The organism is Janthinobacterium sp. TB1-E2 (assembly GCF_036885605.1).
GTDB classification, from domain to species: Bacteria; Pseudomonadota; Gammaproteobacteria; order Burkholderiales; family Burkholderiaceae_D; genus Janthinobacterium; species Janthinobacterium aestuarii.
In genome coordinates this window covers 5,036,387-5,094,057 of the sequence record NZ_CP142523.1, presented here as the reverse complement: position 1 = coordinate 5,094,057, position 57,671 = coordinate 5,036,387, and the positions used below count along the sequence as shown (strand labels likewise).

The following is a 57,671-nucleotide window of genomic DNA, read 5'->3' as shown; positions in this document are numbered from 1 at the left end:
TGCGGTGGCTGCCCACCGTTTGCTGCACGCTGGCGCCCTGCGTGGCCAGCGGGTCGCTGGAATAGGTTTCGATGGTGCCGCCCAGGTTGCTGGTCGAGGCCGTGGCCAGGTCGCCCGCACCCGACGACAGCACGACGCTGCGCACGTTTTCGCTGATGACGGCGCGCTGCGGCGACAGGCCGTTATAGTTGCCATACTGCTGGTCACCCAGCGGCACGCCATCCATGGTGTAGCCCAGTTGCTGGCCGGAAAAGCCATGCACGAACAGCGACAGGTTCTGTTCGTTGTTGCCCCACGGGTCGGCCGTTTGGAAACTGACCCCCGGCAAGGTTTGCAAGGCTTTCAGTGGATTCGTGCCGGGCAGGATTTTCTGGATTTCATTCTTGCTCAGGGCGACCGAGGAGCGCGTCTTGCGCGAGGAAATCTCCACGGTGGCCATAGTCGCGCCATCATCGGCGGCAGTGGCGGGCGCGGCCATCTCGGTCGTGGCCGAGGCCACGGCGGCAGCCACGGCCGTTTGCGCCAGGGCCGGCAAGGAGAGACCTGCGGCGCAAGCGCCCAGCAAAACATGGAAGGAATGGCGGCGCAGGGCCAGCGTCAAGTGGGTGGTCATCATCAGCCTGTGGAAAGTATTGGAAGTAATACAAGCTGCGCAGCGTAACGGCGGCGCGTGACGGGCTGATGACGAACTGATGACGGGAAGATGACAGCAGAAACAAAGGCGCCGCCTGAGAGGCGGCGCGAAGAATATTACAATTAGTTAATGCTGGCTGCGGGTGGAATGAGCACCTCTGCCGGCGCATCCGTAACGAACAGCTGCGCGCAATCGACCTTGTCGAACTCGTAGTGCTGGCCGCAGAAATCGCAGTTCACGCCCACTTGTCCCACTTCTTCCAGGGTGCTGTTGACTTCTTCCTCGCCCAGCATCTTGAGCATATTGCCCACTTTTTCGCGCGTGCAGCTGCAATGGAAGCTCGGGTGCAGCGGGTCGAAGACGCGGATCGTTTCTTCCCAGAACAAACGCTGCATCAGGGTATCGATGTCCGTCGACAGGATTTCCGCTTCTTTCAGGGTCGACGCCAGCATCACGGCGCGGTTCCACGTGTCGAGCGCGTCTTCTTCCGACACGGGCGTCGCTTCGGCCTTGCCGCCATGGTGGGGCAGCTTTTGCAGCAGCAGGCCGCGCGAGACGGTGTCGTCCGTGGCCAGCCACAGACGCGTGTCGAGCTGTTCCGAGCGCAACATGTAGTTTTCGATCACGGTCGCCATGTCGTCGCCGTCCAGCGGCACGATGCCCTGGTACGGTTGCTGGCCCGGTACCTTGTCGGCCGGGTCCAGGGTAATGATGAAGCGGCCCTTGCCCGTGGCGTTGAGCAATTGCGGCACGGTGGCCACGTCGGCGATGATGGCGTCCGGGTCGAGCTTGGCCGTGGCGCGCAGGCGCAGGTCGGAATCGCACTCGACCACCATCAGGCGCACGGGACCGTCACCGTGGATCTGCATGATGATGGAGCCGTTGAATTTCAGGTTGGCCGACAGCAGGGCGGCGGCTGCCACCATTTCGCCCAGCACTTTTTTCACGGCCGTTGGATAGGCGTGGCGCGACACCACTTCCTGCCAGGTGTGGGACACGTCGATGAACTGGCCGCGCACGGCGGCGTTGTCGAAAATAAATTTTTGCAGGGTATCCTGGCCGGTAGCGGCTGCGCTGACGGCGCCCGTGATTTCAGTCGTCATTCTTTTATCCAATCTTCTTGAGTTGCGTATTAAACAGCTGGCCGCGCTGCACATAGTTCACGGCGTTGCCTTGTAGCCTGGTGATATCGTCTGCCGTCAGGGCCCGCACGGCTTTCGCCGGTGAGCCGATGATCAGCATATTGTCGGGAAAATCCTTGCCTTCCGTGACCAGGGCGCCCGCGCCGACCAGGCAATTCTTGCCGATCTTCGCGCCATTCAGGATCACGGCCTGGATGCCGATCAGGGCGCCATCGCCGATCGTGCAGCCATGCAACATTGCCTGGTGGCCGATGGTCACGTTCTGGCCGATGTCGAGCGGGTAGCCCGGGTCCGTGTGCAGCACGGCGCCTTCCTGCACGTTGCTATTGACGCCCACGGTGATGCGTTCGTTGTCGCCGCGAATCGTGGCGCCAAACCATACGGACGTATTCGCTTCCAGGGTCACCTTGCCGATCACGTTGGCCGTGTCGGCAACAAAAGCGGAAGCATCAATCTGCGGCGCATCGGCGCCCAATTGGTAGAGTGTCATCGTTAGCCTGTGGCGGTGGTGGAAGCGCCGGGCGCGGCCGGACGCGGAAGTTTTGCGCTATTTTACGCTGTTGCAGGGCAAGTCCGAGCGCCGACCGTCAATCCGGTATAATTATCGAACGGTCGTACTTTTATGGCCGTACTATCTACAGACACAGCATGTGGCGCCATCTGCGCCACTTTCAAGGCAGGCATGCGATGAAACCCATGAAACTTTCCCGTTCCGAATTCATCAACATCCGCGGCGCCCGCACGCACGTGCGCCACTGGGGCCGTGTAGGGGCGCCCATCCTGTTCATGGTGCACGGCTGGATGGACGTGGCCGCCTCGTTCCAGTTTGTCGTCGACGAGCTGGCCGGCGACTGGCACGTGATCGCGCCCGACTGGCGCGGCTTTGGCCTCAGCGACTACACGCAATCGGACACCTACTGGTTCCCCGACTACCTGGCCGACCTGGACGCCATGCTGCTGCATTACTCGCCGGACGCACCCGTCAATCTGCTGGGCCACAGCATGGGCGCCAACGTGGCCGGCCTGTACGCGGGCGTGCGGCCCGAGCGCATCAGCCGCTTCATCAACCTGGAAGGCTTCGGCATGATGGCAACAAAACCGGAGCAGGCGCCGGGCCGCTACGCCAAGTGGCTCGATGAATTGCGCGAGCCGCCCGCCATGCGCAGCTATCCCACGCAAAAGGCCGTGGCCGAACGCCTGCAAAAGACCAACCCGCGCCTGCCGGACGAGCGCGCGGCGTTTCTGGCCGAGCACTGGTCGGCGCAGAACGAGGCGGGCGAGTGGGACATCATGGGCGACCCGCAGCACAAGCGGGTCAATCCCATCCTGTACCAGGTGGAGGAAGTGATGGCGTGCTGGCGCCGCATCACGGCGCCCGTGCTGTGGGTGGAGGCCGATGACACGAATATGTGGCAATGGATGGGGCCCAAGGAACAGGCACGCATCGAGATCGACCGGCGCTTGGCCTGCATCAAGGATGTGCGCTGCGAGATGATGCGCGATGCGGGCCACATGCTGCATCATGACCAGCCGGCGGCACTGGCGCGGCTCGTGGAAGCCTTTTTGGCCTGATGTGTGACGGGAACGCCGCAGCGCGATTTGACAAGCAGCGTACAATGAAAACTTCTTCCATGCTGAGCCCGTGCAGGGTATTGTTTTCACATGCTTAAAGTCGACCTGCATTGTCATTCGAATATCTCCGACGGCGTGCTCGCGCCCGCCGCCGTGGCTGCGTACGCACGCAAGGCCGGCGTCGATGTGTGGGCGCTGACGGACCACGATGAGGTGTCGGGCGTGGCCGCCGCGCGCACGGCCGCGCTGGACCTGGGCATGCGTTTCGTGGCCGGCGTGGAAATTTCCATTACGTGGGCCGGCGAAACCGTGCACATTGTTGGCTTGAAAGTCGATGAAAACAATCCCGGTCTTGTGCAGGGCTTGCACCAGACGCGCTCTGGGCGCGACGCGCGCGGCCGCGAGATCGCCCGCCAGCTGGACCTGGCCGGCATCCCCGATGCCTATGAAGGGGCCTTGAAATTCGTCGGCAACCCGGACCTGATGTCGCGCACGCACTTTGCCCGCTACATCGTGGAAATGGGGAAATGCGCGAACATTCCCGACGTGTTCAAGAAATACCTGTCGGAAGGCAAGCCTGGCTACGTCGAGCACCGCTGGGCCACCCTGGCCGAAGCGGTGGGCTGGATACGCGGCGCGGGCGGCGTGGCCGTCATCGCGCACCCGGGCCGCTACCGCTTCAGCGACATGGCGCAAGGCGTGCTGTTCGATGAATTCAAGCAACTCGGCGGCGTGGCCATCGAAGTCGTCACGGGCAGCCATAGCCCGGACCAGTATCCCGAATACGCGCAGCTGGCCAACGCCTACGGCTTCCTCGCTTCGCGCGGCACGGATTTCCATGCGCCGGGCGAATCGCGCGTGGATTTTGCCAAGTTGCCGCCTTTACCTGCCAACGTGACCCCGATCTGGCACGACTGGTTCTAGGGCGCGGCTGGCCTGCGCGGGCTTGAAAAGTCGCGACTGCACACTTATCTTTTAGCTATTCTGTTTTCCGGAGCCAACGCCCATGAAACGTATCGTCCTTTTTATTGCAACCAATCTGGCCGTGATGCTGGTGCTGTCGCTCGTGCTCAGTTTGCTGGGCGTGGGCAATCCGGCGCGCGGCAGCACCTTGAACCTGGGCAGCCTGCTCGTGTTTTCGCTGGTGGTGGGCTTCACGGGATCGATATTTTCCCTGTTGATCAGCAAACCGATGGCCAAGTGGAGCACGGGCGCGCGCGTGATCGACAACCCGACGTCGTCGACGGAATTGTGGCTGGTCAATACCGTGCGCGCGCTGTCCGAGCGGGCCGGTATCGGCATGCCGGAAGTGGCCGTGTACGAGGGCGACGCGAATGCGTTCGCCACGGGCGCCTTCAAAAACTCGGCGCTGGTGGCCGTCTCGACCGGCTTGCTGCAAAGCATGAACCGCGATGAAGTCGAAGCCGTGCTGGGCCACGAGATCGCCCACGTCGCCAATGGCGACATGGTGACACTCACCCTGATCCAGGGCGTGGTGAATACCTTCGTCGTCTTCATGGCGCGCGTCGTGGGTTTCTTTGTCGACAATGTGCTGCTGAAAAATAACAACCGCGAAGGCGGCGGACGCGGCATCGGCTATTTCGTCACCGTGATGGTGTGCGAAGTGATCTTCGGCTTGCTCGCTTCCATCATCGTTGCCTGGTTCTCCCGCCAGCGCGAATTCCGCGCCGATGCCGGTTCTGCCAAGCTGTTGGGCAGCCCCACGCCGATGATGCATGCGCTGGCACGCCTGGGCGGCGTGCCGCCGGGCGAGCTGCCGCAATCGATGCAGGCGCTGGGCATCAGCGGAGGCAATGGCGGCTGGGGCGCGTTGTTCGCCACCCATCCGCCGATCGAACAACGCATCGCCGCGCTGCGCGGCGTACAATAATGCTAACTTAACAAGCTGGTTCGCCAGAACGCTTACACATGAGTCAATTTTTCCAGATTCACCCCGACAATCCGCAATTGCGCCTGATCAAGCAGGCTGCGCAGATCATCCAGTCCGGCGGCGTCGTGGCCTTGCCCACGGATTCCTGCTATGCACTCGTATGCCAGCTCGACGACAAGGGCGCCGTCGAGCGCCTGCGCCGCATCCGTGGCATCGATGAAAAGCACCATCTCACCTTGCTGTGCCGCGACTTGAGCGAGCTGGGCGTATACGCCCGCGTCGACAATCGCCAGTTCCGCCTGCTCAAGGCGGCCACGCCGGGCGCCTATACCTTCATCCTGGAAGCGACGAAGGAAGTGCCGCGCCGCCTCAGCCACCCGTCGCGCAAGACCATCGGCCTGCGTGTGCCGCAGCACCGCATCGTGCAATGCCTGCTGGAAGAGCTGGGCCAGCCCCTGCTGGGCGCGACCTTGACCTTGCCTGGCGATGAAGAGAGCCTGACGGATGCCGACACCATCCGCGAACGCCTGGAAAAACTGGTCGACCTGATCATCGATGGCGGCGTCTGCGCGCATGGTCCCAGCACCGTGATCGACCTGACGGGACCGGAGGCGGAAGTGGTGCGTGTGGGACGCGGCGACCCGGCCGTGCTGGGCTTGTAGAGGGGCAGGGCGCGCCTGTTGCCGCGCCGGTCTTCACCTGTTCTTAATGACAACGTAAGAAAGAGGCTGTGGCGCCTCTGGTAGAATCGCGGTCATGAGCGATTTCAATACGATAGTCCAGACCATTGCGGTGTACCTGGTACCGGTGCTGTTTGCCATTTCCCTGCATGAGGCGGCGCATGGCTACGTCGCCCGCTATTTCGGCGACCCCACGGCTTCGAACGAGGGCCGGCTGAGCCTCAATCCCATCCGGCATATCGATCCTTTCGGCACGATCTTGCTGCCTTTGATGCTGTATTTCGCAATCCAGGTACCGTTCGGCTATGCCAAGCCGGTGCCCGTCGATTTCAGCCGCCTGCGCAATCCGAAGAAGCAGATGGCCTGGGTGGCGTTTGCGGGGCCTGGCGCCAATTTTGCCATGGGCCTGGGCTGGATGATTGCCTTTGTCGTGCTCAGCGTCCTGCCGCCGACGGAAATGGGCATGTTTTTCCGCAAGATGGCGGGCGCCGGCGTCAGCGTGAATGCGGCCATGTTCGTCTTTAACCTGATTCCCGTGCCACCCCTCGATGGCGGGCGCATCATGACAGGCTTGCTGCCGATGCAACTGGCGCGCCCTTACGCCAGCATCGAGCGCTACAGCCTGTATGTGTTCGGTGCCCTGGTGCTGCTGATGTACACGGGCGTACTGAACCGCGCCTTGCTGGCGGCAATCGAATTTGTCATAGGCATTTTTGTCACCATGGTCACGCCCCTGACGGCCCTGTTGACGTGATACAAGCAACTGGATATACGCAAATAATTGATGGAAGTACCGATGCAAGCAATTGAACCAACAGTAGAAACCGAAGCGATTTCCGGCTGGCTGCGCCGCTGGGCGCCGCTGATCCCGGGCGGCGAAGTGCTGGACCTGGCCTGCGGCGCAGGCCGCCATGCGCGCCACCTGGTGAGCCTGGGCCACCCCGTGATCGCGCTCGACCATGATCCGGAAATGCTGGAAAAAGCGGCCGGCACGGGCATCACCACCTCACTGGTGGATCTGGAAGCGCCGGGCGCCGTATGGCCTTTCGCGCCCGGCCGCTTTGCCGGCATCGTCGTCACCAATTATCTGCACCGGCCGTTGCTGGACGCCATGGTTGCCAGCCTGGCGCCCGATGGCGTGCTGCTGTATGAAACGTTTGCCGAGGGCAATGAGCAGTTCGGCAAGCCGTCGAATCCGAAATTTTTGCTGAAGGAAGGCGAAATGCTGAGCTGGGCGGTGCAGCAGGGATTGCGTGTGGTAGCGTATGAGGATGGGCGCGTGGAACAGCCAAAAGCTGCTCTGGTGCAACGAATTTGCGCCGTCCGGCCGGATTTTCCACGGTTGGCGGCGCTGCTGCCGACGTTTTGAGCGGCCATACTATGTCAGAATGCACCACAGGCGCGGGCTATCCGCTACAATCGTTGTTTTATTTATCGGCGCTATAAACTTACTATGATCAAGGGCAGCATTGTAGCAATCGTCACCCCGATGCACGCAGACGGCAGTCTGGACTTTCCAGGTCTGCGCAAGCTGATCGACTGGCATATCGCCGAGGGTACGGACGGCATCGTCATCGTTGGCACAACGGGCGAATCGGCAACAGTCAGCGTGGAAGAACACTGCGAACTGATCCAGTTGACCGTCGAACATGCCAAGGGACGCATTCCTATCATCGCCGGCGCCGGAGGCAACTCCACGGCCGAGGCCATCAAACTGACGCGCTACGCGAAAGAAGCGGGCGCCGATGCTGTCTTGCAAGTGGTGCCGTATTACAACCGTCCTACCCAGGAAGGCATGTACCAGCACTTCAAGGCCATCGCCGACGCCGTCGACATTCCCGTCATCCTGTACAACGTGCCGGGCCGTACGGTTGCCGACATGAGCAACGAGACCATCGTGCGTCTGTCCGCCATCCCGAATATCGTCGGCGTGAAAGATGCGACCGGCAATATCGGCCGTGGCATCGACCTGCTGCGTTTGGTCCCAGCCGACTTCGCCGTGTACTCGGGCGACGATCCGACAGCCATGGCGCTGATGTTCTGCGGCGGCCACGGCAATATCTCCGTGACGGCCAACGTCGCGCCGCGCGCCATGCACGAACTGTGCGTCGCGGCCATGGCGGGCGAGCGCGCCACGGCAATCGCCATCAATAACAAGGTTTTCCCTCTGCACCAGAAGCTGTTTGTCGAGCCCAACCCGGTGCCCGTCAAATGGGCGATGGCCGAAATGGGCCTGATGCCTGCCGGCATACGCTTGCCACTGGTGCCGCTGGCTGAAAACTGCCATGTGACCGTGCGCGATGCCTTGCGCGACGCCGGCATCCTGTCTTAAGACCGAACTTCAAGCCCGGACTTGACCAGTCCGGACCTTCCCTGATTCCAGCTGCTACTTAGCTTCTTATCCAGTTACGACATGACTAATTGCAAGAAAAACCAATCGGCGCCTGCCACCATCGCCGTCCGCGGCATCGTCATCGGCGCCATCGCAGCCAGCCTCGCGGGCTGCGGCATGATCAGTTCGGTAGTCGGCGGCGACAAGGTCGACTACAAGTCGGTCAAGAAAGCCGGCACCCTGGACGTGCCGCCTGACCTGACGCAATTGCAGCAGGACAACCGCTACTCGCTGCCGGATGCGAAAAACGGCGTGGCCACGGCTTCCGGCTACAACGCGCAGCGCAACGCCACGGCCGGTACGCCCGTCGTCGTGGGTGCCGACGGCGTGGTCGGTGTCGTGCCGGTCACGGCAGGCGGCGTGAAGGTCGAGCGCGCGGGCAACCAGCGCTGGCTGGTCGTCAAGCAGTCGCCTGAAGTGCTGTGGCCGCAACTGAAGCAGTTTTGGGAAGATTCGGGCTTTACCATTGCCGTCGACCAGCCTACGGCTGGCATCATGGAAACCGAGTGGAATGAAAACCGCGCCAAGGTGCCGCAAGACTTTATCCGCAGCACCATCGGCAAGGCCTTCGATTCGCTGTACTCGACCGGTGAAAAAGACAAGTTCCGCACGCGCGTGGAGCGCCTGGCCGATGGCTCGACCGAGATCTACGTCAGCCACCGTGGCGTGGAAGAGGTTGTCACGGGCCGCGACAAGGAAACCACCACCTGGACCGCTCGCCCGAACGATCCGGGCCTGGAAGCGCAATTCCTGGCCAAGCTGATGACGCGCCTGGGCGCGGCCAGCGACGATGCGCAGGCGAAGACGGCTGTCGATGCCGCCATCGTGCAGCCGCAGCACGCCAAGCTGGTCGGCGACGCCGCCACGCCGGCGCGCGCAATCGAAGTCGATGAAGGTTTCGACCGCGCCTGGCGCCGTGTCGGCCTGGCGCTGGACCGCGTCGGCTTTACCGTGGAAGACCGCGACCGCACGCAAGGCACGTATTTCGTGCGTTACGTCGATCCGGACGCGGTCAAGAAAGACGGTTTCTTCTCGAAACTGTTCAGCTGGGGTTCGTCGTCCGACAAGGACAAGGAAGCGCAGCGCTACCGCGTCCTCGTCAAGGCCGGCACGGGCTCGACCAGCCTGGTCAGTATCCTCAGCAACGAAGGCCAGCCAGATACCTCACCAGTGGCAGAGAAGATCCTGGGCCTGCTGAACGATCAGTTGAAATAAGGTTCACTGAGTGGCGGCGATCAAAAGCTGCCACGCATCATAAAAAAGGCTGGCCCGGTGCAAACCGGGACAGCCTTTTTATTTTGGGTACGCAATAGATGCTTGCGACGCCCAACAAAACCGTAGCGAGCGCCAGTGATTTGTGGCTAAGAAGCGCAGCCGTACTTTAGTACGGTGAGCATCGCAGGCCGCAAAGCGCGGCGCGCAGTAGGTTTGGTTGGGTGTTTACCCAACAAAAAAGCCGGCCCTAAGGCCGGCTTTCTTTAGTGCAGGGTGCTAAATTACTTAGCAGCCGATGCAGCAGCCGAAGCAGCCGAAGCAGCGTCGGTAGCGGCCGAAGCGGCAGCCGAAGCAGCAGCAGCAGCGTCGGTAGCGGCCGAAGCAGCAGCGTCAGCAGCAGCAGCTGGAGCAGCTTCAACTGCTGGTGCTGGTGCTGGGGTTTCAACTACTGGTGCTGGTGCAGGAGCTTCTTCTTTTTTGCTGCAAGCAGCCAGAGCAACAACCATCAGGGAGGCGATCAGCAGGGATTTTTTCATTTGTTTTCCTTAATTATTTCAAAAAATAAATCAACATTGTTGCGATGAATAATTACCGGTAATTATCGCTCGTTAGGTCGTCTTCGAAGGCTTTTCGTACCAGGTGGTGCCTGCCAGACAACGGAAACTTCCTAACCGAATATTATAGCGATTTTTGGTGCGTCGCAATAGGAGCAAGAGGCAAATTCGCAACTATTTTGTGATATCGCAATATTTGCCGAAGCAAATTGCAAGCAAGTGTAAGTGTTTTGCGAAAGCGCGACAAAACGATATAAAAATAATATCTTTCTTTGCGCTGGCGCAGAAGATGTTATTTTGCTTACTGTAATACCACTTCGCTACGCTGCACCCATTCAAGCCAGTTCGATCCAGCCATCCTGATACCAGGTATATAAGGCATCCATCACGTCATCGGAAGCCATGGCAACGGCGGCGCCATCGAGGGCGCGTTCGTTGGCCAGGGTTTCCAGGGCCGCTTTGTCGGCCTTGCCAATGGCAAACGATTCGCCATTGATGAAGACATTCTTGCCACGATACAGCATCAGCGTCTTGCGCGACAACACGACACCTTTTTTCTGTGCGGCGTCCGCGAAGCGGCCCACCGTCAGCGGCTTGGACAGCGGCGTGAAAAACACATTGTGCTTCGGTTCCGACAGGTGTTCGCCGAGGAAAATCGTGACGTCTTCTTCCGTGAAGCGCACCTTGTTCAGTTCTTCCGCGATGGTGCTGAGCATTTCACGGGGGATTTCGGCCGGCTTGCCCGACGCTTTCAGGTCCGGATCGCTGTAAATGCCCGGCAAGTCGATCGAGTCGGCCATGAATTGCAGGAAAGCTTCGCCCAGTTCCTGGAACGAAGGCGAGCGGAAGCCGATCGAATACGTCTGGCAGTCGCCGATGGCCACGCCGTCGTGCGCATAGTGGGGCGGCAAATACAGCATGTCGCCCGGTTCCAGGGTAAATTCTTCGTCGGGCGTGAAATTGCTGAGGATTTTCAGCGGCAAGCCGTCGATCAGGCTCAGGTCTTTCTGCGCGCCGATGCGCCAGTGGCGCTTGCCCTGGCCTTGCAGCAGGAACACGTCATAGGAATCGAAATGCGGGCCCACGCCGCCGCCATCGGTGGCAAAGCTGACCATCAGGTCGTCCAGGCGCGCGTCCGGCAGGAAACGGAACTGGCGCAGCAGGGCGTCGGCCTTGGCGCTGTGCAGGTTGGCGCCCTGCACCAGCAGAGTCCATTCCTTCTGTTTCAGCGAAGGCAGGCTGGTCAGCGGACCTTGCTGCATGTTCCAGTGGCCATCCGCATGGCTGACCAGGCGCGATTCAACGTGATCGAGGGTAGCCAGCTCGGCCAGGGCCTTGAAATCGAACAGCGCCTTGAAGCCCGGTACGGCTTGACGGATCAACAGGGGCTTTTTATGCCAGTAGTCGCGCAGGAATTGCGCCGGCGTGATATCGCCGAGGAGAGTTAATGTTTTCATGCGCCCATTATAACAACCGGAAATGCAGGAATGCGCCTGCCGTTGGCGGCGTGAAGGTATAATTTGCCAGCTTATACAATGAAAGGAAGCATAATGAAGATTGCCAAAAATACGGTCGTGACTGTCAACTACAAACTGTCAGACGCGCAAGACAATCTGATCGAAGACGGCCGTCAGCCGATGGTCTACCTGCACGGTGATTATGAAAACACCCTGCCGAAGATCGAAGAAGAGCTCGACGGCAAGGAAGTTGGCTATTCCAACACGATCCAGATCGAACCGGATGATGCTTTCGGTGAATACGATCCCGCCCTGGTCAAGGTCGAGCCGCGCAACCGCCTGCCTGAGCCGCTGGAAGTGGGCATGCAGTTCGAAGGCATGCCGGAAAGCGATTCGCCGGACGAAGAAGCGATGATCTTCACGGTCACCGACATCGCCGATGACAAAGTCGTGCTGGATGGTAACCATCCTCTGGCCGGCATCGCGCTGCGCTTCTCGCTGACCGTCGCTGACGTGCGCGCCGCCACCGACGAAGAAATCGCCCACGGCCACGTGCATGGCGCACACGGCCATGACCATGGTGATGATGAAGAAGAGGGTGACGAAGGCGATCACTTCCGTTCGCATCCGATTCACTAATATCGCTTGTTCCAGGCCGGCTACATGCCGGCCTGTTTGCTGATGCGCTAGCGGCGTACAGTCGACGCCTTGGCACGCGCTTGGGCCGATGGCCTGACTGCGCGTTGACGCACCTCAAAGAATGGCGTCTTGCCTGGCCTTACGGCGATGGCGGACCAGTCGTTGTCGATGCTGACGTGGCCCAGGTTGCCTTTCCAGCTGATTTTCGGCCCGCCTGCCTTGGCTGCGGCCTTTTTACTCTTCCCTTCCTTGCCGTCCGCGTCGCCATCACGCTGCGTATCGACCAATAACACCTTGCCGCTGAATTTCTTCGCCAGGGTACGGACCTGCTTGCGCGGTCCGGCAAACCCGTCCTGTTTTGAGCTGAAGCTGGGCAGCAGCGAATTGTCGTCTTCGTCCAGCACGCCCATGTCGCCGTCGGAAAACAGCACGATACCGTCGAGTTTCTTGCGCTGCGCCATGGCGAACAGGCGCTGCAGCCAGGAACGGTTGGCGACCAGGCGGTCTTCGAATTCGCTGTTGCGTCCCGCTTCCGGCAGGAAATGGTTGTTATTCGCGGGCAGGTTGATGGTGGCAAACAGCACGCCGCCATATTCCCAGTGGGCGTTTTCCGCATAGCTGCGGAACTTCGCCGTCGATGACAGCCGCGACAGGGTCAGCTTGCGCTGGCCCAGGCTCTGGTCGTCGGCGAAATACACGTCGCGCAAGCGGTTCAGGCGTTCGATGGCGTTGACCCTGCCGCGCGAGTTGCGGCAGTTGGCCCAATCGCTGGCCGACAGCGAGACGATCAGCGGCGGGCCGCTGGCGTCCAGCAAGTCCTTGCGTTGGCTGTACAGCTTGTCGCTGCACGATTCGCTGGCCGCCTTGATGCCGGTGGCCACGACGAAAGATGCATTGAAGGCGCTCGTGTCGGCGATGGCTTTTTTCAGGGGGCCATCGTCCGGTCCGGCGTTGAAGGAATGGCCCAGCACGGCAAACTCGAAGCCGGCCTGGTCGCTCTGGGCGGCCAGCGCCGCTTGCCATGGCAGGCTGGCAGCCAGCAAGCCGGCGGCCAGCAGGTGGATCGTGCCGCGCCGGCAGGTCATGCGGCGGCCAGCCGTTTCAACTGGTACAACTGCTCGAGCGCATCGCGTGGCGTGAGCGCGTCGGGATCGAGGTCGGCGATGGCGTCGAGCAAGGCTTGCTGCGCCGTATTCAGCGCGGCCAGCGGCGCCGATGCTTCTTCTTCTTCTTCCTCTTGCGCATACGGATCGGCTGCCGGCGCGGCGAACAGGTCGCGCTGCGGCGTGGCGTCGAGCGCCTGCGCTTCCAGGCGCGCCAGGTGCTTGCGCGCGGCCTTGATCACGGGCTGTGGCACGCCAGCCAGTTGCGCCACCTGCAAGCCGTAGCTTTGCGAGGCAGGGCCCGGCTGCACGGCGTGCAGGAAGACGATGCTGTCCTTGTGTTCGACGGCCGACAGATGCACGTTGGCAGCGCTCGGGTGGCTGTCCGGCAATTGCGTCAGCTCAAAGTAATGCGTGGCGAACAGGGTGAAGCTGCGGCTGGTGTCGATCAGATGGCGCGCGATGGCCCATGCCAGCGCCAGGCCGTCGAAAGTCGAGGTGCCGCGGCCGACTTCATCCATCAGCACCAGCGAGTGCTCGGTGGCGCCGTTCAAAATGGCTGCCGATTCCGTCATTTCCACCATGAAGGTCGAGCGTCCGCCCGCCAAGTCGTCGGTGGCGCCGATGCGCGTGAAGATGCGGTCGATGGGGCCGATGGTGGCGGACGCGGCCGGCACGTAGCTGCCCACGTAGGCCAGCAGGGTGATGAGTGCCACCTGGCGCATGAAGGTCGATTTACCACCCATGTTCGGACCGGTAATCAAGAGCAGGCGGCGTTCGTTGACGAAGCGGCAGTCGTTGGCGATAAAGCGCTCAATCTGCTTTTCCACGACGGGGTGGCGGCCTTCGACGATGTTGATGCACGGCTCGTCAACCAGTTGCGGCGCAGCCCAGTTGTGCTGCTGCGCATGTTCCGTCAGCGCGTTCAAGGTGTCGAGCTGGGCCAGGCCCTGCGAGATCGTCTGCAAGGTGCCGATGTGCGGCGCCAGGTCGGCCAGCAGCAGGTCGTACAGCATCTTTTCGCGCACGAGGGCCTTGTCTTGCGCCGACAGGGCCTTGTCTTCGAATACCTTCAATTCCGGCGTGATGTAGCGCTCGGCGTTTTTCAGGGTCTGGCGGCGGCGGTAGTCGTCGGGCACCTTGTCCGTCTGGCCGTGCGTCACTTCAATATAGAAGCCGTGCACCTTGTTGTATTCCACGCGCAGGTTGGCGATGCCCGTGCGCGCCCGTTCGCGCGTTTCCAGGTCGAGCAGGAACTGGCCCGCGTTTTCCGACAGCGCGCGCAATTCGTCCAATTCGGCATCGAAACCGGTGGCAAACACGCCGCCGTCGCGCACCATCGCGGCCGGTTCCTGTGCCACGGCGCGCACCAGCAAGTCCAGGCAGGCAACAGGCGTGGCCAAGGCCGTGTGGATGGCGGCCAGCAAGCCGGTTTCGCCGCCCTGGCCAGGACCATAGCAACGCACGACGTCGCCGCGCAGGGCCGGCAGTTGCAGCAGGCCGTCGCGCAGGGCGGCCAGGTCGCGCGGACGCGCCGACAGCAGCGCGATGCGCGTGGTGATGCGTTCGATATCGGGCACTTGCGCCAGGGTAGCTGCGAGCGGACCGGCCGCTTCGCTTTGCGCCAGTGCGGCGATCGCCTCATGGCGCGCGCGCGCCACCTTCTGGTCGCGCCGCGCATGGTGCAGCCAGTGGCGCAGCATGCGCGAACCCATGGCGGTGCGGCAATGATCGAGCAGGGAGAACAAGGTCGGCGATTCCTGGCCGCGGATGGTTTCCGTCAATTCGAGGTTGCGGCGCGTGGCCGCATCCAGGCCGATGAATTCACTTTCCGTTTCCGTCGTCAGCGAACGCACGTGCTGCAGACCGCGTCCCTGCGTCGACTGCGCATAGCGCAGCAGCGCGCCGGCCGCGCCGAACGCGGCGCCGAGGCCATCGGCGCCGAAGCCCGTCAAAGTCGCCACGCCCAATTGGTCGAGCAGGGCCTTGTGGCCGCCCACCACGTCGAAATGCCAGTCCGGCACGCGGTTGATGTGCGTGCCCGCGTAGTCGTCGAACAGGTTGCCATTGTCGCCGCTCAGGATCTCTGCCGGCACGATGCGCTCGAGCTCCTGCTGCAAGCGCACGGCCACGGTGCTGCTGTCGCCGGAAAACTCCATCAGTTTCAAGGCGCCGCTGGCCAGCGACAGCCAGGCCAGACCCGTCGTCACCGTCTTGCGCTGCGTGATGCTGCACATGGCCAGCAGCGGGCGCTCGGCCTTCTCCGGCAGCAAGTCCGCATCCGTCAAGGTGCCGGGCGTGACGACGCGCATGACCTTGCGTTCGACGGGTCCCTTGCTGGTAGCCGGGTCGCCGATCTGTTCGCAAATGGCCACCGACTCGCCCAGCTTGACCAGCTTGGCCAGATAGCCGTCGAGCGAATGAAAGGGCACGCCGCACATCTTGATCGGATTGCCGCTGGCCACGCCGCGCGCCGTCAGGGTAATGCCCAGCAGGCGCGACGCTTTTTCCGCATCCTCGAAAAACAGCTCGTAGAAATCGCCCATGCGGTAGAAGACCAACATCGTCGGGTGGTTCTCCTTGATGCCTAAATATTGCTGCATCATGGGAGTGAGCTTTTCAGCCGAATTTTTCTTTGCCGCGGCGGCGTTGATTTCTTTTGGGACGGTGGTCATGTGTTCTTTGTCGTTGGTCCGGCGGCAGGGAAACGCATGCCTGCCGGGCTGTGTGTGGTGCTGTGTGCATTCAAGGCCGCGCCAGAGGGCGGAGCTTGGGTTCAAGGCCGTCATTTTACCGCTTTCGGCGGGCAGGGCGGCGTATTGCGTGCGGATGGAAAAAAGCCACGTCGGAGGAAGGGCGTGGCTTTGAAGTTGACTATGCTGTGCTCAACGGAGATAGTTATGGCAGAGATCGTGTCTGAATGGCCGAACTTAACTTGTTCACGCATGCTTCTGGCGCAATGTGCCGCGCCAGATTGGCATTGGTAAAGTATTACAGATTAGTCGTACCGCCTACCGAGCTTTCCGGGTCGAAAGAAAATACACGCAATTCTGGCTGAACGTCTTCGCCGCGCATGATGCGTACCGTCATGACGAAGGACAACTCCCAGCGTCCAGAGGTATGACCTACGTCCAAATTGTGTTTCCATTCCTGACGGATGCGGTGCAGTGGCATCTGGTCTGGCTCACCCAGCAGTTGCTGGATTTCGAAGTCCAGCGGCAAATGATAGGTTGCACCTACTGCCTGGAGGAATGGTGATGGTGGTGAATAAATGGTCGGCACTTTCGGGCCGATTTGCGTCAGTTGCGGTACGGTGACGATGCAGCAATCGATGATTTGGAATGAGGTGAAGCCGCTTTCCTTGGAGCCGCAGCAGGTAACATCCAGGTACACATGTTGGCCTTTTTGGAAGTGCACGCCTCCCATGTAGGGGCCATGGCGAGGATCGGCTGTGCCGTCGCAGGAGGTGAAATTGTAGTCGAGTTGATTGGTGATCTGGTCTGCATCAAAATGCACGGATAACTTCATCCAAGGGCTTACAGGCGTCATTTTTTACTGTCTCTTTCCAAGTTGATGAGAAATTGCTGGTAGCGGGCATCTCGCCGCAGGTTCAACAGATCGGGGGATGATTCGATCAGATTGAGAGGGTAGCCAAGCTTGCTGGCCTGGAGAAGCGCAGCCAATGCCTCGCTGCGATTGCCAATCAGTTCATAAGTGATTGCCGCACGAAATTGCACGTCCGCCACTAGCGGCGCTAGGGTAAGCGCCTGCTTGACGCCGGCCATGGCTGTTTGCTTTTCACCTGCATATGCTTGATAGAGTGCCATGCGCGAATTCATGGTGATGTCAGAAGGCATGCGCTGCAGCATGGGCCGTAGCAGGGCGATGGCGCGAAGATATGATTGTTTAGATGCCTGGATCTGCGCTGGTATCCAGCGTTGAGCATCGGCTAGGTTGGCCCAAAGTAAATACATGCCGGGACCGCCTTTTTTCTCCGAAACGGCATTTTCAAATGCTTGCACTGCGCCCAGATAGTCTCCTTTTGCGAATAAGGAAGTTCCCAGATTCGTGTACAGTTCCCAGTGCGGACCCACCTGCAATCCTTGTTGTAATACTTGCAATGCTTCGTCGTTGCGGTTCTGGCGTAGCAAGGCTGCGTTTAGATATGCGTAATTGCCGAGTGACTGAGGAGTCATGGCTATGCTTTTACGGAAGGCTTGCTCCGCTTTGACATAGTCCCCCATTTTGTAATGCATATAGCCGAGTTGGGAGCTGAACAAGCTCTCCTGTGGATACGTCGCGATCGCATGATCCAGCATCTGCCTGCCCAGATCGAATTTTTGGCTGTTGAGGTACAGCCGGATCTTGCCATACAGCCCCAGCAAATTGTTCGGCTCAAGGTTTAGCGAAATAGTTGCCTCGTGCAAGGCCTCTTCGTATTTTCCTTGGAACTCAAAAACCCAGGCCTTGGCCACATGGGCGAGAGCCAGTTGGTCGTCTGTTGCCAACGCCTGTGTGGCGCTGATATCTGCACGTTGCAACCAGATATCGTCACGACCTTCACTGGTATAGCGCAAGCTCGACGCCAGCGACAGGCCCGCAGCGGCAGCGGCATTGGATGGGTTGTGCTGTAGCACTGCGGTGAAGTGCTCGATGGCCTGTTTTTGCTGGTTGTCGCGATCAAAAGCGCGCAATGCATCCATCCCCGCCTTCATTGCGGCCACTTCGGAAAACGCTGCAGCTGCCTGGCTGGCGCTTAGCTTGGTTAGTAAGTTAGGTCCCTGCCAAATACCTAAACCAAGCACGATAACGGCGCCAACCGCCACCATAGCGCGCTTGACCGGTACTTGAAGTTGAATGGCAATCGACACCGGTGGCTTGGCTGGCCTTACTTCAGTGGCTTGCATATCCGCCGTTACTGAAGATGAAGACTGCGCCCCTAGCGCCTCGCGCACAGCGCGCATGGTGCGCGGCCGTTCGGCCGGGTCGTGCGCCGTCATCGCGCGCACGAGGGCGTTGATGGCGGGCGGGACGGATTCTGGCAGGTCGGGCCACGGTTCCGTTGCCTGCATGTGGGCGGCGGCCAGGGCCAGGCCGTTCAGGTGGGCGAAGTGGCGCTGGCCGGCCAGCATTTCGTACAGCATGGCGCCCAAGGCATACACGTCGCCGCGCGTGTCGGGCAGGCGGCCCATCAGGCGCTCGGGCGCCATGTAGGCAATGGTGCCTTGCAGGTCGCACAGCGTGGTCGTTTGCGTGGCTTGCGGGTCGATGTGGCGGGCCAGGCCGAAGTCGAGGATGCGCACTTGACCGTCCGCTTCCAGCATCAGGTTCGACGGTTTCAGGTCGCCATGCACGAGGTCCATGGCGTGCGCCTCGTCCATGGCGTCAGCGATCTGGTAGGCGATGTCGAGTGCCGTTTGCAAGTCTGCCTTGCCGCTGTGCATGAACTGGCCCAGGGTCTGGCCTTCGACCAGTTCCATGACGATGGACTGGCCCGTGCCTTGGCCTTCGATGGCAAAAATGCGCACGAAGGCCGCATGCTTGAGCGAGGCGGCCAGGCGCGCTTCATTGATCAGTTTTTCCGGATGCAGCACGTCGGCTTGCGGTTTCAGCCGTTTCAGCGCCACGCTGCGGCACAGCTTGGCATCCCACGCTTCGAATACATGGCCGAAACCGCCTTCGCCCAGCAAGCGGCGCACTTCATAGTGCCCGCTGATCGTGTCGTCTTGCAGAGGGGGCTGACGCAGGGAGTCGAGCAGTTCCATATACCTTGGCTTCAGAGTGCATCAACGCGGGTGTCAAGCATCGAAAAGGGGTAATGCGATGATTGAATGCCCAAGATGATTGATTTTGAGTAACTTCCTGATTTAAAACGATTGTTTAAAATAAGTCAATTAATATTGACAAGGAGTGAACAGAAACTGCTGGCAGTCGCCTTTGCGCGTTTCTGCCGCAGGCATGCGCGGCTACGCCACGCAAGCATCGATGGCCGCGCCCAGCTTGTCGACAATCTCATCCACGTGGCTGGCGTCGATGATGTAGGGCGGCGCCAGCAGGATGTGGTCGCCGTGCAGGCCGTCGATGGTGCCGCCCATGGGATAGCACATCAGTCCGGCTTGCATGGCTTGCGTCTTGATGCGCGCGTGCAGGCGGCGGGCCGGGGCGAACGGCTGTTTGGTATTGCGGTCCCGCACCAGTTCCAGTCCCAGGAACAGGCCGCGGCCGCGGATGTCGCCCACATGCGCGTGGCTATCGAAACGCTGGCGCAGCCGCTCTTGCAGCAAGCCGCCCATAGCGCGCACGTTGGCCAGTAAATCGCGCTCCTCGATCTGCCGCTGCACGGCCAGGGCGGCGGCGCAGGCCGTTGCGTGGCCGATATACGTGTGGCCGTGCTGGAAGAAGCCCGTGCCGGCGCGGATGGTGTCGCGGATATCTGTCGATACCATGACGGCGCCGATGGGCTGGTAGCCGGCGCCGAGGCCCTTGGCGATGCAGACCAGGTCGGCCGTAATGCCTTCCTGCTCACAGGCGAACAGGCTGCCCGTGCGGCCCATGCCGCACATGACTTCGTCGAGGATCAGCAGGATGCCGTGACGCTGGCAGATCTCGCGCATGCGCGCAAAATAGCCGGCCACGGCGGGCAGGGCGCCGGCCGTGGCGCCGACGACGGGTTCGGCGATGAAGGCCATGACGTTGTCCGCGCCGAGTGCGGCGATATGGTCTTCCAGTTCCTGGCCCAGGCGCGTCACGTAGTCGCCATCCGTTTCATGCGCCTGCTGGTCGCGCCAGGCGTAGCACGGTGAAACGTGGGTGACGCCGATCAGCAGCGGCTCGAACTGCTGGCGGCGCCAGGCGTTGCCGCCCGTGGCCAGCGCGCCCAGGGTGTTGCCGTGGTAGCTCTGGCGGCGTGCGATGACGTGGCGGCGCTGCGGCTGGCCCCGCTCGACGAAATACTGGCGCGCCATCTTGAGCGCGCTTTCCACCGCTTCCGAACCGCCCGAGACGAAATACACGCTGTCGATGCCGGCTGGCGCCCGAGCGACGAGGAAATCGGCCAGCTGCTCCATCGGCTCGCTGGTAAAGAAGGAGCTGTGCGCGTACGCCAGCGTGGCGATCTGCCGCTGCACGGCGGCGATCACGGCCGCATCCGAATGGCCGAGGCAGGAGACGGCCGCGCCGCCGCAGGCATCCAGGTAGAGCTTGCCATCGGCATCGATCAGGTAGGGGCCGTCGCCGCCCATGGCGACAGGATAGCTGGCGGTCAAGCTGCGGTGGAAGACATGGCTCATGGCATCGCTTTCTTATCGGCAAGTGGGATGGCCGATTATAGGAGGCGTTGCGCCGCATTGCAACAATCGATGTATTTATTCTTAATTTACATCATTTGATGTTTTTGCGTAGGCGCCCAGCGCCCGCAGCTGGCTTTCCGCCGCGCCGATGGCCGTGACGGCATCGGGCCCCGCGCGCGCCACCAGCAGTTCCACCAGGCTTTCCACGGCCGCGACGCCGGCCACGATGGAAGGGAAGAACGAGGGGCTGTTGACGGCGATGACGATGCTGGCATCAGCCTGCAGGGCCAGCGGCGACATGGCGCTGTCGCTGATGGCGACCACCTGGCAGCCGGCTTGGCGCGCCGCCTGCGCCACCAGCAGCGCTTCGCTCGAATACGGCGCGAAGCTAACGACGACGACGGCTTCGCCCGCCTGCAGGGCGCGCAAGTCCATTTCCAGGGTGCCGCCCTGGCCGCTCAGCAGTTGAACGCTGGGGCGCAGCAGCCGGTACAGATAATGCAGGGTATAGGCGATCGGGTGGGCGGCGCGAAAGCCGGCCACGTGCACGCGGGGCGCCGTCTGCAGCAAATTGGCGGCCGCATCCAGGGCGGCGTGGTTGGCGCTTTCCGTGGCGGCCAGGTTGCGCTGCTGCACCGTGAACACTTCGGTGACGAGGTCACCATTATTGCCGGCCAGCGCGCCTGCTTTTGCCGCGTAGCCGCTTGGCCCCGCGCGCAGGCGTTCGACAAAGATGGCTTTCAGCTCCGGCCAGCCGGCAAAGCCCAGCTGCTGCGCCAGGCGCACGAGGGCGGCCGATTGTACCTGCGCGCGCGCGGCGATGCTGCGCATCGACGAGACGGCCACTTCGTCCGGATGGTCAGCCAGGTAGCGGGCGCCGGCCTGGAATTGCGGGCTCAGTTCCGCATGGCGCGCCTTGATCAGGTCCATCAGTGCCGCATAGGAATCGTGGGGTGTCGCTGCCTGCATCGCCGTGCCTCATTGAATAGGTTGCGGCGATGGTACAGGATTCGTCAGCGGGCCGGTAGCGGCGCGCCATGCGCCAGGGCGGCCGTGCGCGGGCGCAGCCGGGCAAACAGGTGCGGCCCGGCAGGTTTGCGGTGCGGTCCCGTCGTCAGCACGCGCAAGGCCGTGGGCAGCGGCACGTCGTGGCAGTGCAAAAACAGGGCGGCGGCGCCCGTGCCGGCCATTTCCTGCAAGGCCAGCGCATGTTCGACCAGCGCCGCTGTGCGCATGTCGAGCCGCACCGGGATGTCGGGTTGAAATAGCTGTATGTCGACGTGCCGTGCCTCGCGCATGCTGTCCCCGCCGGGTTCGATGGTCAGACTGCCAGCATAAAAGCGCCCCGGCGCCGTCACTTTGCGTTAAATCAATTCCTGTGTCGGATAGATTCCACAAGGCAAAAAAAACGCCAACCGTCACCGGCTGGCGCTGAAACTCCTCAAGGAAGAAGACATGTATTCCAACAACGTTTCGACGCCTGACAAAACCATCGCGAGCGGCAGTGATTTGTGGCCGAGAAGCGCAGCGGCACTGTAGTGCCGTGAGCATCGCCGGCCGCAAAGCGCGCCGCGCAGCCGGTTTGGTCAGGGTCCATCACAAGCTCCAGCGTACTGATAAACCTACGACCTTGTCATAGCGTCGAACGTCGCGCACGTAGTCCGGCGTGTCGTGGTAGTCGCGATAGGTCGAGTCGAGCAGGTTGTTCGCGTCCAGGGTCACCGTGGTGTTCGGGTTGAGCTTGTACGACACCGACGCGTCCAGGGTCTTGGTGGGCGCCACGGTCAGGTGGATGCCCTTGCCGCGGTAGTTGTAGTCGTCGACGTATTTGTCGCGCCAGCTGTAGGCCAGGCGTGCCGACCACGGTCCCTGCTCGTACAGGCCGACGATATTGGCCGACCACTTCGACATGCCCGTGAATGGATGCACGCTGCCATTCAATTCTTCCAGCTCGCCCGTCATGTAGGTGGCGTTCGCCTGCAGGCCCAGGCCGCTCATCCAGCCGGGCAGCTTGTCGTAGAACTGCTGGTACGCCATTTCCAGGCCTTGCAGATGGCCCTTCGAGGTGTTGCGCGGACGCGTGATGTCGTACTCGATGCCGCCATACGTTTCCTTGGCCGAACCGGACAGGATGTAGTTCTTGAAGTTGTGGCGGAACACGGTGGCCGTGACGGAACCCGTCTGCGCGAAATACCATTCCAGCGCCACGTCGAGGTTCTTGCCTTCCACGGGTTTCAGGTCGGGATTGCCGCCGCTGCCCGTCGGGCGCACCATCTCCAGGCTCTGGCCCAGGCTCACGCCAGGGTTGAAGTCGGCGAAGTTCGGGCGCTGTACTGCCTTGCCTGCCGTCATGCGGGCGACCAGGTCCTGGCGCAGCATGGCTTTCAAGGTCATGCTGGGCAGCACGTCCGTATCCGAGGTTTTTACGCGCACGGGCGTGATGATGCCGTTTTGCGAGGAATTGCCTTGCAAGTCCTGCTTGGTCTGCACCACGCGCACGCCCAAGGTGCCGTCGACCGGTACCTGCGCCAGGTCAAAGCCGATGCGCGCCTTGCCGTAGACGGCATTGGTTTTTTCCACATCCTTGTAGTGGGTCATCGGATCGTCGGGGCTGCGTTCGCTGCTGCCCGTAAACAGCTGGCGCAGCGCGGCCGTGTTGTTGAGCATGAAGTCGCGGCACGGCGTGAGCCAGCTTTGCAGGCCGAAGTTGCCCGTGTTGTCGTGCGAGGCGCACGCCAGGCCGGGGATCGCGTCCGCAGTCATGATCGACGCCAGCCCGCCCTGGCCATTTTTTTCGCGGATCGATTCGGCTTTGCGCTTGGCCAGGCGCACGCCGCCCGAAAATTCGCGGAAGAAGCCCGTGCTGTCCATGTCGTAGGTGACGTCGCCGCGCCAGTCGGTCGAGCTGCCTTCGTCGTGGCTGTGATTGTCGTAGAAGCCGAGCAAGGTGTAGTTCTTCGGATCCAGCATGTTGTAGCCGGGGTAGCTGATCTGCGCTCCGCCGTTCACGTTCGTGCTGCCGATCACGCTGGTCGGATGGGCGAGGAAGTCGAGGATGGGGAATTCGCGTTCGAAGTTGCTGACCGTGCGCGCCAGTTCCGTCGTGGCGCGCAGCTGCGGCGTGATGTCCCAGCGCGCGCCGATGGCGCCTTGCGAACCGATCGAGCGGTCGCGCCGCGCCTGGGTCGAGCCCAGGGTGAACGGCGACCATGGGCCGTCGATCTTGCCCACCGTGGCCGCCTGATTGGTGCCGGGGATCAGGGTGATGTCCGGGTTCTGGCCCCACGGCAGCGAACCGACGAAGAACTGGCTGTCGAAAGCGTGCTTGATCAGGGTCGACATGCCTTCCGCATACACTTCCACCTGCGAGTTCGGGCGCCACTGGAAGGCGGCGTTGGCCGCGTAGCGCTTGCGGTCGCCCACGGTCGGGATCATGCCGACGGAATCGGGGCCCGTGATGTTGCCCGCTTCCGGGCGCTTGACGGGTTCGGCGTTCCAGATCGTCTCGTCATAGTATCTGCCGCGCTGGTAGGACAGGCCGAGCAGGGCGCCGAATTCGCCGTATTGGGTCTTCCAGCGGTTCGAGACCATGCCGCTGACGTTCGGGTCCGTCGAGCCGGACTTGTCGCGGTGTTCGGCGCGCACGTTGCCCGATGCCGTAAAGCCCTTGAAGTCGAACGGGCGGTTGGTGCGCACGTCGATCACGCCGGCCGTGCCGCCTTCGACCATGTCGGCGCCCTGCGATTTATAGACGTCCACGCGCTGCAGCATGGCCGTCGGAATATCGGCCAGGTACAGGCTGCGGCCCACGGAGGTGAACATTTCGCGGCCGTTGAGCAAGGTCACCACGCCGGGCAAGCCGCGGATGATGACGGTACCGGCTTCGCCGCCTTCGCGGCGGACCTGCACGCCCGTCACGCGGCCGAGGATTTCAGCCACGTTCTTGTCGGGGAATTTGCCGATTTCATCGGCGACGATGGAGTCGACCACCTGGTCGCTGTTTTTCTTGATCGTCTGTGCGCTTTGCGCCGCCCTGCGCACACCGGTGACGGCGACGACGGCGATGCCGCCATTGTCGGCTGGCGCCGCTGCCGGTGCTGCTTCTGCCACTGGTGTTTCCACGGCGGGCGCCTGCTGCGCCCAGACGGAAGCGCTGCTCAGCAGGCCTGCGCCGGCCAGGGCGGCCACCGTCGCCTTCAAGGTCAAGCGTGTATTTTGTCGGGGCGTGCGGGTGCCCGTTGCCATCAATTGCATCATCTTGTCTCCACCTGTATTTTAGTTATGTTGAGAACGCTGCGGCAGTCGCCGCCAGAGCTGGAACTGGCTCAGGAAGCATGGTAGGGGCGAATGACTTTGCGCCACAAATGACTTCTTTTGCGATGTCCATATCAATTCCGGTATCCCTGCCGCATTCATGCACCTGCCGGCCTTGCCCGCTCTCCACACGTGGCGAAAATAGTTTTGTATTTTTTGCCGGTGGCGGCGTTGAGGTAGCGATGCAGCGGCACCAGATGGGGCGTCGCCATCCCACTCAATGAAAGGAAGCACCATGTTGGCATCCACTATCACCGAACCGTTGCTGCGGCACTTGCAAGCGGACGGATATCAGGCGCAGATCGACAGCGATGGCGATATCGTCTTCCGTTTCGAAGGCATGGGCTATGTCCTGTGCTTTGACGCCGATGACGCGCAATTTGGGAAACTGCTGTTGCCGAATGTGTGGACCATCGATACGCCGGAAGAGTTGCTGCGCGTGCGTGCCGCGCTCGATGAAGTCAACCGCCGCATCAAGCTGGTGAAAGGCCATGTGCAGCGCGGTCAGGTATGGTTCTGCATCGAGATGCTGCTGCTCGAGCATCAGCACTGGACGCATTTCCTCGCGCGTGCCACCCGCGCCATCGCGCATGCGGCGACGCTGTTTGCCAGCGAGATGCGGGCCGGCGCGCTGGCTGCGCAGGCGATCGGGAAAGCCGGCGCCGACTGAGGCGCAGGGATGAAAAAGGGCGGCCCGCAGGCCGCCCTCGTATGCCGTCAGGCTGCGCTTAGGCTTCGGCGACGCGCTTGGCGATGTGCGCCAGCGCTTCTTCCACCTGGTCGATCAGGATCAGGCACAGATCGCCTTCGCCGAGGCGCGCCAGGGCCTTGTCGATGGCGACGAATTCGCCGTTGATTTCATCGATATGGCTGGTGCGCTTGGCGCCGTTCAAACCCTGGCGCAGTAATGCCACGACTTCGCCGTCGGCGCGGCCGCGCTGGCATTGATCCTGGTACAGCAGCACGTCGTCGAAGGCGGCGCCGAGGATTTCCGTCTGCTGGCGGATGTCTTCGTCGCGGCGGTCGCCGGCGCCGCTGATGACCACCGAGCGGCGCTTGGCCGGCATGCTTTCCACGGCCTGCACCAGCGCCAGGATGGCGTCCGGATTGTGGCCGTAGTCGGCGATCAGGGTGGCGCCCTTGTAGTCGAACACGTTGAAGCGGCCTGGCGCATTGTCGGCCTCATTCGCAAAGGTTTTCAGGCCCAGCGCGATGGTTTTCCAGTCCAGGCCCACGGCCCAGGCGGCGGCCAGCGACGCCATGACGTTGTCGACCTGGAAGCCGATGGCGCCGTTGCGCGTGATCGGCACCTGCGACAGGGGGATTTCGTGGCGCTCCTTGCCTTGCGCCGCGACCAGCTTGCCGTCCTCCACGTACACGACGCGGTTGCCCTGCGCGCGGTGCGTGGCCATCACGGGGTGCGTCTTGTCGGCGGCGAAGAAGGTCACCGTGCCGCTGCAATTCTTGGCCATGCGGGCCACGGCCGGGTCGGTGGCGTTCAGTACGGCCACGCCGCTGTCGGCCACGTTTTGCACGATCACGCGCTTCAGGACCGCGAGGTCTTCCACGGTGGTGATGTAGTTCAGGCCCAGGTGGTCGCCCGCGCCGATGTTGGTCACCACGGCGACCTGGCAGCGGTCGAAGGCGAGGCCTTCGCGCAGCATGCCGCCGCGCGCCGTTTCAAACACGGCCGCGTCGACGTCCGGATGCAGCAGCACGTTGCGCGCGCTGCGCGGGCCGCTGCAGTCGCCGCTGTCGATCTGGCGTCCTTCGATGTACACGCCATCAGTGTTGGTCATGCCCGTGCGCAGGCCGGAAGCCGTCAGCAGGTGGGCGATCAGGCGCACGGTGGTGGTCTTGCCGTTGGTGCCGGTAACGGCAACGACGGGAATGCGGCCATCGTCGCCCTCGGCGAACATGGCGGCGATGATGGCTTCGCCGACTGGGCGCGGCTTGCCGAACGACGGCGCCAGATGCATGCGCAGGCCGGGGGCGGCGTTCACTTCGACGATGCCGGCGTTCTGCTCTTCCAGCGGTTTCAGAATGCTGTCGGAGACGACGTCCACGCCGCAGATATCGAGGCCCACCATGTGCGCGGCCGCGACGGCGCGCGCCGCCACTTCCGGATGCACGTCGACGGTGACGTCGGTGGCCGAGCCGCCTGTTGACAGGTTGGCGTTATTGCGCAGGATGACGCGCTTGCCGACCGGCGGCACGGAGTCGGCCACATAGCCCTGCTTGGCCAGGCTGGCCAGGGCGATGTCGTCGAAGCGGATCTTCGTCAGCGAGGTGGCATGGCCGCTGCCGCGGCGCGGGTCCAGGTTGACCTGGTCGACCAGTTCGCGCACCGTATGCTGGCCGTCGCCCACCACTTGCGGCGGGTCGCGGCGGGCCGCCGCCACCATCTTGTTGCCGATGACGAGCAAGCGGAAATCGTGGCCCGGCAGATAGCGCTCGACGAGGATATCGTCGCGGAATTCCTGCGCCGCGAGGAAGCCGGCCGTCAGCTGTTCGCGCGTGGTGACGTTGACGGTGACGCCCTTGCCCTGGTTGCCATCCTTCGGCTTCACGACGACGGGCAGGCCGATCTCGCAAGCGGCGGCCCAGGCATCGTCCGCATCGATGGCGACGCGGCCTTGCGGCACGGGCACGCCGGCCGAGTCCAGCAGCTTCTTGGTCAGTTCCTTGTCTTGCGCGATGGCTTCGGCGATGGCGCTGGTGCCGTCCATTTCGGCGGCCTGGATCTTGCGCTGCTTGCTGCCCCAGCCGAACGTCACGAGGCTGCCTTCGGTCAGGCGGCGGAACGGGATGTTGCGCGCCACGGCGGCGTTGACGATGGCGCCCGTCGATGGACCGAGGCGCACGTCTTCATCGAGTTCCTGCAACTGGTGCAGGGCGCCGGCCAGGTCGAATGGAGCATCGTCGAGCGCGGCCTGGCACAGCTGCTGCGCCAGTTCCAGCGCCAGGCGGCCGACGGCTTCTTCCGAATATTCGACGACGACCTGGAAGATGCCCGTTTCCAGTGTCGGCGTGGTGCGGCTGAAGGTGACGGGGCAGCCGGCTTGCGCCTGCAGGCCCAGCGCCGCCAGTTCCAGCACCTGCGCCATCGGCGCGGCGTTGTAGTTGCCCAGCGGTTGCAGCGGGCTCAGTTGCGGAAAGAGTGCGCGCAGGCGGGCTTCGAAGCCGGGCAGCTGGGCGATGTCGAGTTCCTCCGTGGTGCAGGAAACAATGGCTTCCACGGCGGTGTCGTGGCTCCAGAGGTTAGGGCCCCGCAAGGCCCGTACGCGAGATACTTCCATAATTAAACCGTAATCCTGTTGTGTTCTTGTGGGCCCGGCCTTCCTGGCCGGGCTTGAGTGCTGCTTTGCCTTAGTTGCCGATTAGTTGCCGATGCAGCCAGGGGCCGCGTCAAACGTGCGCAATCCTGCGCAAATCAGGTCGACGGGCAGGTTCAGGGCCCAGGCGGCGGCTGCGACGGCCAGCACGCTGTCGACATTGCCGGCCGTGGCCGGTTTCAGCAAGTCCAGGCACAGCAGGACCGTTTCGATGCCGCCTTCGGCCAGCACGATGTGGTTGCCGCGCACGAACACGGCGCGCTGGCCGGCGGCCAGTTGCGCCGCGATGGCTGGCAAGCCGCCATCCTGCGCATACAGGGTCACGGTGCCGTCGCACAGTTCGGCCAGTTCCAGCACGTGCGCGTTGGCGGCGTTGAGCACGGCCACGCCCGTCGGCACCACCACGTCGACCTGGCTGCGCACGGCCTTGTACAGCCCCGCTTCGTCCAGCACGTCGAAATCCTTGACGCTATCGAGGCTGCCCATGTCCGTGACGACGCCGATCTGGCACTTGTCGTAGGCCAGGCCTTCGGCCAGGATCATGCGCGGATTGCTCTCGAACAGGGCCGTCTGCACGGTGCGGTTGAGCAGCAGGCGCTGGCCCGCGTCCCAGTTCACGCAATCGCTGCTGACGACACGGCGCTGGTCCAGGTACATGCCTTCGCTGCAGACGGCGCCCGTGTGCAGGCCCGACAGGTTGAGCAGCTTGCACAGCATGCGCACGATCAGGCTGGCGCCGCGCGTGCCCGTCACGCCGATCAGCGGAATGCGGCCCGTTTCCTCGGGCGCGAACAGGTGGTCGACGATGGCCGCGCCGACAGGGCGGGGCTGGCCCACGCCCGGCTTGATGTGCGCCAGCAAGCCAGGGCTGGCATTGACTTCGATGATGGCGCCGCGCTGTTCTTCCAGCGGACGCGTGATGTCGGTGGTGACCAGGTCGATGCCGGCGATATCGAGGCCGACCACGCGCGCGGCCAGCAGGGCCGCATGCACGACGGACGGGTGCACGTCATCCGTGACGTCGATGGCCACGTTGCCGTTCGGCTGGATCAGCACTTTTTGGCCGGCCTGCGGCACGGACAGGGCGGTCATGCCCTGGCGCTGCAGTTCAAGCACGATTTCGCCCGACTCGTGCGGCTTGACGGTGCCCAATGGGAAATCTTCGCCTTCGCCGCGGCGCGGGTCGGTATTGATCTGCGTGTTCACCAGTTCCAGCACGGTCGAGACGCCGTCGCCGTCGACCCACAGCGACTCGCCCTTGGCGGCCGCGATCAGCTTGTTGCCGACGACGAGCAAACGGTGTTCGTCGCCCGTGATGAAGCTTTCCACCAGCACGGCCGAGCTGTCGCCCTTGCGCGCGGCCAGCTCGTAGGCGGCCTTCACGTCGCTTTCCGTCATCAGGTTCAGCGAGACGCCGCGGCCATGGTTGCCGTCATACGGCTTGACGACGACGGGCACGCCGATGTCCTGCGCTTCTTCCCAGGCAGCTTCGGCGCTGCGCACCAGGCTGCCTTCAGGGACGCGCACGCCGCACGATTTGAGCAGGAATTTGGTCAGATCCTTGTCGCTGGCGATGCCTTCGGCGATCGCGCTGGTGCGGTCCGTTTCGGCCGTCCAGATGCGGCGCTGCGCGGCGCCGTGGCCCAGTTGCACCAGGTTGCCGTCGTTCAGGCGCAGCGAAGGGATGCGGCGCTCGGTGGCCGCATCGACGATGCTGGCCGTGCTCGGACCCAGGCAGCGCGAGTCGACCATGTCGCGCAGCGGCGCCAGCGCCGCTTCCAGGTCATAGGCTTCATCGTTGATGGCGGCCATCAGCAGTGTGCGCGCGGCGGCCAGGGCGGCGCGGCCCACGTGCTCTTCGCGCGTGCGGAAGGCCATCTTGTAGACGCCGCGCTGGCTGGTCGAGCGCGTCTGGCCGAAGCCCGTGCGCATGCCTGCCAGGTTTTGCAGCTCCAGCACCACGTGCTCGAGGATGTGGGCCGCCCACGTGCCTTCGCGCAGGCGCTCGAAAAAGCCGCCCCGTTCGCCCACGCCGCAGCGGTGCTCGATCATGCCGGGCAGCCACGCCACCAGGCGTTCGTACAGGCCGGCCAGGGTATTGGATGGATAGTCTTCCAGTTCGCCGATGTCGACCCAGGCTTCAATCACCGGGCGGTAAGTCCAGATGTTGGGGCCGCGCAAGTGGGTGACGCGGGCAAATTCGATGTTCTTCTTCTTGATCATGTAAGTGGTTTCTTGATAACAAGCCAGGCGTCTGGGCGCCAGATACTTTATGTTGGCTCTACAGAGTCTTTTCAGGCTCGTGCTTGGTTCTTTATCCCGGGTATGCGCAGTGTGCCACTTTTAGCGGCCTCTTGTCGCGTTTGCTGCCCTTATTCTGCTGGTGTTGTCATTCTAATTGTTACTAATTGTTGCCATACTTGTTATAAAGATACCGACTCTGCTTAAAGCTGGAGCATTTGCGCAACAGCGGGCTGTTGTATACTTGTTCCCGTACGACGGACGCTGATTTTTTTGCGCCGTTTTGCCATCATTCCTTACCGGCAGGCATCCATTCGATACAATACAGGAAATTGCCACTGGTGCATCCACCTCGCCATCGCGCAGTACACAAACATTGATCGGGCGTCTGCCCCATCCCCCAAATCCCGCCCTGAAGGGCTTGGCCTCGAGCCGGAGTATGCTTTACGATGACAACTGAACTGAGTGTTCCTGCAACAACTATTCCCCTCACGTCGCTGCCGGAACACTGGCTGGCGGAAGTGGAGAGCAACCTTTCTCCAGGGGAGAACGTTTTAAGTAGCGTTGAGGTTGACCTCGATGCGCGATTACGTTTCACAAAAGGCATAATAGTTGTCACCGAGAAGCGTTTGCTGGCCCGTTCGCCGGGCGATACCACCTGGAAAAGTTGGTCTTTCCGCCACGGATTGCGCCTGACGCACCACGACCACGCCGGCGTCGGCCACCTGGAACTGTTCGACGACCACGGCCGCCTGGCGTCGTGGCGCTTTACCCTGGGCCAGAACCTGCATGCGATCCGCGTGCTGGAACAGTTCATCGAGCGCCTCGACAGCCACCTGACGGGCCAGCCCGTGCTGGAAGCGGAGCAGGAAGTGTGCCCCAGCTGCAAGGCGCCTTTGGAGCCGGAACAGGAAGAATGCCCGATCTGCGCCAAGGTGCTGCACACGCCGCCATCGACCTGGACCCTGTTCCGCCTGTGGCGCTTCGCCCATCCCTACCGTGGCCAGCTGGCCCTGGGCTTCATGCTGATGCTGCTGAGCACGGCCGCGCACATGATTCCACCGTATCTGACGGCGCCGCTGATGGACAATGTGCTAATCCCGTATCAAAACGGCAGGCATATCGACCCGTGGCTGGTCGTGTATTACATGAGCGGCTTGCTCGGTTCGGCCCTGCTGGCCTGGCTGCTGGGCTGGGGCAAGACCTATGTGCTGGCCCTGGTGTCCGAACGCATGGGCGCCGACTTGCGCTCGGCCACGTATGAACACCTGATGAAACTGTCGCTGGAATTTTTCGGCGGCAAGCGCACGGGCGACCTGATGGCGCGCATCGGCAGCGGCAGCGACCGTATCTGTGTCTTCCTGTCGCTGCATTTGCTCGATTTCGCTTCCGACGTGCTGATGATCATCATGACGGGCGTCATTTTGTGGTCGATGAACCCATGGCTGGCCATCATGACCCTGGCGCCGCTGCCCTTCATCGCCTGGATGATCCACCTGGTGCGCGACCGCTTGCGCACGGGCTTTGAAAAGATCGACCGCGTATGGAGCGAAGTGACCAACGTGCTGGCCGATACGATTCCCGGCATCCGCGTCGTGAAAGCGTTTGCGCAGGAAAAACGCGAAGCGGCCCGCTTCCGCGACGCCAACGCGCACAACCTGGCTGTCAACGACAAATTGAACAAGGTCTGGTCGCTGTTCTCGCCGACGGTCTCCTTCCTGACGGAGATGGGTTTGCTGGTCATCTGGTGCTTCGGCATCTGGCAACTGTCGCGCGGCGAAATCACCGTCGGCGTGCTGACCGCCTTCATCGCCTACAGCACGCGTTTCTATGGCCGCCTCGACTCGATGAGCCGCATCGTCTCCGTGACGCAGAAATCGGCGTCGGCCGCCAAGCGCATCTTCGACATCCTCGACCACGTGTCGAGCGTGCCGGAACCGGCGCAGCCCGTGAAACTGGACAAGATCGAAGGCAGGATCGACCTGCGCGAAGTCGGTTTCCGCTATGGCAACCGGGCCGTCAACCGCGGCATCACCCTGAACATCAAGGCGGGCGAGATGATCGGCCTGGTGGGCCACAGCGGCTCGGGCAAGAGCACCCTGGTCAACCTGATCTGCCGTTTCTACGACGTGTCGGAAGGCGCGATTCTGCTCGACGGCGTCGACATCCGCTCGTTCGCCGTGTCCGACTACCGCCGCAATATCGGCCTGGTGCTGCAGGAGCCGTTCCTGTTCTTCGGCACCATCGCGGAAAATATCGCCTACGGCAAGCCGCACGCGACGCGCCAGGACATCATCGCCGCCGCGCGCGCCGCGCATGCGCACGAATTCATCCTGCGCCTGCCGCAAGGCTACGATTCGATGGTGGGCGAGCGTGGCCAGGGCTTGTCCGGCGGCGAACGCCAGCGCATCTCGATCGCCCGCGCCCTGCTGATCGACCCGCGCATCCTGATCATGGATGAAGCGACATCGTCGGTCGACTCGGAAACGGAAAAAGAGATTCAAAAGGCGCTCGATAACCTGGTGCAGGGCCGCACGACGATCGCCATCGCGCACAGGCTGTCGACCTTGCACCGCGCCGACCGCCTGGTGGTGCTGGACCGCGGCCAGGTCGTCGAAGTGGGCAGTCACGATGAACTGATGGCGAAAGAGGGCGCCTATTTCCGCCTCTACGAAGCACAGGCGCGCAACAACGAACTCGCGCTCGACGACAAGGAATAAGCATGGCCAGTACAACTTTTACATTAAGCCGCGACACCTTCGGCAAGCTGGTGATGACGGACGCGGACGGCCAGGTCTTTGAAGGCGTGGCGCCCGTGCGCGCCTTCCCCATCCAGTCGCCCGACGAAGGCATTTCGCTGGTGCTGGGCAATGGCAAGGAAGTGGCATGGATCGACCGCCTCGACGCCTTGCCGGAACCGGCGCGCAGCCTGCTGCAGGAAGAGCTGGAAGGACGCGAATTCATGCCCGAGATCGCGCGCGTGAAAAGCGTGAGCAGCTTCGCCACGCCGTGCACGTGGTACGTGGACACGGACCGGGGCGAGACGCAGTTCGTGCTGAAAGGCGAGGAAGACATCCGCCGCATCGGCGCCACGTCGCTCTTGATCGCCGACAATCACGGCATCCACTTTTTGATACGCGACATGTTCAATATCGACAAGACGACGCGCAAGATACTCGACCGTTTCCTGTAAGCGTTGGACTTGCCTGAAAACCGCTGCCTGCAGCGGTTTTTTTTCGTCTGCCGGGCATGAAAAAGCCGCACAGGAGTGCGGCTTTCGTGGGTAGCACCGGCAGCCATTTCAGGCCGCCGGGGATGGTGCTGCATTACATGAACTTGTAGCCTGCGCCGATGTAGAAGTAACGGCCGCGCACGTTGTACAGCTGGGCAAAGCCCAGGGTGCCATACTGGTTGCTGGCACCCGTCGCGCTAAATGGTGGCATCTTGTCGAACAGGTTCTTGATACCGGCCGTGAAGGTCAGGTTTTGCATCGCCACGTACTGGCCCGTCAGATCCACTTCCGTGTGCGAAGGAATCGTGCGGGTGCCCGGCTTGATTTCGTCGCGGCGCAAGGGCGAGTCGATCATGTCGCCCGTCGTGCGGATGACCAGGGAACCGGACATATTGTCCTTTTCCAGGCTGGCAGTGAACGTGTTGCGGTACTTCGGATTCATGAACGTCTTCAGCGTGCTTTGCACCGGATCGGTTTCCGTATCCTGCGTTTCCATGCGGGTGTAGATGGTGGACGCATTGCGGATCGTGAACTTGCCGAACATCGTTTGCGGCGACGTGTAGCGCAAGTCCGTATCGAAACCCTGCACTTCGGTCGTGGCCAGGTTCTGGTTGTTCAGCAGGATGCGCGCGTCGCCATTTTTGATTTCCACGTTGCCGCGCTCGATTGCCTTCAGTTCCGACAGGGTGCCGATCTCGTTCTTCTTGTTGATCTTGAAGTAGTCGATGCTGACCGTCAGCGAGTTCACTGGCGAGAACACCATGCCCAGGTTGTAGGTCTTGCCCGTTTCAGGTTTCAAGTCCTTGTTGGAACCGGAGACCTCGTAGTAGGAGAAGTTGGTGCAATTGCCGGCGATCGAAGGGAAGGCTTTGCAGATATCAGTATCGTTGGTCGTGTAGGCGCCCGCATCGACGCCGCCAAACATCTGTTTCAACGATGGCGCCAGGTAGCTCCCCGCATACGAACCACGGAACATCAGGTTGTTCAGCGGTTGGTAGCGCAATGCCAGTTTCGGGCTGGTTTTGCTGCCGACATTTGAGATATCGTCATAGCGCACGGCCACTTGCGCTTCGACGTTTTTCAGGAAGGGAATCGACAGTTCGCCGAAGATGCCCTTGGAATTGCGGTCCGCCTTCACGGCAGCCTGCTGGATGCTGCCGAAGACCAGGTTATCGATTTGGTTCTGGTCGGGCTGGTCGCTCAGCGTTTCCTTGTTGTAGGACACGCCGACGGCGTAAGCCATCGCGCCGCCTGCCAGGTCCATGATCGGCGCCGATGCCTTGGCATTGAAGAAGGTCAGTTCCGACTTGCCGGCGCGCGTAGGCGTGAGACGGATCTTGTCGACGGCGGCCTGCGGGTTGTCGGTGCGGGTCGGGTCGATCGTGCCATTGGCGATCGCTTCGTTGAACAGATCCGACTGCGCATAGTTCGAATCGCGGTTGGTGGCCTTGCTCACGCCCTTGCCGATGGCGACGTCCCAGTCGATGCCGCGCGTCGTGCCTTCCAGGCCCGTCGAGAACTGGGTCATCGTACCCTTGCGGTTGGTCTGGCGCGGGCCCATTTGCATGAAGCGGCCGGCAACGATCTTGCCATTGGACACGAAGTTGCCAGGCGCAGGCTGGGACGAGAAGTCGTCCTTGCTTTCGGAATAGGTAAATTCCGCGAACGCGCGAATGCTGTCGCTGATTTTCAGGCTGCCGATCAGCATGCCGCTGGCGCGGTCGGCGCCGTTGGTCGAGGTCAGCAAGGTCTTGTTGACGTCGAAACGGCAGGAACCGGCGCTCAAATCGCCCGGTGGACAAGGCACGAGGGTGCCGCCGCCGGCAATGTTGCCGCTAGGATGGAAGCCGCTGCGGCCATCCGGACCGCCAAAGCGGCGGAAGTCGGCCGAACTGGTCAGGTCGCGGTCCTTGCGGTAGATCGGATCGCGCTTGAACACGTCGACCGTGGCCAGCACGTTGAAGCCCTGGGTGTCATAGTTGCCAAAACCGTACACGAGGTTGGCCGTCTTTTCCTTGGCGTCCGAACGCGAGCTTTGGCCGTAGCTGGTTTTCGCTTCCAGGCCTTGGTAGTTCTTTTTGGTGATGAAGTTCATCACGCCGGCAACGGCATCGGCGCCATAAATGGCCGAACCGCCGTCCTTCAGGATTTCAATGCGTTCCAGCGCGCTCAGCGGGATGGCGTTGACGTCAACCGCGGCGCCCGCGCCCGAACCGTCAGCCAGCGCATTGGTCGGCAGGCGGCGGCCATTCAACAGGATCAGCACGTTGCGTTCGCTCAAGCCGCGCATCTTGATGTTGGTGGTGCCGGAACCGGAAGGCGAGCTGGCGCTCAGTTCGCCCTGGTCATTGATGTCGATGGAAGCCAGGTTCCGCACCAGTTCAGCGACGCTGGTGGCGCCCGTGCGCTCGATATCTTTCTTGCTGTAGATTTCCACCGGTGCGGCCGTTTCGGCATCCACGCGCTTGATGGCGGAACCGGTGACGACCACACGCTGCACTTTTTCCTCGCCAGCCTTGGCTTCCTGCGCCTGGACGGCCTGGTGCATGAAACCTGCGCTCATGACCAAAGTGCCGGCAAACATCATGCGCAAGGATTTGCTCAATTTCTTTTCAATCATTGTCCATCCTCCAACTAGGAAACTTTAGTTTCCTTAGGGTTTTATGTAGCTATTTGAAAGTATTTTCAAAATGACTATGTTTACAAATTTAGTATTTTAAATTTGCAATTCATCAGACCATTTTTTGATCTTGACTGTCAAGAACTGCCGGGTATTTGTTCAGGTGCATGGCACGAGGCAGAATGAAGGTGGATGAATTTTATTTGTGGCAAGCAGGAAAGTATTAAATTTCAATTGTTAAATAAATTAAATTTGAAATTATGTTCAATTATCATTGAAAGTTTGGTCTTTGCTGATCGCCTGTCTAGACAGCTGTGGTTTTTTTGTGACAATGTCGGGGGTGAACAAGGTGGGCAGCAGGACAAAAAAAAGCCGCCCGGCAAGGGCGGCTGGCGGTTGGGAAAGGCACTTATTACTGAAACGCTACTTCCGCAAAGCTGCGCAATTTCCGGCTGTGCAGCCTGTCCACGCCCTGGCGGCGCAGCAGTTCCACGGCACGGATGCCGATGCGCAGATGCTGGTCGACGCGCTCGCGGTAGAAGTGATTGGCCATGCCGGGCAGCTTGATTTCGCCGTGCAGCGGCTTGTCGCTCACGCACAGCAGGGTGCCGTAGGGGACGCGGAAACGGAAGCCGTTGGCGGCGATCGTCGCGCTCTCCATGTCCAGCGCGATGGCGCGGCTCTGGCTGAAACGGCGCTCCGGCGTGCGCTGCGGCAGCAATTCCCAGTTGCGGTTGTCCGTGCTGGCCACGGTTCCCGTGCGCATGATGTGTTTCAGGTCATGCCCCGTCAGCTGGGTGATTTCCGCCACGGCCGTTTGCAGCGCCTGCTGGATTTCCGCCAGCGGCGGGATCGGCACCCACAGCGGCAAGTCTTCGTCGAGCACGTGGTCTTCGCGTACATACGCATGCGCCAGCACGTAGTCGCCCAGGCTTTGCGTGGTGCGCAAGCCGGCGCAATGACCGAGCATCAGCCAGGCGTGCGGGCGCAGCACGGCGATATGGTCGGTGATGGTCTTCGCATTGGCGGGACCCACGCCGATATTGACCATGGTGATGCCGCTGCCGTCCGCGCGCAGTAAATGGTAGGCGGGCATCTGCGGCAGGCGCGGCGGCGCGGCGCCCAGCGCATCCTCGCTTTCGACCGTCTGGCCGACCCGGCGCGTGACCACGTTGCCCGGTTCGACAAAGGCGATGTAGCCGTCGTCGTCCGATGGCGCGGCCGCATCGGGTGCGCGGTCCATCATGGCGTGGCCCAGGCGGATGAATTCGTCGATGTAGAACTGGTAATTGGTGAACAGGACGAAGTTCTGGAAGTGCTGCGGCGACGTGCCGCTGTAGTGGCGCAAGCGCTGCAGCGAATAATCGACGCGCGGTCCCGTGAACAGCGACAGCGGCTGCGCTTCGCCATGCGCCGGTTCGTGCGTGCCGTTGGCGATGCCGTCGTCCATGGCCGACAGGTCGGGCAGGTCGAACAGGTCGCGCATGGCCAGGCGGCGGCCCGCATCCATATTGCCTTCGATATGGTCATGCTCGGCGAACGAGAAATGCACGGGGATGGGCTGGGCGCTCACGCCCACTTCCAGGTGCACCTTCTGGCCGCTGTTATGGTTTTTCAGCAGCAGGGTGAACTGGTCCAGGTAGTAATCGCCGAACAGGTCGGGGCGCGTCAAGGTGGTTTCAAACACGCCGGGGCCGGCGACAAAACCGTAGGCCAGCGGCGAGTCGGCGCGCGCCACGGTGTCCGTCTGGATGCGCACGAAGGGGTAGCAGGCACGCACACGTTCGTGCATGTCTTCGCCGGCGACAAAGCGCTGCAGCGCATCGCGCAAGTGTTCGATGCTGCTGCGGTAAATGGCTTGCACCTGTTCCAGCGCCAGGCGTGGATCGTCGAAGCGGGAGGAGGCGATGAAGGGGGGCGTAAGCAAGCGGATTCTCCTTGTGGCGGTTCGTGCATACCATTGTAAGGCAGCAGGGCCAGTCGTGTTGCCGCTCGTGTGGGTCCATGGTTGGGTGCTTGACGAATTCAAATAGAATCTGTATTCTATTTGAATGGTCAGACTAGCTAAATTCAACGAAAACAACTTCATCGACAGCGCGATCGCCGTCGCCGCCCAGTGCGGCGTGGGCGCCGTCTCGATGGCCGCCATCGCCGTCAAGGCCGGCGCGCCCATCGGCTCCGTGTATCACCGCTTCGATTCGCGCAACGCCATCCTGGCGCGCGCGTGGCTGCGCGTAAAAAGCGACTTCCGCGAGGAAGTGGCCAGCCGCTGGCTCGGCGGCGACACCTGGGCCGGCGTGCATGGCTTGCTGGACTGGTGCCGGCGCAAGCCCGTGTATGCGCGCTTCCTGCTGCAATGCGCGGACAGCCCCGATTTCAGCAGTGGCCTCAGCGAGGAATTGCTGGCCGCCGTTGAGGAGGAGCAGGCCGCGCTCGACGCCTGCTTTGTCCGCTGCGCCGAAGCCATGCCCGCCACCACGGAACTGGACCTCGATCACATGCTGCTCAAATTCGTGCTGATCGATGCGCCCGTGGCCGTCGTCAAACCTTACCTGACCCAGGAGCGGCCGATACCGGCCAGCGTCGACGCCATGCTGCGCGCCTCGCACGACGCCGTGCGCGGCTGGGCCGCCCATACCACCTCACACTAACAAAGAAAAGAATCCCCATGCGCTATTCCACCCAGCTTGAACACGGCAAGAAAATCCCGCTGCACGACGAAGAAGGTTTCATCGGCATGCGCGCGGCCGGCCGCATCGCCGCCGACACGCTCGACTACATCGCGCCTTTCGTGAAGCCGGGCGTCTCGACGGCCAAACTCGACGCCCTGTGCGAAGAATTCATGCGCGCGGCCGGCGCCATCCCCGGCACCATCGACTACCACGGCTACAAGCACGCCAGCTGCATCTCCGTCAATAACGTGGTCACGCACGGCATCCCGTCCGAGACCAAGATCCTCAAAGTGGGCGACATCCTCAACATCGACGTGACGCCAAAGTTCAACGGCTGGTTCGGCGACACCAGCCGCACCTTCAAGGTGGGCGCCGTCTCCATCCTGGCCAACCGCCTCGTCAACACGGCGTATGACGCCATGATGGCCGGCATCCACACCGTGCGCCCCGGAGCGACTCTCGGCGACGTGGGCGCCGCCATCGAAGCGGTAGCCAAGGCGCAGGGCTTTTCCTCCGTGCGCGACTTCTGCGGCCATGGCGTGGGCCAGGTCTTCCACGACACGCCGCAAGTGCTGCATTACGGCCGCGCCGGCACGGGCATCGTGCTGGAACCGGGCATGATCTTCACGATCGAACCGATGCTCAACGTGGGCAGCTACCAGGTCAAGGTCTTGCCCGACAAATGGACGACGGTGACGAAGGACCGCTCGCTGTCGGCGCAGTTCGAGCACTCGCTGGCCGTCACGGAAACGGGCTTTGAAATCTTTACCCTGACCGGTTCGACCGAGCCGCTGGTGTAAGCATGGATGACGCGCGCCGGCAGCAGCTTACCGATATCGTCGCCGCGAAAGCCGGCGTGGATGTCGCTTGCGCGGCGCGCCACCTGGCGCTGCATGACGACGACGTGGCGGCCGCCCTGCGCGGCATCGACGCCGAACGTTATACGCTGACGCAGCGCCTGCTGAACAAATACCGGCGCGATCCGGAAGACGCGCTGCAGCACGTGGCGCTGGCCGTGCTGCAGCAGGAAGGCATCGGCAGCGACAGCGTGCTGCGCGCGGAGCGCATCGCGGCCCTGGCGCCGCCCGTCGCCGGCATGGTGATGCTGGCCGAGTGGCTGGCTTATGTGGACTGGGAAGGCTACGACAGCGCCCTGTACGCGAATATCGACGCGGTGGCGGCGTTCATCACCGGCGCACTGTACCTGCCCGAGGTGGCCGCCAATCTGCTGCAAACGCGCGACGAAACGGTGTTCGAAGCGCAGCGCTCCGCGCTGGCAGCTGCCGCCCTGCTGTTCATCGAACGCCACATCGCGCTCTTTCCCTGAGAGTGCCCTGCGTCTTACAATGGCGGCAAGCACTGTTGCCCCATTTTGAAGACTTCCGCATGAGCGATTTTCCCGAAGATATCTACACCGAGCCGTCCGCCGACGTGCACACCCTGAACAACCTGGGCCCCTTGACGGGCATGGCCGGCATCTGGACGGGCACGCGCGGCCTGGACGTCAAGCCGAAAGCGGATGGCCCGCGCAAGCAGGCCTTCGTCGAGCGCATCGAACTGCAGCCGATCGACCCCGTCACCAACGGCCCGCAACTGTTCTACGGCTTGCGCTACTACATCCACATCACCAAGCCGGATCAAGTCAAGACGTATCATGAGCAGGTCGGCTACTGGCTGTGGGAGCCGGCCACGGGCGCCGTGATCCAGACCTTGGCCATTCCGCGCGGCCAGATCGCCATGGCGTCCGGCACGACGACGGCGGACGCCACCAGTTTCGAACTGGTGGCCAAGCGCGATTCGACGGCGTACGGCATCTGTTCGAACCCCTTCCTCGAACACGCATTCACCACCGTCGAATATCGGATCAAGGTTGATATCCACGCCGATGGCACGTGGGGCTACGACGAGGACACGGTCATGCTCATCCGCGGCAAGGACGAACCGTTCCACCACACTGACCGCAACCTGCTGACGAAAATCGCCGAGCCGACGCCGAACCCGATGGCCTTGCAGGCCCTGGCGGCGGTCGCTGCCGCTTAGGGTTTGCCCTGGGCCACAGCTTTGATGGCCCGTTCTTCTCCCATGGCGGCCGCGATCTTCCAGCGCTGCATGGCGCTGGCGCGGTCGGGGCGTTTCAGTCCCGCTCCTTCCCAGTCCATCAGTCCCAGATTGTAGATGTCGCCCGCGCTGCCCTTGTCGGCGGCGAGGGTGAACCATTTGCGCGCTTCCTTGTGGTTGACGGGAATCTGGTAGCCGCGCACGTGGTACAGGCCCAATAAGTGCATGGCTTGCGCATTGCCCTTGTTCGCGGCCTGTTTCAGCAAGTCGAGGCCGCGCGCCCTGTTGCGCGGTTCCTGCCAGCCTTCGGCCAGCATCACGCCTTTCGCCGCCAGCGCATAGCTGTCGTTTTTCACGAGGCCCTTGCCGATCAGGGGCTTGGCGGCCACCTGGCGTGCTTCGCGCTGCTGCGCCGTTGGCGCCGTGATGGGGCCCGGCTTGCCTTCGCCCATCAGCAGCATCCAGCCATACAGGCCATACGCGCCGGCGTCGCCCTTGCCGACCAGGCTTTCCAGCATGGCCAGCGCCTGAACCTTGTCGCCATTTTCGTACAGCTTGACGGCCTTGGCGCTGCTCGCATCTGCCGGCACAACGGCTGGCGCATGGGGCGCGATGGGCGCCGACGCGATGGCCGTTTGCGGCGGTGGAGCCGCCGGGCGCACACGCACGGGCAAGCCATAGCTGGCGGCCAGCACGGCCACGCTCGCGGGCGCGAGGATCAGCACTTGCGCCAGCTGGTTGCGGCGGCCCTTGCCGGCGATGCCCATGGCCCGTTCGGCTTGCCGCTCGCCGCCCAGCGCTTCGCTCAGCACGGCTTTCACCTTGCGGTTGAACAGCCAGTAGCCGGCGCCCGTGACGAGCAGGCCGGCGACGGCGGCGGCCCCGCGTCCGGCGAAGAACCAGGTGGCGATGGCGGCGGCCAGCGCGGCCAGCGCGCCTTTCCACCAGAATTGTTTGGCCAGCCGCGTGTAGACCTGGCGCAGGGCGCCGAGCACGCAGGTGCGCACATTGTTGGCATAGTCGGCGGAGACGACATCGACGTGCGCGTGGTCCGCGTCGCCGCTGAGGACGGACTCGATCACGTCCGCATTCAGTTCCGAGGCGGCCACGTCGCGCAGCGGCGTCAGCAAACCTTGCACGTGGGCCGAGAACAGGCCGTCGTCGGCGCTGCCGGCCAGCGCGTCGCTGAGCGCCTTGAGGTCGCCGCGCAGCAGCTTTTCCACGATGTCGTCCAGGGTCAGCCAGCGCAAGTCCGTGCCGTACGCCACCAGGTGGTGCTTTTCCGCGTTGCACGATGCATCGAGGCGCACGATGCGCAGCTTGGCCGCATACAGGGCGTCGACTTCCTGCGGCTGGTCTTCATTGTAAATGCTCACTTTCGCCAGGGCCAGGCTGCTGGCAATGGCTGCCAGTGAGTGCACGCTCTCCTTGTCGCGGATGCGGCGCGCGTCATCGGGTGCCTGCTTGGGCAGGCTGACGCTGTAGCCGGGCGTCACATGCACGTCGACCCAGGCCGCCTTGCCCACCTTGCCGGAACCGTCGCACGGGTTGCAGCGCAAGTCGCCCACGCCGCTGCAGGTGCGGCACGTGACCTTGCCGCTGGCGCGGCAGGTGCCGCAATTGATGTTGCCGGAACCGTGGCAAGTGTTGCAGCTGACCTTGCCGTAGCTGCAATGGTAGCAAGAGCGGTATTCGGTGCGGTACTGGGGCCGCGTCTCGCTATGGTAACTGGTGTGCGAGCTGCCGTTGCTGTAGGTGGTAGTGGGCACTTGCACCGTGATGTAGTCGGTGACTTGCTCGGACACGGTGCCGCTGCCGCTGCAATACGAGCACGACACCTTGCCGCTGCCGTAGCAGCCATACGCGTCGCAGCTGACGGTGCGCCCGCCGTGGCAGTTCCAGCATGTTTCCGTCGTCGCGCCGTAGCAGGTGTGGCAGTTGATGCGGCCGCTGCCGGTGCAGTTGCTGCAGGTATCGAGGTGCCAGTACTTGACGGCGTGCGGCAGGTAGACGCCCGCCTCGACGCCGTTGTAGGCCTGGCCTGGCTGGCGCAAGGCATTGTCGAGCTTGCCCGCCGCGCGGCGCAGCCGTTCCTTCTCCTGCGCGTGAGCGAGCGCTCCCACCTCGTGCAGGTCACCCTGGCAGCGGCAGTCATTGCCCGCTGGCGTGAAATAGCCATTGATGACGCGCTGCTCGAAGCGCGCCTCGAGCGCGTAGTTCGCTTGCAGCGAAAACTCCTGCAGTACGTCTTCCTCGTCCAGCGGCGTGATGTCGTGCGGTTCGAAACGCGTCTTGTCCTGCACCAGGGTGCGCAGCTTGCCCAGCACCGTCGGTATCTCTTCCTTGTCGAGCTTGAGGGGCGCTGGCGCCGTCACGGCCGTTGCTGATGCCTGGGGCATGTCCTCGTTGCCTTGGGTATCGGTGGCCGTCTCGGTGCTGGGGTTCATGCGCGTCCTTTTGCTCTCTGGAAAGATGTTTGAATTTTAGCATCCCCATATGACAAAGCGGATAGCGCCGGTCCGCTTTTTCAGCGCAGGCCGCGGCGGAACTGGTCGGGCGTGCCGCCGCTTTGCCGGCGAAACATAGCGATGAAAGCGGAAGCCGTGCTGTAGCCCAGTTCCAGCGCGATCGCCTGCACGGTGTCTCCTTGTTCCAGCAGGGGCAGGGCGGCCAGGAAGCGCTGGCGCTGGCGCCATTCGCCGAACGGCATGCCCAGTTCGCGCTGGCAGCGGCGCGCCAAGGTGCGCTCCGTGACGTGCAGTTGCGCGGCCCACTCGGCCAGTGAGCGGTTACTGCCAGGCTTCGCCTGCAGGGCCGCCAGCAGCGCCGCAATGACGGGCTCGTCGCTGCCAGGCAGATAGTTGCGGCTGCACGGCGCCAGCTGCAGCTGGTCGACCAGCACCTGCGCCAGGCGCTGGTCGGCTTCGGTGGCCGGCGTGGTGACATGGCGTTCGGCAAAGTCGCCGAGGATGGCCTTGAGCAGGGGGCTCATGACCAGCGCGCACGGCTGGGCCGGCAACTGCGCGCACAGGCTGGCGTCGATGTAGGCCGAGTGAAACACGACATCCTGGCGGATATAGCCGTCGTGCAAGGTCTCGGGCGGTATCCACACGGCGTACTGGGGCGGCGACAGGTAGCGCTGGCCCGCGACCATGATTTCCATCACGCCCGTGGAGCAATATGTGAGCTGGCCCCACGGATGGCTCTGGTAATCGAATTGCTGGTGCGCGCGGTAATCGTCGAGGCGGAAATACACGGGATAGGGCAGGGCGTCGGAAACGGCGGGGAAATGCTGGTTGCTGGCCATGGTGTCTTTGTCCTGTTCTTCGCATCGATTGTCCGCTATGCATTATATCCATGGAATCGGACCATGCGAAAATGGTGGTCCTGAATACTGGAGTCCGCAACATGCAAGTGAAGCACTATCTGTTACCCGTGATCGCCGTGCTGATCTGGGGCATCAATACCATCGTCAGCAAGATGGCCGTCGGCGTGATCGATCCGGCCGCCATCTCGTTCTACCGCTGGTTGCTGGCCGGCGTGCTGCTGGCGCTCGTGTTTGCCCGTCCCGTATGGAAGCAGCGGGCCGTGGTGCGACCGTATCTGGGCAAACTGTTTGTGCTGGGTATGTTGGGCATGGTCATGTACCAGTGCCTCGCCTACATCGCCGCGCAAACGACGACGGCCACCAATATGGGCATCCTGGCATCGATGATGCCGCTGCTGGCCGTGGGCTTGTCCGTGCTGCTGCTCGGTGAGGCGCCCACCGTGGGCGGCGTGTTTGGCGGCCTCGTGTCGCTGCTGGGACTCGCTTACCTGCTCAGCCATGGCAATCCGGCCGCCCTGCTGGCCCATGGCGCGGCCGTGGGCGACGCGCTGATGCTGCTGGCCTGCCTGTCGTACGCGGGCTATGGCGTGCTGCTCAAGCGCTGGAAGATTCCCCTGAATAACTGGCATTCGCTGCTGATCCAGGTGTGGTGCGCCGTGCCCGTGCTGTTCGTGTACTACCTGAGCCAGTCCGCGCCGCCCGTCACCGGTGCCGGTTTGCCGCTGGTGCTGTTTGCCGGCATCCCCGCCTCCATCATCGCACCGTTTTTGTGGATGCATGGCCTGGCCAAGCTGGGGCCTAGCCGCGCGACGACCTTGATGAATCTGCTGCCCGTGTTCACGGTGATCATCGCCATGCTGTTCCTCGGTGAAACCTTGCACAGCTACGATGTGATCGGTGGCGGCGTGACCCTGCTGGGCGTGGTGATGGTGCAGTATCTGAAACGTCCGCTGCGCCGTGCACCGGCATAGTTTTTTTGCTATGCTGGTGTTTTGAACAAGGAGGCGCCATGCCCAGCATCGATACTCTGTTGAGTGAACTCGAAGCATTCGGTAACACCAATGATGCGGCGCACACGGCGCGCGCCAGCCGCATGCTCAATATCACGCGCGACACGGGCGAATTGCTGGCCGTGATGGTGCACGCGCGCGGCGCCCGGCGGGTGCTGGAAATCGGCACGTCGAACGGCTATTCCACCCTGTGGCTGGCGCGCGCCGTGCAGGCGCTGGGCGGCAAGGTAGTGACGGTGGAAAAGGCGCAGGACAAGTTCGACATGGCGCACAACAACTTCGTGCGCGCGCAATTGCAGGGCGTGATCGGCCAGCTGCTGGCGGACGCGGGCGACGTGCTGCGCGATGCGGCGGACGGCGCCTACGATTTCATCTTCCTCGATTCCGCGCGCCAGCAATACGCGCAGTGGTGGCCGCAGCTGGACCGCGCGCTGGCGGCCGGCGGCGTGCTGGTGGTCGACAACGCCAGTTCGCACTACGCGGACATGGCCGGCTTCATCGAAGCCATCCGAGCCGACAGCCGCTACACGACGTGCCTGGCCACGGTCGGCAAGGGCGAATTCATCGCCGTCAAGGCGGGCAACTAGTTATTCAGCAACGATAGCCGCTTCCAGCACGCGCACCAAGGATTCGACGCCTTGCGCGTCGACATCGTCAAAACGGCTGACGAGCGGGCTGTCGAGGTCGAACACGCCGATGATCTGGCCATGCGCAAACACGGGCACCACCAGTTCCGAACGGGAATTGACGTCGCAGGCGATGTGGCCGGGAAATGCATGCACGTCCTGCACGACGATGGACTCGCCTTCGACCACCGTGGTGCCGCACACGCCGCGCCCCTTCTTGATGCGGATGCAGGCGGGCTTGCCCTGGAACGGTCCCAGCACCAATTCCTCGCCCTTGAGGAAATAAAAGCCGGCCCAGTTGAGGCCCGGCATGGTGTTGAAGACCAGCGAACTGAAGTTGGCCGTATTGGCGATGAAGTCGGTCTCGCCTGACAGCAAGCCTTGCAGCTGCGAGCGCAAGTCCGCATACATGGCTTGCTTGGCGGCGGGGGTATCGGTGCCGTAGGCGGCGTCGCTGATGGTAAACGTCATGGTCGTGGTGGCGCTTGAAAATGGGGAAGGCGATATGGTAGCGCGTCTGGCGCCTCCGCGCGCGGCCGTCACTGTTTCAGATATTCCTGCGCCAGCTGGCGCAGCAGGGGCAGGGTCGCATGGCCGTGGTCGGCTTGCCAGGCCAGGCCGATGCCGGCCGCCAATTCCTCGCCTTCCGCCAATGGCCGGTAGATCACGCCATCCATGCGCAGCGCGCGGAACGAGTCGGCCAGCAGCGCCATGCCTTTGCCTGCGGCCACGTCGCCGAGCAGCACATGGTGGTCGGGTGCTTCGCGCAGGAAATGCGGCGCGAAATCATGCCGGCGGAACACTTGCTGGCAATGGTCGAAAAAGGCGGGCTGGCGCGCCCGTTCGAACCAGTAGACGGGTTCCTGGGCGATGTCAGCAAGGCTGAGCTTGCGCTTCTTCGCCAGCCGGTGCCCGGCGGGCAGGGCCAGCATCATGGGCTGGCGCGCCAGCTGCTGCACGGCCAGCTCGAACGTGGCGCTGGGTAGCGCAAGCAGGGCCGCATCGAGCTGGCTCTTGCGCACGGCGGCGACCAGGCGCGGCGACGGGGCGGCCGTCAATTCCAGGCGGACATTGCCCAGTTGCTCCTCCAGCGCCGCCAGCAAAGGACGGAACAGGCCGGCCGCCACGGAACTCGTCAAGCCCAGGCGCAGGCGCGCGGGTGCGCTGTCTTGCCGCAGCGATTGCTGCGCCATCTCCAGCAAATCAAGGATGTGCAGCGCCTGCGGCAGCAGGGTACGGCCCGCTGGCGTCAAGACCACGCCCTGCGTGTCGCGCTCGAACAGGCGCGCGCCCAGCTTGTCTTCCAGCCCCTTGATGGCGCGCGACAATGGTGGCTGGGTCATGTGCAATTGCTCCGCCGCCTGGCGGAAGTTCAGGCAGCGGGCGACGGCGCAAAACAGGGTCAAGGCATGGGTATCGAGGGCTCTCATACCAGAAAGGTATCACGAAATCGGGCATTCCCTTGTCATCCGGCGCGGTCCAGACTGGCGGCATCGAGTCAACAACTGAGGAGAGCAGCATGCAACAGCGACGCATCGGCAATAACGGTATGAGCAGTTCGGCATTGGGCCTGGGCTGCATGGGCATGTCGGAATTCTATGGCGCCACGGACGAGGCGCAATCCCTGGCCACCCTGGAAGCGGCCCTGGCGGCGGGCGTGACCCTGTTCGACACGGCCGACGCCTACGGTTTCGGCCACAACGAGCAGTTGCTGGGGCGCTTTTTGGCCAGCCATCGCGGCCAGGCCCTGGTCGCCACCAAGTGCGGGCTGGCGCGCGAGGCGGGCAGTTATGCGCGCCGCGTCGACAATTCCCCCGCCTACATCCGCCAGGCGTGCGAAGCCTCGCTGGGGCGCCTGGGCGTGGAGGCCATCGACCTGTTCTATCTGCACCGCCTGAATCTCGAGACGCCACTTGAGGAATCGATGGGCGCGCTGGCGCAACTGCGGCAAGAGGGCAAGATCCGCGCCGTGGGCCTGTGCGAGGTGAGCGCCGCCACCTTGCGGCGCGCGGCGGCGATCTGCCCCGTGGACGCCGTGCAGAGCGAATACTCGCTGTGGACGCGCGAACCGGAGCAGGGCGTGCTGGCCGCCTGCCGCGACGTGGGCGCCAGCTTCTTTGCCTACAGTCCGCTGGGCCGGGGATTTTTGACGGGCGCCATTGCCGATGCGGCCAGCCTCGACGCGGGCGACTTTCGCCAGTTCAATCCCCGCTTTGCCGCCGATAACCTGGCGCGCAATCAGGCCATCGTCGCGCAAGTGAGGGACATCGCGCGCGCAAAAGGCTGCACGCCGGCCCAGCTGGCGCTGGCCTGGCTGCTGGCGCAAGGCGACGACATCATTCCCATTCCCGGCACCAAGCGCATCGCGTATTTGCACGACAACCTCGGCGCGCTGGCCGTGCGGCTGAATGGGGCGGAACTGGCGGCGATGAACGCGGCCTTTCCTTTGGGCATGGCGGCGGGCGCGCGCTATACGGAAGAAGGCATGAAGGGCGTGGATGCCTGAAAAAAAGGCTATGTCACCGTTAGATGTGGGAATGCTCCTAGTGTTGCCTTCAATAATGTTTCTGGCGAGCGGATGCGCCCGGCGTCGAGTATCCAGCGCCAGCCCAGGTAATTCGACAGGTAGCGTGTGGCCACGCCGTGAAACGGCCGTAGCCAATCCCGCAAGCGGCTGTGATACGCATTGACGTTTTGCACGTGGGCGGCGCCCCGCACGCGGATGCCGGCACGCAAGTTGACGGCCTGGTGGCTGACCCCTGCTTCATGGGCGAAGGCGCGGTAGGCGGCATGACCATCGGTGACCAGCAAGATATCCTTGTCGATGACGGGTGGCAGGCAAGCATGTAGCTGTGCCTTGGTCAGTGCTCCTTTTCCCGTGACGAAATCGAGGGTTTGTCCAGTGCGGTCACGCGCCACCAGGATGCAGACTTGCTCATTCGATATGCCACGTTTAAAGGCATGACCACCACGGCGCCGCGCCGGGCGCGTCAAATGCCGCGATCCCTTCTCCGATTCCAGTACATACAGCTCGTCCGCTTCGGCGATGCCATGCAGGCGATGGGGCCGGTCCGTTTTTGCCAATGATAAAAACCGGTGGCGCCAGCGAAACGTGGTATTGCGGTGCACGCCCAGCTGTAATGCCGCCTTGCGCACGGAATCCGATGTCAGCATGCAATCGGCGTACTCAAGCCACAGCGCCTTGTGGCGCAAGCGGGCAAGCGGCGTACCGGTGAGTGCATTGAAGGTGCGGCCGCAAGGCACGCAACGGTAGCGCTGCAGTCCGTGTGCATGGCCGTGCCGGTGAGCATGGTTGCTGTTGCAAACCGGACAGTGCGGTTGTTGGCGGGCCACGCTTTCGATCAATGCCACGGCGACGTCTTGCGATGCGGCCCCGTGCAGCAGGGCGATGCCCGCCAGGCGCTGGCGGCGGTTCAGTTCGGCGAACTGGGCGATGAAGGTTTTCCATTGGGCTGGCTGCATGGAAGGCTCCCGTTTGTCTGCGATGCTCAGTCAGACAGCAGGGACACGGGAAGATTCCCGGAAATCCCCTACTTGTCGAGGACAGAGCCGAAAAAAACGCGCGAGTGTACGCCAGCGTACCTAACTGAAACTTTCTCTGCAGGATAATCGCCGGCGATCTGCTAGCATTTGGCAGTGACTGCGCGGTGCGCATTGCACCGTGTTCAACGGTCAGGTATCCGATGAGGTGGATGTTGTTAGATGACGATATTTTCGATATAGAACTGAAGTTATTGCTTGAGGGAATACTGCTGCGCTATCAGCACGATTTCCGCGATTATTCCGTGGCGTCCCTGCGCCGGCGCATGCGCCAGGCCATGGAGCGCTTCGGCTGCGCCAGCCTGTCGCAATTGCAGGACCGCATCTTGCACGAACCGGCCATGTTCGCGCAGATGCTGCAGTTTTTCACGGTGCAAGTGAGCGAGATGTTCCGCGATCCCGCGTATTTTCGTGCCCTGCGCGAAAAAGTCGTGCCCATCCTGCACACCTATCCTTCGATCAAGATCTGGGTGGCCGGCTGCAGCAGCGGTGAAGAGGTATGGTCGCTGGCCATCTTGCTGGAAGAAGAGGGCTTGCTCGAGCGCAGCATGATCTACGCGACCGACATCAACGTGGAAGCGCTGGCCGCTGCCGAAGCGGGCATCTATCCCGTCGAACGCATCGCCCAGTTCAGCGAGAATTACCAGCTGGCGGGCGGCAAGCGCTCGCTATCCGACTATTACACGGCCGCCTACAAGGGCGCCATCTTTGACCGGCGCTTGCGGCGCCAGTTCGTCTTCGCCGACCACAGCCTGGCGACGGACAGCGTGTTTTCGGAGGTGCACATGGTTTCCTGCCGTAATGTCATGATTTACTTCAACAAAGACTTGCAAGACCGCAGTCTGGGCCTGTTCCACGAAGCGCTGGTGAACCGGGGCTTCCTGGGCCTGGGCATGAAGGAAAGCCTGCATTTCAGCCGCCATGCGGACAGCTTCAACGAGCTGAGCCCGGCCGAACGCATCTTCCAGCGTGCCTGACATGCTGCCAAGCTGCGACGTCGCGCCACCGCCCGACGGCCTGCGCCTGATCGCCATCGGCGCCTCGGCCGGCGGCGTGGAAGCGCTGGGCATCGTGCTGCGCGCCTTGCCCGCCACCTGCCGCGCGGCCGTCGTGGTGGTGCTGCATCTGGCGCCGGGACGCTCGAGCCAGTTGCCGCAGCTGTATGCAGAACGTTGCCAGCTGCCTTTGCGCGAGGCGCAGGACAAGGAACCGCTGCAAGCGGGCGTCGTGTATTTCGCGCCGCCCGACTACCACCTGCAAGTCGAGCCCGATGGCTGTTTTTCCCTGTCGCAGGAAGCGCCCGTGTATTTTTCGCGCCCGTCCATCGATGTCTTGCTGGAAACGGCGGCGCTGGCTTACCGGCGAACCATGCTGGCCATCATCCTGACGGGCGCCTCGGCCGATGGCGCGGCCGGTCTGGCCCGCGTGCGGCAGCTGGGCGGTAGTGCCTGGGTGCAAGACCCGCAGCGGGCCAGTTGTGGCATCATGCCGGCGGCCGCGCTCAAGCTGGCGGGCGCCGACCGCGTGCTCGATTTGCCGCAAATGGCCGCCAGCCTGGCATTGCTCGGCGATGGCGAACACAAGTGAATGGGAGTGGTGTAGTGCGTGTAATATATGTGAGAATTGAAACAATGTTGATGTTCATATCGAAACACGATGGCATCTTGCCGTTGCGATGCCTGAAGATGATTCCGTGACCGCACCTATCCATATCCTCGTCGTTGACGACATCGCGCAAAACCTGGTCGCCGCCGAAGCCGTGCTGGCACGGCCCGGTATTGTCATCCTGAAAGCAAGCTCGGGCGCGCAAGCGCTGGAATTGCTGTTGACGCATGAAGTGGCGCTGGCCCTGATCGACGTGCAAATGCCGCACATGGATGGTTTCGAGCTGGCCGAGCTGATACGCGGCAGCGAGCGCACGCGCAGCATTCCCCTGATCTTCCTGACGGCGGCGTCGCGCGAACCGAGCTACAGCTTCCGCGGCTACGAGGCGGGCGCCGTCGACTTTCTCTACAAGCCCATCGACGTGAAGGCCTTGCAAAGCAAGGTGGCCGTGCTGGTCCAGCTGTACCAGCAGAAACGCGAATTGTCGGCCCAGCTCGACAAGCTCAAGCATGCCTTGCACCTGAACGAACTGTTCACGGCCGTGCTGGGCCACGACTTGCGCACGCCCTTGTCGGTGGTGATGAACGGCGCCATGCTGTTGCCGATGATGAGCGACCACCCGAAGGTGATCGTCACGGCGCAGCGCATCGAAAGCAGCGCCAAGCGCATGGGGCGCATGGTCGACCAACTGCTGGACCTGGCGCGCATCCGTTCCGGCACGATGGAGTTGCGCAGCAGCACGCACGACTACCTGGCGCTGGCGCGCGCCATCGTCGAGGAATTCGAGACGGCGGGCCAGGCGCCGCTGGTCGAGGTCAGCAGCGCGGGTAATCTGCACGGGCAATGCGATGCGGGTTTGCTGTCGCAAGTCATCTCGAATCTGTTAAACAATGCCATCACGCATGGCGAGCCGGGCACGCCCGTGCAACTGGACCTTGATGGACGGGCCGCCGACCATATCGAATTGCGCATCGCTAATCGCGGCGTCATCCCGGCCGCCTTGCTGCCGACCCTGTTCGAGCCATTCCAGCAGGCGGGCGAGAAGCGCCGGACGGGGCAGGGCCTGGGGCTGGGCTTGTACACGGTCAACATGTTCGTCAAGGCCCACGGCGGCACGGTCGAGATCAGCTCGACGGCCGCGCAGGGCACGCTGGCGACCGTGCGCATCCCGCGCCAGTGCCAGGTGCGCGTGCAAGCGGGATTGGTTACATGAGCGCGCCAGCCTGGCCGCGCGGCGGCGGCAGCATGGGCGAGCTGGTGCGCCAGCGCGACTGGTCCGCCACCAGCCTGGGCCCGCTCGATGGCTGGCCCGCCCATTTGCGCACCAGCGTCGACATCGTGCTCAATTCGCCGATGGCGATGGTGCTGATGTGGGGCCCGCAGCACGTGATGATTTACAACGACGATTACATCCAGATCGCAGGCGAGCGCCATCCGGCCGCGCTGGGCGGCACGGTGCCGGCCATCTGGCCTGAAATCTGGGACTGGAATGCGCGCATCCTCGAAACGGGGTTGCGCGGGGAAACACAGGTGCACCGCGAATGCTGCTTGCCGCTGTTGCGCGGCGGACAGCGCACCGACGTCTGCTTCGACCTGTTTTATACGCCCGTGCATGGCGACGAGGGCCAGGTGGACGGCGTGCTGTGCACGGCACTGGAATTGACGGCGCGCATGGAAGAAGGGCGCCAGCTGAAGCTGGCCACGGCCGAGCTGGGCAAACTCAACACGACCTTGCAGGCCGAGAGCGAGGCCGTGCGCGCGGCCAACCGCCGCCTGGGCGAGGAACGCGCGCTGCTGCGCGCCCTGTTCCAGCAGGCGCCCAGTTTCATGGCCATGCTGCGCGGGCCGCGGCACGTGTTCGAGCTGGCGAATGAACATTATCTGCGCCTGGTCGGTCACCGCGATCTGCTGGGCAAGACAGTCGAAGCGGCCTTGCCTGAAGTCAAGGAGCAAGGTTTCATCGAACTGCTCGACCAGGTCTACCGCACGGGCGAACCGTACGAGGGACGCCAGGTGAAGGTGGATTTGCAGACGGCGGACGGGCAGACGGGCCAGCGCCAGATCGACTTCGTCTACCAGCCCATCAAGGATGACGAGGGCGCGGTCACGGGCATCCTCGTCGAAGGCATCGACGTCACCGAACGCATGGAAGGCGAGGAGCGCTTGCGCCTGGCCCAGCAGGCCGGCGGCATCGGCACCTTCGAATGGTTCCCCGAGACGGGCGCGATGCTGGTGTCGCCCACCTTCCGCCGCCTGTGGGGCATTGCCGACGAGGTGGAAGTGACGGAACGCTTGCTGGTGAGCCTGGTCGATGCGCGCGACCAGCAAAAGGTCGGACCGAGCAAGCTTGCTGTGGCGCCCAATCCCCTCGAATACGTGGAGTACCGCATCCGCCGCCCGGCCGATGGCGCGCTGCGCTGGATCGCGCGCCAGGGCGAGGTGGTGGCAGGCCGCGTGCCAGGCCAGCGCCGCTACGTGGGCGTGTCGTTCGATGTGACGGAGCGGCGCCAGATCGAGGATGAACTGAACGCCAGCCAGGAACGCATGGCGGCCATTTTCGGCCAGGCCTCGGTGGGCTTGTCCGAGCTGGGCCTCGACGGCAGCTTCCAGAGGGTCAACGGCGCCCTGTGCTGCATGCTGGGCCGCTCGGCCGAAGAGCTGCTGAGCCTGAACATGAACGACATCATGCATCCGGCGGACGTGCCTGGCAACAGCGTGCTGTTCCAGCGCCTGGTGGAAACGGGCGAATCGTTCTCGCTGGAAAAGCGTTACCTGAAGCCCGACGGCTCGCAAGTGTGGGTGTCGAGCAATGTCAGCCGCCTGGTCGATGAACAGGGACAGACGCGCTCCTTGATCGCCGTCAAGACGGATATCACGGACCGGCGCCGCGTGGAAAAAGCGCTGCATGAATTGAACGAAACGCTCGAGCACCGGGTCGAACAGGAAGTCGGTGAGCGCACGAAGGCGGAAGACGCCTTGCGCCAGGCGCAAAAGATGGAAGCCGTGGGCCAGCTGACGGGCGGCATCGCGCACGATTTCAATAATGTGCTGCAAATCATTTCCGGCAATTTGCATTTGCTGCAGCATTTGGCGGGCACGGATGGCGTCATGCGCCAGCGCCTCGACACGGCGATTGCCGCCGTCGAGCGGGGCGCCAAGCTGTCGTCGCACCTGCTGGCGTTTGCCCGGCGCCAGCCTTTGCAACCGGTGGTGGCCGACTTGGCGCGCGTGGTGCGCAACATGGATGCGCTGCTGCGGCGCGCGCTGGGCGAAGCGATCGACATCGTGCTGGTGGGCGGCGGCGGGTTGTGGAATACCCTGGTCGACCGCGGCCAGATCGAGAACGTCATCCTGAACCTGGCCATCAATGCGCGCGACGCCATGGATGGCGTGGGCAAGCTGACCATCGAGCTGGGCAACGTCGTGCTCGATGAACAGTATGTGCACAACCTGGTCGACGTGCCTGCCGGCCAGTACGTGATGCTGTCGGTGACGGACACGGGCCGTGGCATGAGCGGCCCCGTGCTGCAGCGCGCGTTCGAGCCGTTCTTCACCACCAAGCCGGAAGGCGCGGGCACGGGCCTGGGCTTGTCGATGGCGTATGGCTTTGTCACGCAAAGCCGCGGCCATATCCGTATTTACAGTGAACCTGGCGTGGGCACGGGAGTCAAAATCTATTTGCCCCGTTCCCTGATGGCCGAAGCGGACGAGGAACTGGAATTGAGCGGCGTCGTCACGGGCGGCACGGAAACGGTGCTCGTGGTGGAAGACGATGTGGGCGTGCGCACCACCGTCGTCGATATGCTGGGCGCGCTCGGCTACAAGGTGCTCAAGGCCGAGGATGGTGAAAGCGCGCTGGCTGTGCTGCACAGCGGCGCGCAGATCGACTTGCTGTTTACGGACGTGATCATGCCCGGTCCCGTCAGCAGCACGGAGATGGCGCGCCAAGCACGCGAGTTGCAGCCCGATATCGCCGTCTTGTTTACGTCGGGCTACGCGCAGGATGTCATCGTGCACGAAGGCAGACTCGACGCGGGAGTGGAATTGCTCAGCAAACCGTACCGGCGCGAAGAGCTGGCGCGCAAGCTGCGCCATGTGCTGGCCAACCGCCAGCAGCAAATGCGCGCGCGCCAGTTTGAACGGTCCGGCGCACCGGTGGCCGGCACGCAAGCGGGTGGCGGCCTGGCGGCCAGCGTGCTGACAGGCGGCACGCCGGGGCTGGACTTGACGGGGCATGCGCCAGAACCGCAGGGGGACATGCCGACATCGATGAAGATACTCGTGGTGGAAGATAATCTCGATTCGCAGCTGATGGTGTGCGAACTGGTGGGCATGCTGGGCCACACGGTCAGCGGCGTGTCCGATGGCGAGGCGGCGTGGAAATTGCTCAACGAGCAAGACTTCGATATCCTGTTTACGGATGTCAGCCTGCCCGGCATGTCCGGCATCGCGCTGGCGCGCATGGTGTTGCGCGATAAACCGGGCATGCGCATTATCTTTTCCACGGGCTATGGCAAGGAGTCGATGGATGAGCTGGGCTTTTCCGCCAGCGTCTTGCGCAAGCCCTATGATTTGCTGGAGTTGCAAGCGGCACTCGACCAACCCTGACAGGCACGCGCTCCCACGGCTTGCCCGTCTCACCCTGCAGAGGCAAATGGATGACTCCTGAACTGACGATGCTGGCCTGTACCCTTGTGCTGGCGCTGGTGCAAATCCTCCTGCCCGCGCTGTTCCGCACGCGTGAAACGGGCACGGCCTATAACGTGAGCGCGCGCGACGGCGACGGCCCGCCCGTGGGCAAGATCACGGGCCGCTTGCGGCGGGCCCAGGCGAACCTGTTCGAAACCCTGCCCCTGTTCGCCGCCGCCGTGCTGATCGCCCACGTGACGGCGCAGGAAAGCGCGCTGACCCTGTACGGCGCCGCCCTGTACCTGGCCGCGCGCGTGCTGTACCTGCCCCTGTACGCGTTTGGCGTGCCCGTCGTGCGCACGCTCGTGTGGTGCGTGTCGATTGCCGGTTTGTTGATGCTGTTCTGGGCCATCCTGTTTGCTTCCTGAATTCCTACGTCAGCTGTGGTGCCCGTCCTATGGCGGTGCGCCAGGCCCGGCCGTAAAGTAGCTGCACCCTGGCGCTGTGGCGCCGGCATGGTGCTTTTACTTTTAGGACGGCAATGATGCTTGCTTCGCTGAACAAGTCTGGTCGACACATCCAGCGTCTGCTGCGTTCGGTATTTGGTGTGGCACGGCTGCGCACGGGCCAGCAGGAAGTCATCGACAGCGTGCTGGCCGGGCGCGATACCCTGGCCATCATGCCCACCGGCAGCGGCAAGTCCCTGTGCTACCAGCTACCCGCCGCCCTGTTGCCGGGCGCGACCCTGGTCGTGTCGCCGCTGATTTCGCTGATGAAGGACCAGCTGGAAAAGCTGCACGAACTGGGCATCACGGCCGTGCAGCTCAACAGCAGCCTGTCGCGCGCCGAAGAGGACGACGCCATCGCCCGCATCGCCCAGGGCGGCAGGCTGATCATTTTTTGCACGCCGGAACGCCTGGCGATGCCCGAGTTCCTGTCCTTGCTGGCCAGCGCGCCGCCCAGCCTGGTCGTCATCGATGAAGCCCATTGCATTTCCCAGTGGGGCCACGACTTCCGTCCCGCCTACCTGGAAATCGCGGCCGCCCTGCGCGCGCTGGGCCGTCCGCCCGTGCTGGCGCTGACGGCCACGGCCACCGGGGAAGTGATAGCCGATATCGACGCGCAGCTCGAAGCGCGCAAGCTGCAGGTCATCAACACGGGCATCTACCGCGCCAATTTGCGCTACCGCGTGATCCAGGTCACGAATGCGGGAGAGAAACAGGACGAAGTCTTGCGCCTGCTGCGCGAGACGCCCGGCGTGGGCATCGTGTATGCGGCCACCGTCAAGGCCGTCGAGGACCTGGCGGCGCGGCTGGAGGAACTGGGCGAGAGCGTCACGTGCTACCACGGCAAGCTGGCGGCGCGCGAGCGCAAGCACAACCAGGACTTGTTCATGAATGGCGAGCGCCGCATCATGGTCGCCACCAACGCGTTCGGCATGGGCATCGACAAGCCCGACACGCGCTTCGTCATCCACTTGCAGGTGCCGGCCAATCTGGAAGCGTATTACCAGGAATCGGGCCGGGCAGGGCGCGACGGCTTGCCCGCCGACTGCACCTTGCTGTACTTCCAGGAAGACAAGCGGGTGCAGCAATTTTTCCTGGCCAAGCACTATCCCACGGCCGAAGAACTGGCCGCCATCGTGGCGGCCGCGCAAGAATTACCAGCCACGTTCGCGTTTGCCGCCCTGGCAGCGCGCCTGCCCGAGTTTTCCGACGGCCACTTGAAGGTGTGCCTGAAACTGTTAAAAGACGGCAAGCTGCTGCGCCAGGACCGCAAGCTCGGCTACCGCTTGACAGCCCAGTCGGCCGCCACGCCTGCGTATGCGCAGCTGGCGCAGATCTATGTCGACAAGCAGGAGCGCGACAAGCA

47 protein-coding genes (2 of these 47 running past the window's edge) are annotated in these 57,671 nt (G+C 62.9%); 25 read left to right on the top strand and 22 right to left on the bottom strand.

The window, feature by feature from the left end; genetic code table 11:
• The 3 genes from OPV09_RS22910 to OPV09_RS22900 all read right to left on the bottom strand — a co-directional run.
• On the bottom strand, window positions 1-616 hold the 5' portion of the coding sequence (locus OPV09_RS22910) for a TonB-dependent receptor (RefSeq protein WP_338679457.1). It extends 1,796 nt beyond the left edge of the window; 616 of the gene's 2,412 nt are visible here — the first part of the coding sequence; it begins with the start codon at window positions 614-616; its stop codon lies beyond the left edge, outside the window.
• Between the two features lie 140 nt (window positions 617-756).
• The gene (hslO, locus tag OPV09_RS22905) at window positions 757-1,737 is read right to left on the bottom strand and encodes an Hsp33 family molecular chaperone HslO (protein WP_230517402.1); all 981 of its coding nucleotides are present in this window, start codon (window positions 1,735-1,737) and stop codon (window positions 757-759) included.
• A 4-nt stretch (window positions 1,738-1,741) separates the two neighbouring features.
• The gene (locus OPV09_RS22900) at window positions 1,742-2,266 is read right to left on the bottom strand and encodes a gamma carbonic anhydrase family protein (protein ID WP_338679456.1); all 525 of its coding nucleotides are present in this window, start codon (window positions 2,264-2,266) and stop codon (window positions 1,742-1,744) included.
• A gap of 206 nt (window positions 2,267-2,472) precedes the next feature.
• Between OPV09_RS22900 and OPV09_RS22895 the strand changes: the two genes are divergently transcribed.
• The 8 genes from OPV09_RS22895 (at window position 2,473) to bamC (ending at window position 9,526) form a co-directional block, all read left to right on the top strand.
• Window positions 2,473-3,348 carry an alpha/beta hydrolase gene (locus OPV09_RS22895; RefSeq protein WP_338679455.1) on the top strand — a complete coding sequence of 292 codons (876 nt, stop codon included), beginning with the start codon at window positions 2,473-2,475 and terminating at the stop codon, window positions 3,346-3,348.
• A gap of 90 nt (window positions 3,349-3,438) precedes the next feature.
• Window positions 3,439-4,272 (top strand): 3',5'-nucleoside bisphosphate phosphatase, encoded by an 834-nt coding sequence (locus OPV09_RS22890; RefSeq protein WP_338679454.1) that lies wholly within the window; start codon window positions 3,439-3,441, stop codon window positions 4,270-4,272.
• Between the two features lie 82 nt (window positions 4,273-4,354).
• Window positions 4,355-5,239 carry a protease HtpX gene (gene htpX, locus OPV09_RS22885; protein ID WP_070303511.1) on the top strand — a complete coding sequence of 295 codons (885 nt, stop codon included), beginning with the start codon at window positions 4,355-4,357 and terminating at the stop codon, window positions 5,237-5,239.
• Window positions 5,240-5,277: 38 nt separating this feature from the next.
• Window positions 5,278-5,901: an L-threonylcarbamoyladenylate synthase gene (locus OPV09_RS22880; RefSeq protein WP_072455249.1), complete on the top strand. Its 624-nt coding sequence runs from the start codon at window positions 5,278-5,280 to the stop codon at window positions 5,899-5,901.
• Window positions 5,902-5,995: 94 nt separating this feature from the next.
• Window positions 5,996-6,673, top strand: coding sequence for a site-2 protease family protein (locus OPV09_RS22875; RefSeq protein WP_338679453.1), 678 nt, complete (start codon window positions 5,996-5,998; stop codon window positions 6,671-6,673).
• A gap of 42 nt (window positions 6,674-6,715) precedes the next feature.
• Entirely contained in the window at window positions 6,716-7,288 is a 573-nt protein-coding gene (locus tag OPV09_RS22870) for a class I SAM-dependent methyltransferase (protein WP_072455247.1), read from the top strand.
• 84 nt (window positions 7,289-7,372) lie between these two features.
• The gene (gene dapA, locus OPV09_RS22865; protein WP_338679452.1) at window positions 7,373-8,251 is read left to right on the top strand and encodes a 4-hydroxy-tetrahydrodipicolinate synthase; all 879 of its coding nucleotides are present in this window, start codon (window positions 7,373-7,375) and stop codon (window positions 8,249-8,251) included.
• An 81-nt stretch (window positions 8,252-8,332) separates the two neighbouring features.
• Complete coding sequence (bamC, locus tag OPV09_RS22860; RefSeq protein ID WP_034750677.1) at window positions 8,333-9,526, top strand: outer membrane protein assembly factor BamC; 1,194 nt, start codon at window positions 8,333-8,335, stop codon at window positions 9,524-9,526.
• A 281-nt stretch (window positions 9,527-9,807) separates the two neighbouring features.
• Here bamC and OPV09_RS22855 read toward each other — a convergent pair whose 3' ends face one another.
• Window positions 9,808-10,062, bottom strand: coding sequence for a hypothetical protein (locus OPV09_RS22855; protein ID WP_034783358.1), 255 nt, complete (start codon window positions 10,060-10,062; stop codon window positions 9,808-9,810).
• A 353-nt stretch (window positions 10,063-10,415) separates the two neighbouring features.
• Window positions 10,416-11,537 (bottom strand): cupin domain-containing protein, encoded by a 1,122-nt coding sequence (locus OPV09_RS22850; protein WP_338679451.1) that lies wholly within the window; start codon window positions 11,535-11,537, stop codon window positions 10,416-10,418.
• A 93-nt stretch (window positions 11,538-11,630) separates the two neighbouring features.
• Here OPV09_RS22850 and OPV09_RS22845 point away from each other — a divergent pair, with 93 nt between their 5' ends.
• Window positions 11,631-12,176, top strand: a complete 546-nt coding sequence (locus OPV09_RS22845; protein ID WP_070303515.1) for an FKBP-type peptidyl-prolyl cis-trans isomerase — start codon at window positions 11,631-11,633, stop codon at window positions 12,174-12,176.
• Between the two features lie 47 nt (window positions 12,177-12,223).
• Here the strand turns inward: OPV09_RS22845 and OPV09_RS22840 are convergent, their stop codons facing one another.
• From OPV09_RS22840 to OPV09_RS22805, 8 genes are all read right to left on the bottom strand, one after another.
• The gene (locus OPV09_RS22840) at window positions 12,224-13,261 is read right to left on the bottom strand and encodes a hypothetical protein (RefSeq protein ID WP_338679450.1); all 1,038 of its coding nucleotides are present in this window, start codon (window positions 13,259-13,261) and stop codon (window positions 12,224-12,226) included.
• On the bottom strand, window positions 13,258-15,954 hold the full coding sequence (gene mutS, locus OPV09_RS22835) for a DNA mismatch repair protein MutS (protein WP_338679449.1): 2,697 nt from the start codon (window positions 15,952-15,954) through the stop codon (window positions 13,258-13,260). The genes OPV09_RS22840 and mutS overlap by 4 nt, the downstream gene beginning before the upstream one ends.
• A gap of 316 nt (window positions 15,955-16,270) precedes the next feature.
• Window positions 16,271-16,828, bottom strand: a complete 558-nt coding sequence (locus OPV09_RS22830) for a hypothetical protein (RefSeq protein WP_338679448.1) — start codon at window positions 16,826-16,828, stop codon at window positions 16,271-16,273.
• Window positions 16,825-19,044 (bottom strand): protein kinase domain-containing protein, encoded by a 2,220-nt coding sequence (locus tag OPV09_RS22825; RefSeq protein WP_338679447.1) that lies wholly within the window; start codon window positions 19,042-19,044, stop codon window positions 16,825-16,827. The genes OPV09_RS22830 and OPV09_RS22825 overlap by 4 nt, the downstream gene beginning before the upstream one ends.
• A gap of 201 nt (window positions 19,045-19,245) precedes the next feature.
• Window positions 19,246-20,568: an aspartate aminotransferase family protein gene (locus tag OPV09_RS22820; protein WP_338679446.1), complete on the bottom strand. Its 1,323-nt coding sequence runs from the start codon at window positions 20,566-20,568 to the stop codon at window positions 19,246-19,248.
• An 81-nt stretch (window positions 20,569-20,649) separates the two neighbouring features.
• Window positions 20,650-21,537, bottom strand: a complete 888-nt coding sequence (locus tag OPV09_RS22815) for a MurR/RpiR family transcriptional regulator (protein ID WP_338679445.1) — start codon at window positions 21,535-21,537, stop codon at window positions 20,650-20,652.
• A gap of 44 nt (window positions 21,538-21,581) precedes the next feature.
• Complete coding sequence (locus tag OPV09_RS22810; protein WP_338679444.1) at window positions 21,582-21,866, bottom strand: hypothetical protein; 285 nt, start codon at window positions 21,864-21,866, stop codon at window positions 21,582-21,584.
• Between the two features lie 298 nt (window positions 21,867-22,164).
• The gene (locus OPV09_RS22805) at window positions 22,165-24,825 is read right to left on the bottom strand and encodes a TonB-dependent receptor (RefSeq protein ID WP_338679443.1); all 2,661 of its coding nucleotides are present in this window, start codon (window positions 24,823-24,825) and stop codon (window positions 22,165-22,167) included.
• Between the two features lie 292 nt (window positions 24,826-25,117).
• On the opposite strand from OPV09_RS22805, the gene OPV09_RS22800 reads away from it, so the two are divergent.
• The gene (locus OPV09_RS22800; RefSeq protein ID WP_219327535.1) at window positions 25,118-25,552 is read left to right on the top strand and encodes a hypothetical protein; all 435 of its coding nucleotides are present in this window, start codon (window positions 25,118-25,120) and stop codon (window positions 25,550-25,552) included.
• 58 nt (window positions 25,553-25,610) lie between these two features.
• Here OPV09_RS22800 and cphA (OPV09_RS22795) read toward each other — a convergent pair whose 3' ends face one another.
• Entirely contained in the window at window positions 25,611-28,181 is a 2,571-nt protein-coding gene (cphA, locus tag OPV09_RS22795; RefSeq protein ID WP_338679442.1) for a cyanophycin synthetase, read from the bottom strand.
• Window positions 28,182-28,262: 81 nt separating this feature from the next.
• On the bottom strand, window positions 28,263-30,440 hold the full coding sequence (gene cphA / locus OPV09_RS22790; protein WP_338679441.1) for a cyanophycin synthetase: 2,178 nt from the start codon (window positions 30,438-30,440) through the stop codon (window positions 28,263-28,265).
• Between the two features lie 467 nt (window positions 30,441-30,907).
• Between cphA (OPV09_RS22790) and OPV09_RS22785 the strand changes: the two genes are divergently transcribed.
• On the top strand, window positions 30,908-33,178 hold the full coding sequence (locus tag OPV09_RS22785; RefSeq protein WP_338679440.1) for an ABC transporter ATP-binding protein: 2,271 nt from the start codon (window positions 30,908-30,910) through the stop codon (window positions 33,176-33,178).
• Between the two features lie 2 nt (window positions 33,179-33,180).
• The gene (locus OPV09_RS22780; protein WP_034750645.1) at window positions 33,181-33,651 is read left to right on the top strand and encodes a DUF1854 domain-containing protein; all 471 of its coding nucleotides are present in this window, start codon (window positions 33,181-33,183) and stop codon (window positions 33,649-33,651) included.
• Between the two features lie 133 nt (window positions 33,652-33,784).
• Here OPV09_RS22780 and OPV09_RS22775 read toward each other — a convergent pair whose 3' ends face one another.
• The gene (locus OPV09_RS22775) at window positions 33,785-36,310 is read right to left on the bottom strand and encodes a TonB-dependent receptor (RefSeq protein ID WP_338679439.1); all 2,526 of its coding nucleotides are present in this window, start codon (window positions 36,308-36,310) and stop codon (window positions 33,785-33,787) included.
• Window positions 36,311-36,722: 412 nt separating this feature from the next.
• Window positions 36,723-38,237, bottom strand: coding sequence for an AMP nucleosidase (locus tag OPV09_RS22770; protein WP_034750639.1), 1,515 nt, complete (start codon window positions 38,235-38,237; stop codon window positions 36,723-36,725).
• Between the two features lie 124 nt (window positions 38,238-38,361).
• Between OPV09_RS22770 and OPV09_RS22765 the strand changes: the two genes are divergently transcribed.
• Genes OPV09_RS22765 through OPV09_RS22750 form a run of 4 tightly spaced genes read left to right on the top strand, consistent with a single transcriptional unit; the run spans window position 38,362 to window position 41,022 of the window.
• The gene (locus OPV09_RS22765; RefSeq protein WP_099379113.1) at window positions 38,362-38,961 is read left to right on the top strand and encodes a TetR/AcrR family transcriptional regulator; all 600 of its coding nucleotides are present in this window, start codon (window positions 38,362-38,364) and stop codon (window positions 38,959-38,961) included.
• Between the two features lie 17 nt (window positions 38,962-38,978).
• On the top strand, window positions 38,979-39,782 hold the full coding sequence (gene map / locus OPV09_RS22760) for a type I methionyl aminopeptidase (RefSeq protein WP_051991081.1): 804 nt from the start codon (window positions 38,979-38,981) through the stop codon (window positions 39,780-39,782).
• Window positions 39,783-39,784: 2 nt separating this feature from the next.
• Entirely contained in the window at window positions 39,785-40,309 is a 525-nt protein-coding gene (locus OPV09_RS22755) for a hypothetical protein (protein ID WP_338679438.1), read from the top strand.
• Window positions 40,310-40,368: 59 nt separating this feature from the next.
• Entirely contained in the window at window positions 40,369-41,022 is a 654-nt protein-coding gene (locus OPV09_RS22750) for an FABP family protein (protein ID WP_072455217.1), read from the top strand.
• On the opposite strand, the gene OPV09_RS22745 is transcribed toward OPV09_RS22750, so the two are convergent.
• Both OPV09_RS22745 and OPV09_RS22740 read right to left on the bottom strand, forming a co-directional pair.
• Entirely contained in the window at window positions 41,019-43,487 is a 2,469-nt protein-coding gene (locus OPV09_RS22745) for a hypothetical protein (RefSeq protein WP_338679437.1), read from the bottom strand. The genes OPV09_RS22750 and OPV09_RS22745 overlap by 4 nt on opposite strands.
• An 80-nt stretch (window positions 43,488-43,567) precedes the next feature.
• Complete coding sequence (locus OPV09_RS22740) at window positions 43,568-44,347, bottom strand: helix-turn-helix transcriptional regulator (RefSeq protein ID WP_338679436.1); 780 nt, start codon at window positions 44,345-44,347, stop codon at window positions 43,568-43,570.
• A gap of 101 nt (window positions 44,348-44,448) precedes the next feature.
• On the opposite strand from OPV09_RS22740, the gene OPV09_RS22735 reads away from it, so the two are divergent.
• On the top strand, window positions 44,449-45,339 hold the full coding sequence (locus OPV09_RS22735) for a DMT family transporter (protein WP_338679435.1): 891 nt from the start codon (window positions 44,449-44,451) through the stop codon (window positions 45,337-45,339).
• A gap of 38 nt (window positions 45,340-45,377) precedes the next feature.
• Window positions 45,378-45,965: an O-methyltransferase gene (locus OPV09_RS22730; protein ID WP_338679434.1), complete on the top strand. Its 588-nt coding sequence runs from the start codon at window positions 45,378-45,380 to the stop codon at window positions 45,963-45,965.
• On the opposite strand, the gene OPV09_RS22725 is transcribed toward OPV09_RS22730, so the two are convergent.
• The gene (locus OPV09_RS22725) at window positions 45,966-46,475 is read right to left on the bottom strand and encodes a GAF domain-containing protein (protein WP_338679433.1); all 510 of its coding nucleotides are present in this window, start codon (window positions 46,473-46,475) and stop codon (window positions 45,966-45,968) included.
• A gap of 68 nt (window positions 46,476-46,543) precedes the next feature.
• A complete protein-coding gene (locus tag OPV09_RS22720; RefSeq protein ID WP_338679432.1) occupies window positions 46,544-47,434 on the bottom strand; it encodes a LysR family transcriptional regulator in 891 nt (296 codons plus the stop codon).
• Window positions 47,435-47,523: 89 nt separating this feature from the next.
• Here OPV09_RS22720 and OPV09_RS22715 point away from each other — a divergent pair, with 89 nt between their 5' ends.
• The gene (locus OPV09_RS22715) at window positions 47,524-48,510 is read left to right on the top strand and encodes an aldo/keto reductase (protein WP_338679431.1); all 987 of its coding nucleotides are present in this window, start codon (window positions 47,524-47,526) and stop codon (window positions 48,508-48,510) included.
• 8 nt (window positions 48,511-48,518) lie between these two features.
• On the opposite strand, the gene OPV09_RS22710 is transcribed toward OPV09_RS22715, so the two are convergent.
• Entirely contained in the window at window positions 48,519-49,487 is a 969-nt protein-coding gene (locus OPV09_RS22710; protein WP_072452417.1) for an IS1595 family transposase, read from the bottom strand.
• A 230-nt stretch (window positions 49,488-49,717) separates the two neighbouring features.
• Here OPV09_RS22710 and OPV09_RS22705 point away from each other — a divergent pair, with 230 nt between their 5' ends.
• The 6 genes from OPV09_RS22705 to OPV09_RS22680 all read left to right on the top strand — a co-directional run.
• Entirely contained in the window at window positions 49,718-50,542 is an 825-nt protein-coding gene (locus OPV09_RS22705) for a CheR family methyltransferase (protein ID WP_200899269.1), read from the top strand.
• Between the two features lies 1 nt (window position 50,543).
• The gene (locus OPV09_RS22700) at window positions 50,544-51,152 is read left to right on the top strand and encodes a chemotaxis protein CheB (RefSeq protein WP_338679430.1); all 609 of its coding nucleotides are present in this window, start codon (window positions 50,544-50,546) and stop codon (window positions 51,150-51,152) included.
• A gap of 106 nt (window positions 51,153-51,258) precedes the next feature.
• Window positions 51,259-52,383: a hybrid sensor histidine kinase/response regulator gene (locus tag OPV09_RS22695; protein ID WP_338679429.1), complete on the top strand. Its 1,125-nt coding sequence runs from the start codon at window positions 51,259-51,261 to the stop codon at window positions 52,381-52,383.
• On the top strand, window positions 52,380-55,778 hold the full coding sequence (locus OPV09_RS22690) for a PAS domain S-box protein (protein WP_338679428.1): 3,399 nt from the start codon (window positions 52,380-52,382) through the stop codon (window positions 55,776-55,778). Before OPV09_RS22695 ends, OPV09_RS22690 begins: the two co-directional genes overlap by 4 nt.
• 50 nt (window positions 55,779-55,828) lie before the next feature.
• Window positions 55,829-56,227 (top strand): MAPEG family protein, encoded by a 399-nt coding sequence (locus OPV09_RS22685; protein ID WP_034750597.1) that lies wholly within the window; start codon window positions 55,829-55,831, stop codon window positions 56,225-56,227.
• 116 nt (window positions 56,228-56,343) lie between these two features.
• Window positions 56,344-57,671, top strand: the 5' portion of a protein-coding gene (locus OPV09_RS22680; RefSeq protein ID WP_425324063.1) for a RecQ family ATP-dependent DNA helicase. 343 nt of this gene lie beyond the right edge of the window; the window shows 1,328 of its 1,671 coding nt (coding positions 1-1,328); its start codon is at window positions 56,344-56,346; the stop codon falls past the right edge of the window.

Excerpts from the sequence above, each read along its gene's own strand:
- OPV09_RS22820 (WP_338679446.1), bottom strand. The coding sequence starts at position 20,568 with ATGAGCCATGTCTTCCACCGCAGCTTGACCGCCAGCTATCCTGTCGCC.
- OPV09_RS22750 (WP_072455217.1), top strand. The coding sequence starts at position 40,369 with ATGAGCGATTTTCCCGAAGATATCTACACCGAGCCGTCCGCCGACGTG.
- cphA (WP_338679442.1), bottom strand. The coding sequence starts at position 28,181 with ATGGAAGTATCTCGCGTACGGGCCTTGCGGGGCCCTAACCTCTGGAGC.
- bamC (WP_034750677.1), top strand. The coding sequence starts at position 8,333 with ATGACTAATTGCAAGAAAAACCAATCGGCGCCTGCCACCATCGCCGTC.
- OPV09_RS22880 (WP_072455249.1), top strand. The coding sequence starts at position 5,278 with ATGAGTCAATTTTTCCAGATTCACCCCGACAATCCGCAATTGCGCCTG.
- OPV09_RS22825 (WP_338679447.1), bottom strand. The coding sequence starts at position 19,044 with ATGGAACTGCTCGACTCCCTGCGTCAGCCCCCTCTGCAAGACGACACG.
- OPV09_RS22720 (WP_338679432.1), bottom strand. The coding sequence starts at position 47,434 with ATGAGAGCCCTCGATACCCATGCCTTGACCCTGTTTTGCGCCGTCGCC.
- OPV09_RS22690 (WP_338679428.1), top strand. The coding sequence starts at position 52,380 with ATGAGCGCGCCAGCCTGGCCGCGCGGCGGCGGCAGCATGGGCGAGCTG.
- htpX (WP_070303511.1), top strand. The coding sequence starts at position 4,355 with ATGAAACGTATCGTCCTTTTTATTGCAACCAATCTGGCCGTGATGCTG.
- cphA (WP_338679441.1), bottom strand. The coding sequence starts at position 30,440 with ATGATCAAGAAGAAGAACATCGAATTTGCCCGCGTCACCCACTTGCGC.
- OPV09_RS22745 (WP_338679437.1), bottom strand. The coding sequence starts at position 43,487 with ATGAACCCCAGCACCGAGACGGCCACCGATACCCAAGGCAACGAGGAC.
- OPV09_RS22775 (WP_338679439.1), bottom strand. The coding sequence starts at position 36,310 with ATGATTGAAAAGAAATTGAGCAAATCCTTGCGCATGATGTTTGCCGGC.
- dapA (WP_338679452.1), top strand. The coding sequence starts at position 7,373 with ATGATCAAGGGCAGCATTGTAGCAATCGTCACCCCGATGCACGCAGAC.
- OPV09_RS22805 (WP_338679443.1), bottom strand. The coding sequence starts at position 24,825 with ATGATGCAATTGATGGCAACGGGCACCCGCACGCCCCGACAAAATACA.
- OPV09_RS22845 (WP_070303515.1), top strand. The coding sequence starts at position 11,631 with ATGAAGATTGCCAAAAATACGGTCGTGACTGTCAACTACAAACTGTCA.
- OPV09_RS22765 (WP_099379113.1), top strand. The coding sequence starts at position 38,362 with ATGGTCAGACTAGCTAAATTCAACGAAAACAACTTCATCGACAGCGCG.
- OPV09_RS22705 (WP_200899269.1), top strand. The coding sequence starts at position 49,718 with ATGTTGTTAGATGACGATATTTTCGATATAGAACTGAAGTTATTGCTT.
- OPV09_RS22815 (WP_338679445.1), bottom strand. The coding sequence starts at position 21,537 with ATGCAGGCAGCGACACCCCACGATTCCTATGCGGCACTGATGGACCTG.
- OPV09_RS22850 (WP_338679451.1), bottom strand. The coding sequence starts at position 11,537 with ATGAAAACATTAACTCTCCTCGGCGATATCACGCCGGCGCAATTCCTG.
- hslO (WP_230517402.1), bottom strand. The coding sequence starts at position 1,737 with ATGACGACTGAAATCACGGGCGCCGTCAGCGCAGCCGCTACCGGCCAG.
- mutS (WP_338679449.1), bottom strand. The coding sequence starts at position 15,954 with ATGACCACCGTCCCAAAAGAAATCAACGCCGCCGCGGCAAAGAAAAAT.
- OPV09_RS22780 (WP_034750645.1), top strand. The coding sequence starts at position 33,181 with ATGGCCAGTACAACTTTTACATTAAGCCGCGACACCTTCGGCAAGCTG.
- OPV09_RS22900 (WP_338679456.1), bottom strand. The coding sequence starts at position 2,266 with ATGACACTCTACCAATTGGGCGCCGATGCGCCGCAGATTGATGCTTCC.
- OPV09_RS22855 (WP_034783358.1), bottom strand. The coding sequence starts at position 10,062 with ATGAAAAAATCCCTGCTGATCGCCTCCCTGATGGTTGTTGCTCTGGCT.
- OPV09_RS22710 (WP_072452417.1), bottom strand. The coding sequence starts at position 49,487 with ATGCAGCCAGCCCAATGGAAAACCTTCATCGCCCAGTTCGCCGAACTG.
- OPV09_RS22785 (WP_338679440.1), top strand. The coding sequence starts at position 30,908 with ATGACAACTGAACTGAGTGTTCCTGCAACAACTATTCCCCTCACGTCG.
- OPV09_RS22735 (WP_338679435.1), top strand. The coding sequence starts at position 44,449 with ATGCAAGTGAAGCACTATCTGTTACCCGTGATCGCCGTGCTGATCTGG.
- OPV09_RS22895 (WP_338679455.1), top strand. The coding sequence starts at position 2,473 with ATGAAACTTTCCCGTTCCGAATTCATCAACATCCGCGGCGCCCGCACG.
- OPV09_RS22830 (WP_338679448.1), bottom strand. The coding sequence starts at position 16,828 with ATGACGCCTGTAAGCCCTTGGATGAAGTTATCCGTGCATTTTGATGCA.
- OPV09_RS22715 (WP_338679431.1), top strand. The coding sequence starts at position 47,524 with ATGCAACAGCGACGCATCGGCAATAACGGTATGAGCAGTTCGGCATTG.
- map (WP_051991081.1), top strand. The coding sequence starts at position 38,979 with ATGCGCTATTCCACCCAGCTTGAACACGGCAAGAAAATCCCGCTGCAC.
- OPV09_RS22730 (WP_338679434.1), top strand. The coding sequence starts at position 45,378 with ATGCCCAGCATCGATACTCTGTTGAGTGAACTCGAAGCATTCGGTAAC.
- OPV09_RS22725 (WP_338679433.1), bottom strand. The coding sequence starts at position 46,475 with ATGACGTTTACCATCAGCGACGCCGCCTACGGCACCGATACCCCCGCC.
- OPV09_RS22810 (WP_338679444.1), bottom strand. The coding sequence starts at position 21,866 with ATGCGCGAGGCACGGCACGTCGACATACAGCTATTTCAACCCGACATC.
- OPV09_RS22870 (WP_072455247.1), top strand. The coding sequence starts at position 6,716 with ATGCAAGCAATTGAACCAACAGTAGAAACCGAAGCGATTTCCGGCTGG.
- OPV09_RS22800 (WP_219327535.1), top strand. The coding sequence starts at position 25,118 with ATGTTGGCATCCACTATCACCGAACCGTTGCTGCGGCACTTGCAAGCG.
- OPV09_RS22740 (WP_338679436.1), bottom strand. The coding sequence starts at position 44,347 with ATGGCCAGCAACCAGCATTTCCCCGCCGTTTCCGACGCCCTGCCCTAT.
- OPV09_RS22840 (WP_338679450.1), bottom strand. The coding sequence starts at position 13,261 with ATGACCTGCCGGCGCGGCACGATCCACCTGCTGGCCGCCGGCTTGCTG.
- OPV09_RS22755 (WP_338679438.1), top strand. The coding sequence starts at position 39,785 with ATGGATGACGCGCGCCGGCAGCAGCTTACCGATATCGTCGCCGCGAAA.
- OPV09_RS22890 (WP_338679454.1), top strand. The coding sequence starts at position 3,439 with ATGCTTAAAGTCGACCTGCATTGTCATTCGAATATCTCCGACGGCGTG.
- OPV09_RS22700 (WP_338679430.1), top strand. The coding sequence starts at position 50,544 with ATGCTGCCAAGCTGCGACGTCGCGCCACCGCCCGACGGCCTGCGCCTG.
- OPV09_RS22685 (WP_034750597.1), top strand. The coding sequence starts at position 55,829 with ATGACTCCTGAACTGACGATGCTGGCCTGTACCCTTGTGCTGGCGCTG.
- OPV09_RS22875 (WP_338679453.1), top strand. The coding sequence starts at position 5,996 with ATGAGCGATTTCAATACGATAGTCCAGACCATTGCGGTGTACCTGGTA.